Source organism: Acidimicrobiales bacterium (assembly GCA_035630295.1).
In the GTDB taxonomy this organism is placed as follows: Bacteria; Actinomycetota; Acidimicrobiia; order Acidimicrobiales; family Iamiaceae; genus Iamia.
In genome coordinates, this window is record DASQKY010000001.1 from 1 (window position 1) to 56,133 (window position 56,133).

Here is a 56,133-nt window from a genome sequence, read left to right on the forward strand (position 1 = left end):
GGCGGCCGGGCCGTCGGCGGTGAGGAAGCCCGACACCATGGTGAGGCCCCCGAACAGGAACAGCCAGTAGCCCAGGGCGTTCAACCGGGGGAAGGCCATCTCCTTGGCCCCGATGTGCAGGGGCACCAGGTAGTTGGCCAGGCCGAAGGCCATGGGCACGATGAACAGGTAGATCATCACGCTGCCGTGCATCGTGAAGACCTGGTTGTAGGCGCCGGGCTCCACCACCTGGGTCCCCGGGGAGTACAGCTCGACCCGCACCACGGTGGCCAGGGCCCCGCCCAGCAGGAAGAAGCCCAGGGCGGTGACGATGTACATGAGCCCGATCACCTTGTGGTCGGTGCTGGTCAGCAGGCCCAGGAGGCCCTGCCCCCGCACCGACGAGGGGGGCCGGTCGGGCTCCTCGTCGGCCGGGGTGGGGGCGATGTCGTCGCGCCGGCCGTCGACCGCGGTCACCCTCCCCCCTCCCCCTCGTCGGGGCCGGCCGGGCGGGCCGGCCCCTCCGGCCCGGTGGCCGACGCCTCGGCCCAGGCCGCGAACTCCCGGGCGCTCACGATGCGGACCGTGAAGTTCATCCGCCAGTGGTCGAGGCCGCAGTACTCGGCGCAGCGCCCGACGAAGGTGCCCTCCTCGGTCGGCGTCACGTCGACCTCGTTGTCGACCCCGGGCACCAGGTCGCGCTTGGACAGGAAGTCCGGTACCCAGAAGGAGTGGGCCACGTCGGCCGACACCAGCTCCAGCCGGGTGGTCCGGTCGACGGGCAGGACCAGCTCGGGCCCGGTGGTCCCGGTGCCGTCGCCGGCGACCACGACCCCCTCCCCGGGGTAGGTGAACTGCCACGACCACTGGAAGCCCTGGATCTCGACCACGACGTCGGGGTCGGCCACCTTCTCCTCGACCCTGGTCAGCGCGCCGGTCCCGAAGGCGAACAGGACGGCCACGATGACGATGGGGATCACCGTGTAGGCGATCTCGATGGGCACGTGCTCGGCCACCTGGGGGGGCAGGGTGTCGTTGCGGCGCCGGTAGCGGACGATGGACCAGGCCACCAGGGCCCACACCAGGCCGGCCACCACGGCGGCGGCCACGGTGACCGGCGTGAGCAGGCGGTCGATCACGCCCCCCTGCTCGGTGACCGGCTCCGGGGCGATCGAGCACCCGCCCAGCACCAGCACCACCAGGGCGGCCGGGGCGGGCACCACGCGGGCGAGGAGCCGTCGGCACATCGGGTGCCGACCCTACCGATCCCTCGACGGACCAGCCGGGTCGTGGGGGACGGGCGGGGCGGGCGACACGGCGGGGCACTCCCACCGGGCCCCGGGCTCACACATCGAGGCCACTGACGGCCGGCCCGATCCCCCGACCGGCGGCCGCGTCGGCCACCATCTCGACGTGGACGTGCTCTCGATGCGGACGATCTTCCGGTGCCGGGACCTGGCCGCGGCCCGGGCCTTCTGGGAGGGGACCCTGGGGCTCACGGTGGCCCGGGAGTACGGCGCCGGCGGCGTCGTCACCGGCGTGGTGCTCTTCGCCGGCGGGGGCTTCGTGGAGCTCACGGCGGCCGGGCCCGGGGAGCCGGGGGGCGCCCCGACCGGCGCCGGGCCCACGGCCGACGGGCCGGGCTCGGCCGCGGTGTGGCTCCAGGTGGCCGACGTGGCCGACGAGGAGGCCCGCCTGGTCCTGGCCGGCGTGCCCATCGACCGCCCCGCCGAGCGCATGCCCTGGGGCCTGGTGGAGTGCTGGCTGCGCGACCCCGACGGGGTGCGCATCGTCCTGGTCGAGACCCCGCCCGACCACCCCCTCCGCCGCCGCCTGGACGGCTGAGGTCCCGGCCCGCCGGTCAGCCGCCGGCGGCCACCAGCTCGGCGATCTGCACCGCGTTGAGGGCCGCGCCCTTGCGCAGGTTGTCGCCGGTGACGAAGAAGGCCAGGCCCCGGCCCTCGGGCACCGTCTCGTCGGCCCGGATGCGGCCCACGTAGGTGGGGTCGGCCCCGGCCGCCACCAGCGGGGTGGGCTGGTCGTGGAGGACCACCCCGGGGGCGGAGGCCAGCACGTCGGTGGCCTCGACCGTCGACAGGGGCCGGGCGAAGCGGGCGTTGACGGCCAGGGAGTGGCCGGTGAACACCGGCACCCGGACGCACAGCCCCGACACCGGCAGGTCGGGCAGGCCCAGGATCTTGCGGCTCTCGTGGCGGAGCTTCTGGTCCTCGTCGGTCTCGCCCCGCCCGTCGTCGACGTAGCTCCCGGCCTGGGGGATGACGTTGTAGGCGATGGTGGTGGGGAACTTGGCCGCCTCGGGGAAGGTCACCGCGGCGCCGTCGTGGGTCAGCTCGGGGGCCTTGTCGCCGGCCGCCGCCACCTGGGCGGCCAGCTCCTCGACGCCGGCCAGGCCACCCCCGGAGACGGCCTGGTAGGTGGAGACCACCAGGGCCTCCAGCCCGGCCGCCCGGTGCAGGGCCATGAGGGCCGGCATGGCCGCCATGGTCGTGCAGTTGGGGTTGGCGATGATGCCCTTGGGGCGCTGGGCCACGGCCTCCGGGTTGACCTCGGAGACGACCAGGGGCACCTCGGGGTGCATGCGCCAGGCCGAGGAGTTGTCGATGACCACCGGGCCCGAGGCGGCGATGCGCTCGGCCGTGGCCCGCGACGCGGTGGCCCCGGCCGACATGAGCACGATGTCCAGCTCCGAGAGGTCCGCGGTGGCCACGTCCTCGACGGTCACCTCGCCCCCCGCCCACGGCAGGGTGGTGCCGGCCGAGCGGGCCGAGGCCAGGAAGCGCACGCCCAGGGCCGGGAAGGCCCGCTCCTCGAGGATGCCCCGCATCACGCCCCCGACCTGGCCGGTGGCTCCCACGATCCCGATCTGCATGCCGGCCAGGCTACCGAGGCCCACCCCACCCTCCGAAGCGGGTTGCCGGCGGGTCAGGCCGCGGGCTGGTCCAGGCCGAAGGCGGCGTGGAGGACGGTGACGGCCCGGTCCAGCTCGACCTCGCGGACGATGCAGGAGATGCGGATGGCCGAGGTGGAGATCATCTCGATGTTGATGGCGTTGGCGGCCAGGGTCTCGAACACGGTGGCGGCCACGCCGGGGTGCGACTTCATGCCCGCCCCCACCAGGCTGACCCGGGCGATGCCGTCATCGGCGGTGACGGCATCGGCGCCGATCTCCGACACCAGGGCCTCGCTCAGCTCCCGGCCGGTGGGCAGCTCGTCCCGGGGCAGGGTGAAGGAGATGTCGGTCCGGCCGCCCTCGGAGACGTTCTGGACGATCATGTCCACGTTCACCTCCCGGGTGGCCAGGGTCCGGAAGAGCTGGGCGGCGATGCCGGGCCGGTCCGGCAGGTTGGTGATCGTGATCTTGGCCTCGGAGGCGTCGCCCACGACGCCCGAGACCATGGCCTGCTCCATCATCGGGTCCTCCTCGTCGATCCAGGTCCCCTGCTCCCACGTGAAGGCCGACCGCACGTGCAGCGGGACCTTGTGGGTGCGGGCGTACTCCACGGCCCGCATGGCCGGCTTGGGGCACCCGCAGGCGCACATCTCCAGCATCTCGTCGAAGCTGACCCGGGCCAGCTTGCGGGCCGTGGCCACCACCCGGGGATCGGTGGTGAACACCCCGGACACGTCGGTGTAGAGCTCGCACACCCCGCCCAGGGCGTGGGCCAGGGCCACCGCGGTGGTGTCGGAGCCCCCCCGCCCGAAGAAGGTCACGTTGCGGTCGACCGACACGCCCTGCGAGCCGCCCACCACCGGCACCCGCCCCTGGGCGATGGCCTCCCGCAGCCGGTCGGGCCGGACCTCGAGGATCTTGGCGTTCATGTGGTTGCTGTCGGTGAGGAAGCCGGCCTGGCTGCCCGTGAAGGAGTCGGCCGGCACCCCGAGGTCGTGGAGGGCCATGCACACCAGGGCCGTGGCCTTGCGCTCGCCGGCGGTGATGAGCATGTCCATCTCCCGGCCCGGCCGGGTGCGCGACACCTGGCTGGCCAGGTGGAGGAGCTCGTCGGTCTCCTTGCCCATGGCCGAGACCACCAGGACGACGTCGTCGCCCCGGCGGCGGGTGCGGGCCACCTGGTCGGCCACGTCGCGCATGCGGTCGGGGTCGGCGACCGACGTCCCCCCGAACTTCTGGACCACGAGCGCCACGGCCGGGCACGGTACCGCGCCGGCCCGGCCGGCCCTCAGCCGCTTCGCCGGCGGGGCAGGGTCGAGGGCGGCTAGGCGGGGCGGTCGGTGGCCCGGCGGACGGGCCGGGCCCGGAAGTCGGGCGGCGGCTCGGCCACCTCGGGGCCGTCGATGAGCACGGCCCAGGCCCGGAGCTGGGCCACGCCGGTGGGGATGTCGCCCCCGACCAGGACGCACAGGGCCTTCAGGTCGTCGTGGCGGAGGGACAGGACCTTGCCGTTGAAGTCGCCCCGGGCCTCGATGATGGACTGCACGTAGCGCTGCACGGGCTCGGCCGGGTCGACCTGGCGCATGGCCTCCAGGTCGATGACCAGCTTGCGCCGGTCCTTGGCCTCGGTGCCGGTGGGGCCGGTCTCGCCCAGGAGCACGCTGACCGGCACCCGGTAGAAGTCGGCCAGGGCCTTGAGGCGGGGCAGGCTCAGGTTCCGGAAGCCCCGCTCGTAGGCGCCGACGGCCGAGGCGCTCCACCGCCCACCCGAGCGCTCCTCGACGTCCGACAGCGACAGGGCCTGGGCCTGCCGGATGGCCCGGAGGCGCTGCCCGACCCGGCGGGCGAAGATCTCCTCCTCGGCCATGACGGCCGGGGAGCCGGCCTCCTCGGCGTCGCCGGCCGCCGGGGCGGGGTCGGGGGCGGGGGAGGCGGGCTCGTCGGGGGCCGCGTCGTCGGCTGGCATGCCCCCATTCTGACGCAAGCGGTGACCGGTTGGCGACGCATCGTGCGATCAGCACTCCTACCTGGGGTTGGCGGGGTCGATCCGGCGCCCCGGGGACGCCGGTCGCGGGGGGTGCCTGCTCCCGCCGGCCGCCAGCGGGTACCTTCGCCCGCCGTGACCTCGGAGGAGAAGCGCCAACGCCACAAGGACGGACACCGCAGCCGCGTGGAGGCGGCGCGCATGGCCCAGGCCCGCGCCGCCCGGCGACAACGCCTGATCGTCCTGGGGGCCGTGCTGGCCTTCGTCGTGGTGGTGGTCGTGGTGGCCGCTGTGCTGCTGGGCGGCGACGACGACTCGACGGCGGAGGACGCCGCCACGACCACCACCACCGCTCCCGGCGACGGGTCCAGCACCTCGTCCACCGACGTGCCCACCACCGTGTCGCTGCCCGCCGCCCCGACCGGCGCCACCATCGAGGACGACACCCCGTGCCCGGCCGAGGACGGCTCCGAGGAGCGGGTGTCCACCTTCGCCCAGGCCCCGCCCACCTGCATCGAGGAGGGTGAGGCGTTGGAGGCCGTGATCGAGACCTCGGCCGGGACCGTCACCGCCACCCTCGACGCCGAGGCCGCCCCCACCATGGTCAACAACTTCGTGGTGCTGGCCCGGTACAAGTACTTCGACGGCCTGCCCTTCCACCGCCTGATGCCCGACTTCGTGGCCCAGACCGGCTCCAGCGGCACCCCCGACTACGGCTCCGGCGGCCCCGGCTACGACATGCCCGACATCGAGAAGCCCACCGACGGCTACGCCCCCGGCGACCTGGCCATGGCCCGGTCCGACGCCGTGTCGGGCAGCCAGTTCTTCATCGTGGCCAGCGAGAACGGCGCCACCGCCCTCACCAACGAGTACCCCCGCTTCGGGAAGGTCACCGAGGGGCTGGAGCTGGTGGCCGAGCTGGCCGCCAAGGGCGACGAGGCCAGCAACGGCACGCCCACCGAGCTGGTCACCATCACCTCGGTCACCATCCGGTCCGCCCAGGACTGAACCGGCGACGGGCCCGGCTACCGGGGCAGGTCGGCCAGGGAGCCCGGGGCGCCCCCCACGAAGACCACGGGCTCGGCCGGCCCCACCCCCCGCCACGAGCCGTCGGGGTCGCGCACCAGGGCTGAGCCGGCGGCCAGGCCCACGATCCTGAGCGAGGCCGGCGACAGGGCCCGGGTGCGGTGGACGGCGTCCTCGGACCACGAGTCGAACCCGGGGATGACGGTGACCCCCGACAGCAGCCCCAGCCCCACGGTGAAGGCCCCGCCCCGGGGGTCGACCATCGGGTCGCACAGCACCATGGCCCCGGCGTCCACGCCGGCCAGCACCGCTCCCCCGTCCCAGGCGGCCAGGATGGCCTCCCACACCGGCGTGCCCTTCAGCACCGAGCGCACGTGCATGGGCGAGGAGCCGGCCAGGTAGACGAAGCGGGCGGCCCGCAGCTCGGCGGCCAGGTCCTCGGAGGTGGCGTCGGGGCGGCGCAGCACGTCGAGGCCCCGGACCGGCACCCCCAGCGCCCCGAAGCGCTCGGTGGCCGCCTCCACCAGGCGACTGGGGTGCTCATAGGCGGCGCCGGTGGGCAGGACCAGCACCTCGTCGATGCCGGAGGCCACCAGCTCGGCCTCGACCGCGGTGTCGGGGTGGAACGGGGAGCCGCCCACCAGGGCGAGGGGTCCGGGCATGCTGCGACGGTACTCAACGCCCCCGGGGGCGGGCGCCCGGCCCGCCCCCGCTCCCCCCTCGGGACGGGCCCGGCGCAGGCGGTTTCGGGCCGGGGACACCGGTGGGCCAACGTGAACCCATGGCCCCGCACCCCCCGACCGCCCGGCCGGGCGAGGTCCCGTGGGGCCGGGTGGTGGCCGCCGGCCTGCTGGCCGGGTTCACCTCGGGGCTCTTCGGCGTGGGCGGCGGCATCGTGATCGTGCCGGCCCTGGCCCTGCTGGCCGGCTTCCCGCCCAAGCTGGCCACCGGCACGTCGCTGACCGCCATCGTGCCCATCTCCCTGGCCGGCGCGGCCGGCTACGCCACCGCCGGCGAGGTGGACCTGGGCTACGGCCTGCTCATCGCGGCCGGCGCCCTGGCCGGGGCGGTGCTGGGCACCCGCTGGCTGCGGACCATCAGCGGGCCGGCGCTCCAGCTCGGCTTCGCCGCCCTGATGGTGGCCGCCGCCGTACGCCTGGTGGCCGGGGGGGAGGCCGACGGCGCCGGCCACCTGGACCTCGACCCCGGCGGGGTGGTGGCCCTCCTGGCCCTGGGGCTGGGCGCCGGGGTGCTGGCCGGCCTCCTGGGGGTCGGGGGCGGCATCGTCATCGTCCCGGCCCTGACCATCGCCTTCGGCCTGCCCCTGGTGCTGGCCAAGGGCACGTCGCTGGCCGTCATCATCCCCACCGCCATCGTGGGGACGATGCGCAACCGGTCCTCGGGGCTCACCGCCCTCCGGCCCGGCCTGGTGGTGGGCGGCGCCGGTGTGGCCACCGCGCTGGCCGCCTCCCAGCTCTCGCTCGACCTCGACCCGGACCTGTCGGCCGCGCTGTTCGCCGGCCTCCTCGTCGTGGGGGCCGCCCGCCTGGTGGCCACGGCCCGGGCCGACGACGGCGAGCCCGAGACGCCGGCAGGACTTGGATCGGCCGACTGACCCCTCGGTAGCCTCGCCCGATGGCCATCTCACGGGTTGGAATCGTCGGGTCGGGGATCATGGGCGCGGGCATCGCCGAGGTGGCGGCCAAGGCCGGCATCGACGTGGTGCTGCGCTCCCGCAAGCAGGAGACCGCGGAGGCGATGCGGGCCGGGCTGGAGAAGAGCCTGGGCAAGCAGGTCGACAAGGGCCGCCTGTCCGAGGAGGACCGCGACGCCGTCCTGGGCCGGGTCACCGCCACCGCCGACCTGAGTGCCCTGGCCGACTGCGACCTGGTGATCGAGTCGGTGGTCGAGGACCTGGCCGTCAAGAAGGCCCTGTTCGCCGAGCTGGACCAGGTGGTGAAGGCCGACGCCATCCTGGCCACCAACACCTCGACCCTGCCGGTGGTGGAGATGGCGGTGGCCACCGGCCGCCCCGACAAGGTGGTGGGCGTCCACTTCTTCAACCCGGCGCCCATGATGGGGCTGGTCGAGATCATCCCACCCCTCACCGCCTCGGACGAGACCGTCGAGGCCGTCACCGCCTTCGCCACGGCCTGCGGGAAGGACCCGGTGCGGGTCCAGGACCGGGCCGGCTTCATCGTCAACGCCCTGCTCTTCCCGTACCTCAACAACGCGGTGCGGATGCTGGAGAACGGCATCGCCTCCCGGGACGACATCGACGCCGCCATGAAGGGCGGCTGCAACTTCCCCATGGGGCCCCTGGCCCTCCTGGACCTGGTCGGCCTGGACACCTCGGTGGCCATCCTCGACGCCCTGTACGCCGAGTTCGCCGACCCCAACTTCAGCCCCGCGCCCGCCCTGCGGCGCATGGTGGCCGCCGGCCACCTGGGCCGGAAGTCGGGCCAGGGCTTCTACGACTACCGGCGCTAGCCCGTCCCGGCCGGCCCCGGCCGACCGCGACGGTCGGGGGCCGGGCATGATGCCGTCATGGACAACGGTGGCGAGGCCTCGGACCTGACGCCCGCCTCCCCCGACGACGCCCTGGCCCGCGCCGTGGGCGCCGCCATCGGGGGTCGCGGCGAGGACGGCGGTCGACCCACCGCCGGCCAGGTGCGCGAGGTGATGAGCCTGGCCCGGGCCTCGGCCCGGCGGGCGGGACGCAAGGCGGTCACCTCCGGGCGCTGGCTGGCCGAGGTCACCCTGGACGCCACCGGCCACCTGCCCGTGCGCGACCTGGCCACCCTCCAGGCCCACCACGACGGGCTGGCGGGGGCCCTCCTGGCCCGGCCCCTGGTCCGCAACGCCAGCCTGGCCGCGGCGGCGGTGGGGGCCACCACCGGGGCCCTGGCCGCCGCCTCCGAGGCCACGCCGGCCACGTGGGCCGCCCTGCCGGTGGAGCTGGCGGCCGAGACCCTCATCGTGGTGGCCCTGGAGATGAAGCTGGTGGGCGAGCTCCACGAGGCCGCCGGCTACCCGCTGGCCGGCGACCTGCGGGCCAACGGGCCCCTCATCGCCAAGGCCTGGGCCGAGACCCGGGGGCTGTCGGCCGGCGAGATGGCCCGCCTCCTCCGGCCCGGCCAGGGCGGGGCCCTGGCCTCCAGCGCCTCGGACCTGTTGGGCCGGTCGGCCCGCGACCAGCTGACGGCCCAGATCCGGCGCCGGCTGCTGCGGCGGGCCGGGCGCAACATGGCCACCTTCGTGCCCCTCATGGCCGGGGCGCTGGCCGGGGGCGAGCTCAACCGCCGGGCCACCCGCAAGCTGGGGCTCACGGTGGCCCGCACCCTCGGCATCCCCCCGCCGTGACCCCGACCGACCCGGGGCCCTCCCGCTGGGCCATCCCGTCGCCGGTCGAGGCCGACCCGGACGGGCCGGTGGCCGTGGGCGGTGACCTGGAGCCCGCCACCGTGCTGGCCGCCTACCGGGCCGGCGTCTTCCCCATGCCCATCGGGCGGACCGGCCGGGTGCTGGCCTGGTGGTCGCCGGATCCCCGGGGGGTCATCCCCCTCGACGGGATGCGGGTCACCCGGTCGCTGCGCCAGGCCGCCCGACGCCACCACGTCACCGTCGACGCCGCCTTCGACGAGGTGGTCCGGGCCTGCGCCGACCCCCGGCGCCCGGGGGCGTGGATCACCCGGGGCGTCCGGCGGGCCTACACCTCGCTCCACGAGCTGGGGTGGGCCCACAGCGTCGAGGCCTGGACCGCGGACGGCGCCCTGGCCGGGGGCCTCTACGGGGTGGCCGTCGGCGGGCTGTTCGCCGGGGAGTCGATGTTCCACCGCTCGCGGGACGGCTCCAAGGTGGCGCTGCTGGGCCTGGTCGACCTGCTGCGGGACGGGGGCGCCCGGCTGCTCGACGTGCAGTGGACCACCGCCCACCTGGCCAGCCTGGGGGCGGTCGACATCCCGCGCCGGGCCTACCTCGACCAGCTGGAGGCGGCCCTGCAGGCCCCCCTCCCCGCCGTCTTCGGGGGCCCGGCCCCCCGACCCGCGGCGCCGGCGGCCGGCGCCGGTGGGGTCGGGGCCGCCGGACCGGGCCATCCCCCGACCGGCGACCCCTGGGCCACGTCGTGACGGCCCGGGACGGTCGTCCGGCACGCCCCGCACGGGGTGCCGACCGGGTCCCTCGTCGGCCGCTCCGGCGTCGCTGCCGGCAGGGTACGCACGGGGCCCGAGCTCGGCTTGAGTAGTCGTTGCGCAAACCGCCGGCGCCGCCCCCGCGGGGCGCCCGTCGATCCTGCGATCGCCGGGGCCGGGATGGCATCATGCCGGGGCCGCCCGCCGCTCCGGCACCGGCCCGGAACAGGAGCACCATGACCGATCAACTCGTCTCGGATCCGGCCTCGGGCCTGTTCAGCGAGGCGATGCTCCGGGCCCTGCTCCCCTCCCGGGTGGCCACCGCCCGGCGGACCCTCCGGCAACTGGGCCTGGCCGTGGTCACGGTGGAGGGCGGTCCCGAGGCCCGGGACCTGGCCGCCATCGTGCGGGGCGCCATCCGGGACTCCGACCTGGCCGCCCGGCTCGACGACGGGGCGGTGGCCGTGGTGCTGGAGTTCACCCCCAGCGAGGGCTGCCTCATCGTCGTCAACCGGCTGCGTGACCGCATCCGGGAGATGACGCCCGACGCCGTGGTCCACGCCGGCGTGGCCTGCTACCCGGCCCACGCCATCTCGGCCGACGAGCTGGTCGTGGGGGCCCGCGACGCCGCCACCGGCTCGGACGCGGGCGAGGCGCTGATCGCCCCCATCCCGGACTGAGCGGCGTGGCCCACGCTCCGACGGCCGCGGGGTCGGGCGCCGATCCCGCCCCGCCCGGACCCCCTCCCGGCGCCGGCGCCCTTGAATGGCGTCGCTCGCGGCCGATCGTTGCCAGGTGATCGACCGTGCTGCACCCGGGGTCGTCTCGGGGTGCATCGGCCTCGTCCTGGCCGTCGCCGCCATGGCCACCGACCAGCTCTGGCTGGCGGGGGCCGCCGGCGTCGCCGCCCTGGTGGCGGGCCTGTTCACCCTGGGCCTGGCCGACCGGCTGCGGCGCACCAACGCCACCGCCGAGGCCGAGGCCAGCCGGGCCGACGTGGCCGAGCTGGAGAGCGAGGCCATGGCCGCCCGGGCCGCCCGGTTCGAGGCCGAGGCCCTCATCGCCCGCACCCACCTCTCCGAGCTGGGCGCCCCCCCGATGCCCAGCCGGATCGACCTGACCCGGGTCACCGACGCGCCGACCGGGCTGTTCAACACCGCCTTCTTCGCCGTCACCCTCGACAAGCGGGTGGCCGCCGCCCGCCGGGGGCTGCGGCCGCTGGCCCTGGCCCTCCTGGAGCCGGTGACCGGCATGGACACCGGGGAGCCGGCGCCGGCCGTGAGCCGCCCGGTGGCCGACTCGCTGCTGGCCACCCTGCGCGACTCCGACATCGCCTGCCGCCTGGACGAGGGCCTGGTCGCCCTCATCCTGGAGGACACGCCCGAGAACGGGGCGGTGTGGACCGTGGAGCGGGTCCGCCGCAACCTGGCCGCGGTGCTCGACGGGGGCACCCTGCGGGCCGGGGTGGCCTGCTACCCGGCCCACGCCTTCGACGCCGACCAGCTCCTGGACTCGGCCCACCAGGCCCTGGGGGCGGCCCGGGACTGGCGCCAGGACCGCATCGAGGTGGCCGCCGTCCCCGACGACTGAGCGGGCCACCGGGCCCCGCCCGGCGACCGGGCGGGCGCTCAGAGGGGGCCGAGCAGGCGGGCGGCGTGCTCCTGCCACCGCTCCCGGGTGATGCCGATCACCAGCATGTCGTGGTAGCGGCCGCTCATGAACTCGTGGTCGACGAGACGGCCCTCGACCTGGGCCACCCGGCCCAGGCCGGAGCTGAAGGTGGTCGAGTTGGGCTCCAGGACCTCGGCGTAGACCTTGCGCAGGTCGAACTCCGCGAAGAGGTGGTCGATCAGCAGGACCAGGCCCTCCAGGCCGGCACCCTGGGGCGCGTCGGGCCGCGACACCACGGCCACGTGGACGTGCCGGTTGCGCATGTCGGGCTCGAAGGCGCTGACCATGGCCACCATCCGGTTGCTGTGCAGGACGGCGAACTGGCAGAGGACCCGGTCCCACAGCACCCGGCCGAAGGTCTCGGGGCTCGGCGTCGTGCCCCGGAGCCGGAACCGGACCAGGTTGTCCCCCCGGGTGAACAGGTCGAGGGCCTCGCCGTGGTGGGCCCCGGTCAGGGGGGCCAGGTGGACCCGTCGCCCCCGGAGCGGGGCGCGGGACCCGGGCTGGGCCGGCTCGCCCGGCGCCGGCGCCAGCGTCTGGCTGTAGTGGTAGACGTCGCCCAGGGTGCGGATCTCGGCCAGCAGGTCGTCGGGGAGGCGGATGCCCTGCTCCTCCAACCAGGACACCACCTCCACGGCCACCATGGAGTCCCACCCGAGCTGCTCGACCAGCAGGTCGGACTCGCTCCACGCGCTGCTGTCCATGTCGAGGTGGGCACCGAGGGCGTGGGCGAAGGCGGCGAACCCGCTGCGTCGCTGGGTCGGGGTCTCGGTCATGGGCGGGCGGCCGGGGCGGGCCGGGACGCGATCACCGCCCGTCGGCGCGACGGGCGGTGGGGGGCGGCGGGCATGGGGCGTCTCCTGGGGTGGCGCGTGCGGTGCGATGGAGCGTCGGATCGGGACGGGGCCGCGGGGCCGGGCCCGGCGGGGCCTCGGGCCGGCCGGGCGGGGACGACCGGGGGCGACCCCCGCCGATGTCGTGATCCCGACCGCCTGGTCCACGTATCCCCCTCGTCTCTCATTCCCGATCCACACGCTTCTTGCCCGCCGACGCCTCCTCGTTCCAAAGTGTCCGGATCTGACTTCTTTCACCAACTTGGAACCACCCCTCGCCCTACGGGCAAGAACAGACGAGCCCCGCCCAGCGACCGATCCCCCAACTGTTGGGTGGAGCTCACCAGCCGGAGGGGGACAAGGCGCAACCAGTCCCCCTCCGGCCCAGATCAGCGTCCCGATCCCGGGGCGGACCAGTCTCGGTCGAGTGGACGCCCGACCGAGCGACGTTCGTCCGGTGCGCCCGCCGGAGGAGGGCCGGCGCACCGGGCGAACGCTCACCCGGTGGTGCCCGGCCGCGCCTCACCGCGGCTCGGTGGCGACGTCAGCCCGGGCCGTCCAGCTCGGCCAGCACCGCCTCGGTGTCGGCTCCCAGGGGCCGGCCCGCCCACCGGATGCGGCCCGGCGTGGCCGACAGGCGAGCCACCAAACCCTGCATGGCGACGCCGTCCACCTCGGGCAGGGCCCCCCGGGCGGCCAGGTGCGGGTCGGCCAGGATGTCGCCCATGGTGTGCACCGGGGCGGCGGCGGCGTGGGCCTCCTCGAAGACCCGGAGCACCTCGGGCCGCTCCCGGGCCGCCACCCACGCCGCCAGGGTGGCCTCGACCAGGTCGCGATGCTCCACCCGGTCCCCGAAGGTGGACACCCGGGGGTCGCCGGCCAGGCCGATGAGGGCCATCACCCGCTGGGCCACCGACTCGGCCGAGGTGCTGACGGCGACCCAGGCCCCGTCCGCGCACCGGTACGTGCCCCGGGGCACCGAGTAGGGGATGCCCGAGCCCAGCCGGGGCTGGTCGTAGTCGAGCAGGGCCTTGGCCGCTGGCAGGGGCCCCATGACCTGGAGCAGCGACTCGTACAGGTTGACGTCGACCACCTGGCCGACGCCGCTGTGCACCGCCACCATGGTGGCGAAGGCGGCCACCAGGGCGGTGATCTCGTCGGTGAGGGCGATGGGCGGGAGCAGCGGACCGCCGTCGGGCTCGCCGTTCACCGCCGCGAAGCCGCTCATGGCCTCGGCCAGGGTGGCGAAGCCGGGGCGCCCGGCGTAGGGGCCGTCCTGCCCGAAGCCCGTGACCCGGGTGACCACCAGCCCCGGCCGGGCCGCGATGAGCTCGACGGGGTCGAGGCCCAGCCGCTCCAGCGTGCCGGGTCGCAGGTTCTCGACCAGCACGTCGGCCGTGGCCACCAGGCGCCGCATGCGGGCCAGGTCGTCGGGGTCCTTGAGGTCCAGGGTGACGGTCCGCTTGTTGCGGCCCTCCAGCTTCCACCACAGGGTCACGCCGTCGCGCGGGTCGCGCCAGCCCATGGCCCGGGTGGTGTCGCCCCCGTCGGGGCGCTCCACCTTGATCACCTCGGCGCCGAAGTCCCCGAGGTAGCGGGCGCACCCGGGCCCGGCCACCACCGTGCTGCAGTCGATCACCCGCAGCCCGGCCAGGGGGCCGGGGGGGCCGTCCCCGCCCGCCGGACCGGGGCCGGGGGCCGCGCCGTCGGCGCCGCCGGGCGCGGACGCCGGGCCCTCGCTCACGCCGCCGCTCGGTCGAGGCCGATGACGAAGCAGCGGTCGGCCAGGCTCCCGAAGGCGTAGGGCCCGTAGAGGTCGGCGAACATGTGGCGGGTCTTCTCGCTCCAGGCCAGGGCCTCGGGGCTGGAGATGCGGTGGAACACCTGGCAGATGCCACCCTCGTGCACCTGGTACTCGGCCCACGCCCCGGGGAAGTCCTTGACGCAGGCCACCTCCACCCACGGCACCGGGCCGGTGGCGGGGAAGTGCCGCACCCGGTTCCGGTGGGTGTGGCCGGCCAGGTAGGCCACGATCCGGGACCGCCGGGCCACCACGTCGATCAGGCGCTCGGAGTCGTCGGGGTTGATGCCGAAGTAGCGCTCCGGGCGCTGGTTCGACGACGGGTTCCACGGGTGGTGGTGGCCCAGCACCACCACGGGACGGTCCGACTCGGCCGCCAGCGTGTCGAGCCAGTCGAGCTGGTCGACCGACAGGCCGCCGTGCTCCACGTCCTCCAGCGAGGTGTCCAGCAGGGCCAGGCGCACCCCCGGCAGCACCACCTCCTGGGTCGGCACCGCTCCCCGGTCCAGGCGGTGGTACGACTCGTGGTTGCCCCGCACCCAGGTCATCCGGTCGGCCAGGGGGGCGTACGCGGCCAGGAAGGCGTCGACCTGGGCGTCGGTGCCGTCGCTGGTCAGGTCGCCCTTGACCACCAGGGCGTCGGGGTCGAGCTCCAGGATCTCGGCCACCGCCCCCCGGTTCATGACCTCGGGGTAGGGCGACTCGCCCGGCTCGGACCGGAACACCGGCCCGGCGTCGAGCCCCTCCATCCGCCCGCACACCTCCTCGCCGAAGTGCACGTCGTTCACGGTGGCGAAGGTGGCCAGCAGCTCGCCCGGTTCGGGCAGGGTGCGGAAGGCGATGCCCTCCAGCTCGTGCTCGGTGTCGGGCCGCAGGCCGTCGGTGCGGCGCACCTCGGTGCCGTGGTGCACGACGGCGTAGGTGCTGGCGACGGTGGTGAGCTCGGGGACGTCCACGGGAGCGAGGGTAGCGAGGCCCCACCCCCCGTTCCCCTCCCCCCGCCGGCCAACCGGCGCGCCGTCGGAGGCCCGGCACCCCGGGCCCGCGGGGCGGTCAGCCGCCGGAGACGAGCAGGTCGGCGCCGATCGGCGGGGTGGGGTCGTCGGCCAGGGCGAACCACCCCTCGGGCACCGGCACCGGGCGGGGCCCGTGGGTGTGGCCCCGGACGGTGCGCTCGGCCCCCGGCACCAGGGCCAGGCCCGGGTCGAGGTCGTCGAGGCGGACCCCCAGCTCCTCGATGGAGGCCACCTGGGACAGGGCCCGCCGGGCCTCGCCTCCGACCGGGTAGCCGGCCAGGTACCAGCCGGTGTGCTTGCGCACCTCCCGGGCGGCGCGCCCGGGGCCGAACGCCTCGACCAGCAGGTCGGCGTGGCGGCGCAGCACGGGCACCACCTCGCCCAGGAGGGGCGCGGGGCGGACCGGGCGGCCGGCCAGCGTGTCGGCCAGGTCGCGGAACAACCAGGGCCGGCCCAGGCAGCCCCGGCCCACCACCACGCCGTCGCACCCGGTGGCGGCCATCATGCGCACCGCGTCGGCGCCCTCCAGGATGTCGCCGTTGCCCAGCACCGGCACGGTGGCCACCGCCTCCTTGAGCCTGGTGATGGCGTCCCAGTCGGCGGCCCCGGAGTAGAGCTGCTCGGCGGTGCGGGCGTGGAGGGCCACCGCGGCGGCCCCCTCGCCCTCGGCCATGCGGCCCGCCTCCAGGTAGGTGAGGTGGTCGCCGTCCAGGCCCAGGCGCATCTTGACCGTGAAGGGCGCCGGGCCGGCGGCCCGCACCGAGGCCCGGACGATCGCCGCGAACAGGGCCCGCCGCACCGGCAGGGCCGCGCCGCCCCCCTTGCGGGTGACCTTGGGAGCCGGACAGCCCACGTTGAGGTCCACGTGCTCGACCCCGTGCCCGTCGACCAGGATCCGCACCGCCTCGCCCATGACCCGGGGGTCGGTGCCGTAGAGCTGCACGCTGCGGGGTGACTCGTCGGGGTGGAAGGCCACCATGTCCAGGGTGCGCGTGTTGCCCTCGACCAGGGCCCGGGCCGTGATCATCTCGCTCACGTAGAGGGCCCCACCGAACGACTGGCACAGGCGGCGGAAGGCGGTGTTGGTCACCCCGGCCATGGGGGCCAGCACCACTGGCACGTCCAGCGCCAACGGCCCGATCCGCAACGCCGGCCCGGCCCCTTCCCCCGTCATCCCTCCCCTCCCCCCGACCTCGGACCGCTGAGGGCGCATGTGGTGGTCGTCGGTCCAAGGTTCGTGGTGGGGAGGCGGGCGATCACGGGGACGTCCACAGGTCGGTGACCGAGCGGCCCAGGTCGGCCAGGAGGCGGCGCAGCAGGGGGAGCGACAGGCCGACGACGTTGGTGTGGTCGCCGTCCACCCCGTCCACGAAGGGGGCCGAGCGACCGTCCAGGGTGAACGAGCCGGCCACGTGCAGGGGCTCGCCGCTGGCCACGTACCTGTCGACCTCGGCGTCGGTCATGGGCCCGAAGCGGACGGTGGTGGCCTCCACCCCGCCGACGGCCCGGCCGGAGGACACCTCGACCAGGTGGTGCCCGGTGCGCAGCACGCCCTCGCCGCCCCGCATGGCCCGGATGCGGGCCGTGGCTTCGGCCGCCGAGCCGGGCTTGCCCCACGTGGTGCCGGCGAACGTGAACAGCGAGTCGCACCCCAGCACCGCCGTCGGCCGGGCCAGCTGGCCGACCTGGGCCACGACCGCCTCGGCCTTGGCCCGGGCCAGGGCGGCCACCACCCGGTCGGGGTCGTCGGTGCCCAGGGCCGCGGCCACCGCGTCCTCGTCCACGTGGCTGACCACCACCTCGGGCTCGATCCCCGCCGCCCGCAGCAGGGCCAGCCGGGCCGGCGACGCCGAGGCCAGCACCAGGTGGAGATCGGGCATCCCCCCATGATGCCGGCCCCACCCGCCCTCGTTCTGATCGGTTGCCATATCGCATCGCACATGGCACGGTGGGTGCATGTACGGCGCGTTCCTCCGCCGGGTCCGCGAGTCGCGGGGCCTCAGCCAGGCCCAGCTGGCCGAGCTCACCGGCATCAGCCAACCCAACCTCTCGGCCTACGAGAACGACCGCCGCACCCCCACCCTCGACACCTTCAACCGGATGCTGGTGGCCTGCGGCTACCAGGTGGCCGCCGACGGCGGCAGCACCGTCCTGCACCTACCCCTCCCGCCCGGTGCCGGCGGCTACCCCTTCGACGACCTCCCACCTCGCCTCCCCGACGACCCCCCCGACGAGGCTCCCGTCCTCCCTCCTGACGCCACGCCAGCAACGCGGGCATGGGCGTTGGCCCAGGTGCTCGACCTGAGCCAGGCCATGGAGGGGCGATGATCCAGGGCCTCCGTGACCTCATCACCCAGACCCACGAGCTCCTCGATGGGCGGGGCGTGCCGCACGCCTTCGGGGGCGCCATCGCACTCGGCTACCACGCCGAGAGCCGGGCGACCCTCGATGCCGATGTCAACATCTTCGTGGGCAAGGGCGACGTCCGAGAGGTGGTGGCTGCCTTCACCGACATCGACATGCACCCGGAGGCCGACGCGTCCGAGTGGCTCCTGATGGCCGGGGTACGGCTGGTGCACACCGAGCTGCCCCTGCGCCTCGACCTGTTCTTCTCCCTGGACGACAGCTACGAGCAGGTGCGCGAGCGAATCGTGTCCGGGCCGTTCGGGCCGGATGGGGGAACGATCCCGATCCTCTCTGTGGAGGACCTGACCACCTTCAAGCTGTCTTTCAACCGCCCCAAGGACTGGATGGACCTCAGCCAGCTGGTGGAGCACCACCCGACCATGGACATCGACCAGATCGAGCACATGCTCGGCCACCTGCGGGGACCGACGATGGCGCCTCGCATCGCTCGCCTGCGGGCTCTGCTCCGGCAGGCCCGCCCCTGACCTACCAGGGGCGGCGGCGGCGGAGGGGGACGGGCTTGGACCACCAGCGGCCGCTCCAGCGCCAGCGCTCGGCCGGCGCCCCGGCGGGGGCCGCGGCCCGGGGCCAGGCCACCTCGACGGCGGCCACGATGGCGGCCGCTTCCTCGTCGGTGGGGGCGGGGCGGATCTCCATCACGACAGCCGCACGCCCGGGGCGGTGACGGCCGCGCTCACAGCGGGACGTTCCCGTGCTTGCGGGGGGGCAACTCCTCGCGCTTGGAGCGCAGCATGGAGAGGCCCTCGGCCAGCTTGCGTCGGGTGTCGGCCGGGTCGATCACGTCGTCCACGTAGCCCCGCTCGGCGGCCACGTACGGGTTGAGCCACTTCTCCGAGTAGTCGTCGACCAGCTCGGCCTTGCGGGCCTCGGGGTCGGCGGCGGCGTTGATCTCGGTGCGGTGCAGGATCTCCACCGCCCCGGTGGCCCCCATCACCGCCAGCTCGGCCGACGGCCAGGCGAAGGCCAGGTCGGCCCCGATGGACTTGGAGTTCATGACCACGTAGGCCCCGCCGTAGGCCTTGCGGGTGATGACCTGGATGCGGGGCACCGTCGACTCGCAGTAGGCGTAGAGCAGCTTGGCCCCGTGGCGGATGATGCCCCCGTGCTCCTGGCCCACGCCGGGCAGGAAGCCGGGCACGTCCACGAAGGTGATGAGGGGGATGTTGAACGAGTCGCACACCCGGACGAAGCGGGCCGCCTTCTCCGAGGACTCGATGTCCAGCACCCCGGCGTAGAACATGGGGTTGTTGCCCACGATGCCCACCGGCTGGCCGTCGATGCGGGCGAAGCCGCAGGTGATGGACGGGGCCCACGAGGCGAAGTACTCGACGTAGTCCTCGTCGTCGACGATGACCTCGATGACCTTGCGCATGTCGTAGGGCTGGTTGGGGCTGTCGGGGATCATCCCCGCCAGCTCGTCACACGACCGCTGCGGGTCGTCGGCCGGGACCGCCCGGGGCGGCTCCTCCATGTTGTTGGAGGGCAGGAAGCCCATCAGGTAGCGCACGTCGTCGAGCACGGCCCGGTCGTCGGCGGCGGTGAAGGCCGCCACCCCGGACTTGGCCGAGTGGGCGTGGGCCCCGCCCAGCTCCTGCTGGGTGACGTCCTCGCCGGTCACCGTCTTCACCACGTCGGGCCCGGTGATGAACATGTACGAGGTGTCCTCGACCATGAACACGAAGTCGGTCATGGCCGGGCTGTAGACGGCGCCGCCGGCGCACGGTCCCATGATGACGCTGATCTGGGGCGTGACGCCCGAGGCCTTCACGTTGCGGTGGAAGATGCCGCCGTAGGAGGCCAGGCTGACCGGGCCCTCCTGGATGCGGGCCCCGGCCCCGTCGTTGAGGCCGATGACCGGCGCCCCGACCTTGAGGGCCAGATCCATGACCTTGTGGATCTTCTCGGCGAACACCTCGCCCAGGGCCCCGCCGAAGAGCGTGAAGTCCTGGCTGAAGACGAAGACCTTGCGGCCGTCGATGGTGCCCCACCCGGTGATGACGCCGTCGGTGAGCGGCCGCTCGGGGATGGCCGGGTTCCGATGCCGGGCCAGCATGTCGAGCTCGTTGAAGGAGCCGGGGTCGAGCAGGTACTCGATGCGTTCCCGGGCCAGCATCTTGCCCCGGTCGTGCTGGCGCTGGACCGATCGCTCCGACCCGGGCTGCCGGGCCTCCTCCTTCAGCTTCGCCAGGTCGGCGATCTGCTCGCTGAGCGGGTGCGCGGTCATGGGCCGGAGGGTAGACCCGGCCGTTCGCCCCTTCCCAACGGGCGCGGGGGCGGCCCGGGCCTACCCTCGGGCCCCATGGATCCGCAGGAGCACCGGGCCGCCATCGCTGCCGAGGGCGAACGCGTGGCCGCCGTCCCCCCCGAGGCCCTCGGCGCCCCGGTGGCGGCCTGCCCCGGGTGGGACACGGAGCGCCTGGTGGGCCACGTGGGCCGCGTCCACCGCTGGGCCACCGCCTTCCTGGCCGCCGGGCCGGAGGGCGACCCCGGCGAGCAGATCGGCCCGGTGCCCCACCCGCCCCCGGGCGCCGCCGTCCTGCCCTGGTACCGGGAGAGCGTGGCCGGCCTGCTGGCCGAGCTCGACCGCCACGACCCGGCCGCCGAGGCCCTGTCGTTCGCGGGGCCGACCACCGTCGCCTTCTGGTTCCGACGCCAGGCCCACGAGGTGTCCGTGCACCGCTGGGACGCCGAGGAGGCCACCGCCCCGGGCCGCGCCGCCCCCGTCGCCCCGGGCCTGGCCGCCGACGGCATCGACGAGTGGCTGGGCTTCTTCGCTCCGCGGTTCCTGGCCATGGTGGGCGGCCCGCCGGCCGCCCTGGTGGGCGCCTCCGTGCACCTCCACTGCACCGACGACGGCCTGCCCGACGGCGCCGGCGAGTGGCTCCTGCGCCTGGTGCCGGGCGGCTGCGAGGTGACCCGGGCCCACGCCAAGGGCGACGCCGCCCTGCGGGGCCCGGCCTCCGACCTGCTGCTGGCCGTGTGGCACCGCCGGTCCCTCGACACGCTCGACGTGGTCGGCGACGCGACCCGGGCCCGCCAGGTCCTCGACCTGGTCCACGTCACCTGACCTACGGTCGGGGCATGGACCTGCCTGTCCTCCCACCCCTGACGCCGATGCTGGCCAAGGCCCACGACGGACTGCCGCCCGGCGAGGAGGGCGACTGGTGGTTCGAGCCCAAGTGGGACGGCTTCCGGGTGGTGGTGTTCCGCGACGGCGACGAGGTGGAGATGCTGTCCCGCTCCGGCCGTGACCTCATCCGCTACTTCCCCGAGGCGGTGGACCCCCTGCGGGAGGCCCTGCCGGCCAAGGCGGTGATCGACGGAGAGATCGTGGTCCCCTCCGCCGACGGGTTGGACTTCGACCTGCTGGGCCAGCGCATCCACCCTGCCGCCTCCCGGGTCCAGATGCTGGCCGAGGCCACCCCGTCGGAGGTGGTGGCCTTCGACGTGCTGGCCCTGGGGGCCGACGACCTGACCGGCGCCCCCCTGGGCCAGCGGCGCCGGGCCCTGGAGGAGGCGCTGGTGCCCGGGGCCCGGGTGCATCTGAACCAGGGCACCTTCGACCGGGTCACGGCCCAGGACTGGTTCGTCCGCTTCGAGGGGGCGGGCCTGGACGGGGTGATCGCCAAGCCGGTGGGCAGCACCTACGAGCCCGGGGCCCGGGGCTGGGTCAAGGTCAAGCACAGCCGCACCGCGGACGTGGTGGTGGCCGGCTACCGCGTCCACAAGGACGGCGAGGGGGTGGGGTCGCTGCTGCTCGGCCTCCACGACGACGAGGGCCGCCTCCACAGCGTGGGCGTGGCCGCCTCGTTCAAGGCCGCCGACCGCCGGGCCCTGCTGGCCGAGCTGGCCCCCCTGGTGGTCCCGGCCGAGGACATCGCCAGCCACCCGTGGGGCGGCTGGACCGATCCCGCGGCCCACGCCGAGGGGCGGCTGCCGGGGGGCCCGTCCCGCTGGAACGGCAAGAAGGACCTGAGCTTCACGCCGCTGCGCCCCGAGCGGGTGGCCGAGGTGGCCTACGAGCGGGTCGACCACGGGCGCTTCCGGGCCACGTCGAAGTTCCTGCGCTGGCGCCCGGACCGCGAGCCCGACTCGTGCCGCTACGACCAGCTCGAGGTGGTCCCCGCGGTGGAGCTGTCCGAGGTCCTGGGCCGGACCTGACCCCGGTGGCCGGGGTGGCCCGCCCTCAGCTCGGCGTGACCCGGACGATGCGGTCGCCCGAGCCGTTGGCGGTGGTGAGGTAGAGCAGGCCGTCGGGGCCGAGCTGGGCGGTGCGGATCCGCCCGAAGGTGCCCTGGTAGAGGCGGGCCACCTGGGCCAGGGTGCCGTCGCCCTGGGGCCGCAGCACCAGCACGCTCTCGCCCTTCAGCGTGGCCACCACCAGGTGGTCGTCCCACCCCTCCCACCGGCCACCGGCCAGCCAGGCCAGGCCCGAGGTGGCCACCGTGGGGAAGCCCGAGCTCCACGCCGCCGGCACCGCGCCCGGGAACTCGGCCCGGTCGGTCATGGGCACGGACTCGTCGTAGCCGGGGACGGGGTTCCACCCGAAGTTGCCGGTGCGCTCGCGGTTGACCTCGTCGTCCCGGTCCGGGCCGTGCTCGGCGCTCCACAGGCTCCCGTCCCGGGGCCGGATGGCCAGCCCCTGAACGTTGCGGTGGCCGTAGCTCCAGATCCGGCGGGTCCGGACGTCGGGGCTGGAGGCGAACGGGTTGCCGGCCACGCCGGCCCCCGTGTCGGGGTCGATGCGCAGGACCTTGCCGCCCAGGCTGGTGAGGTCCTGCGGGTTGGTGCCCACCGCGGCGTCCCCGGTGCCCACGAACAGCGGCCCCGAGGGGCTGAAGCGCAGCCGGCACCCCCCGTGGCGGCCGCTGGTGGAGGGCAGGCCCGAGAGCACGGTCGACACCCGGGTCAGGGCGGTGCCGGCGTCGTTGGCCCGCCACCGGACGACGCGCACCTCCACGGCCGCGCCGTCGGTCCACCCCTGGCAGGTGAAGACCTGGCGATTGCGGGCGAAGCGGGGGTCGACGGCGATGCCCATGAGGCCGGTCTCGCCGCTGACGAAGAGGTCGCTCATGTCGGCGGCCAGGCGGTTCACGGCCCCGTTGGCCTGCCGGCGCATGATGCGCCCGCCGCGCTCGGTCCACAGCAGCGAGCCCGACGGCGTGAACGACAGGTCCCACGGATTGCTGAGGCCGGAGACCAGGGTGCGGGCGGTGAGCGTGGGGGGCGTGACCTCGCAGGCGGCCAGGCCGGTGGCGGCCAGGGCGACGGCCAGGCCGGCGACGGCCAGGCGGGCCGACCGCGGTCGAGCGGGCCGCCGCGGGGGGAGGGTGGTGGGGTGCATGGGGCCTCCTTGCCGACCGGCCTGGCAGCCAGGCTCGCGCACGCAGCGCGACCCTGCCGCTCCACTTCGTGCTGACCGGCGGCGCCAGGGGCAAACCAGCGGGGGCCTGCCACTTCTCGCCACCTCTCGTGGTGGCGGTCAGACGGTCCGTCCACCAGGCCCTGGTCACCCTGCGTGCCGACAAGGCTCACGTCGCAGCGAAATGGTGACTAGTTCAGAAACCATCCTTTCTGACCATAGAACGCGGCCAGCTCTTCTTGCACAGTGTGCGCAGCAGTTGGGTGTGACGCAGCGCACGCGATGCACCAGAACGCCCAGTCGGTCGCTTGGTTCGGGGGATCCGAGAGGACTGGCCCGGCGGTGGAGGCAACTCCACCGCCAGACTGCACCCTCCAGGGGGAGATCTGGGGGACGACCGTGAGAGCGGTGGCCTGATGCTCGGGAGGGGCAGCGGGCCACCGCTCTCATCGTCGCGTCGAGGGTCCCCGGCGCGCCGGCTGTGGCATCCGACCCGGCGGGTCAGCCCCCGCCCAGCGCCGCGGCCCGGGCCACCGCCCGCTCGAGCAGGCCGGGGGCGTCCATGGCCTCGGCCAGGGCGACCAGCTCGGGGGTGGGCCCGGTCCAGCGGAGCGCATCCACCGAGCCCGGCACCGGCGCGTCGCGCTCCAGGGTGGCCAGCCGCTTGAACAGCAGGGCGTCGGCCATGTGCTCCCGGAGGGTGGCGGCCAGGGTGCCGGCCGCCCGCACCTTCACCGCCCAGGTGGTGGGATCGACCGGGATGTCCTCGATGCGCCCGTAGGCCCGCAGCACCGCGGCCGCCGACTTGGCCCCCCACCCGGGCAGGCCGGGGAAGCCGTCGGCGCTGTCGCCCACCAGGCCCAGCCAGTCGGGGATGGACTGGGGGGGCACGCCGTACTTGGCCTCCACCCCGGCCGGGTCCAGCGCCGTGCCCCGGCGCCGGTCGAGCTGGCCCACCTTGCCCCCCACGCACTGGGCCAGGTCCTTGTCGGGCGTGCAGATCCACACGTGCTCCACCCGTTCGTCGGCGGCGGCCACCGCGGCCAGGGCGGCCAGGGCGTCGTCGGCCTCGTGCTCGACCATGGCCGTCACGGTGACGCCCATGGCCGCCAGGACCTCCTCCAGCAGGGTGAACTGGGACAGCAGGGAGGGGTCGACACCCGAGCCGTCCTTGTAGCCGGCCCACAGGTCGTTGCGGAACGACTCGATCACGTGGTCGGTGGCCACGGCCACGTGGGTGGCCCCCTCCTCCAGCATCCGCAGCACCGAGCCCACCGTGGCCCGGGTCGCCCCCACCTCCCGGCCGTCGTCGGTCACGTGGGACGGCACCGCGAAGAAGTGGCGGAACAGCTCGTAGGTCCCGTCGACGAGGTGGACGTCCATGGGGGCTCCCTGCGGATCGGGCCGGAACCGGCGACCGCCGGCCCCGGAGGAGCCTGGCACAGGGCCGTCGAGCCGAGGCCCCCCCCCAGCGGCCCTCCCCGCCGGGCGCGGGCCCAGGGCGGTGGCGCGAGGTGCAGGTCGCGGGCCGCCCCGCCACCGCGGGCCGCAGCGTGCCAGAGGAGGCGACCGCCCCTGAACCGGCCCGCCCGTCCGCCCCCCGGACCCGGTGCGGCGCCGGGCCGGTGGTGCTCTGGCTACGCTGGGCGGGTGCCGTCGAGCACCAGTTCCGACGACGACCCCGGGAGTCCCCAGCCGGGCCGCTCTGCCCTGAGCAGCGCCCGGCGCCTCCCACCGGCCCCCCGTGGGGGTGGCCGTGTCTGAAGCCCTGCCCCAGTTGGCGCTGGTCGTGGTGCTGGTGATCCTCAACGCCGGTTTCGCCGGCAGCGAGATGGCGCTGATCTCCCTGCGCGAGAGCCAGCTCCAACGGCTCGAGGCCAAGGGCCGCCGGGGCCGGGCCCTGGTCGCCCTGGCCCGCGACCCCAACCGCTTCCTGGCCACCATCCAGATCGGCATCACCCTGGCCGGGTTCCTGGCCTCGGCGGCGGCCGCCGTCTCGCTGGCCGAGCCCCTGGAGGAGCCCCTCGGCTTCCTGGGTGGCGCCGCCGGGCCGGCCGCCATCGTGGCCGTCACCCTCGTCCTCGCCTACCTCACCCTGGTCTTCGGCGAGCTGGCCCCCAAGCGCATCGCCATGCAGCGGGCCGAGGGCTGGGGCCTGGTCGCGGCCCGACCCCTGGCCCTGGTGGCAAGGCTGACCCGCCCCGCGGTGTGGGTGCTGAGCCGGAGCACCGACCTGGCCGTGCGCCTGCTCGGGGGCGACCCCGACCGCCACGGCGAGGAGGTCACCGAGGAGGAGCTGCGGGACATGGTGGCGGCCCAGCCCGGCTTCACCGACCAGCACCGGACCATCCTCTCCGGGGCCTTCCAGATCGCCGGCCGCACCCTCCAGGAGGTGGTGGTGCCCCGCCGCGACGTCTTCGTGCTGGCCCCGGGCACGCCGTGCGACGCCGCCCTGGCCGCCCTGGCCGGCTCCAGCCACACCCGGGCCCCGGTGGCCGACGACGGCAACCTCGACGAGTTCCGGGGCGTGGTCCACCTGCGGGACCTGGTGGCCGCCGACTGCGAGACGGTGAGCGACGTGACCCAGCCCGCCCCCGCCTTCCCGGAGACGGCCAGCGTGCTCGACGCCCTGCGCAGCATGCAGGCCGGGCGCCACCAGATGGCCATCGTGATCAACGAGCACGGCGGCACCGAGGGCATCGTCACCGTGGAGGACCTGCTGGAGGAGCTGGTCGGCGAGATCTACGACGAGACCGACCAGGACGTCCTGTCCGTCCGCCACGAGCCCGACGGGGCCCGGGTGCTGCCCGGCCGCTTCCCGGTCCACGACCTGCCCGACATCGACGTCGACCTGCCCGAGGGGCCGTACTCCACCGTGGCCGGCCTGGTGCTGCACCAGTTGGGCCGTATCCCCGAGCACCCCGGGGACGTGGTGGCGGTCGACGGTTGGGAGATGGAGGTCATGGCCGTCGACGGCCGGGCCATCACCGAGGTGCGCCTGCGCCGGTCCGCCAGCCCGGCGCTCGAGGGCGACACCAGCACCGATGCCGGCCAGGGCACCCGCCAGGCGGCCCCGTCGTCCTGACCCCGCCTCGTCCGGCCCCACCGTTCCCGCCACCCTTGGCGCCCGTGCCGCCGGAGACGGTGCCGGGTGGGCGAGGGTCGGGATGGGCGGTCAGGCCCCGGCGGGCTCCGAGCGGTCGGCGGGGACCTCGGCGTCGGGATCGTGCGCGGGCTGGTCGTCGACGCCGCCCGGCCAGTCGTAGGCGACGCCGGTGAGGCGCTCGGACACCGACCACAGGCGGGCGGCGTCGGCCTCGTCGCGGGCCCGGCGCGTGGAGGTGACCCGCACCGGGTGGCCCCGCAGCTCCATGAGCCGCCCCGGACCGAAGTACTCGCCGCCCCGGACGTCCGGCATGGTGGCCGCGTAGAGCTGGGGCAGGGCGCCGTCGTCGCCGGACTGGGCGATGACCGTGTTGCCCAGCTCCATGAGCCGGGCCGACAGGGCCCGGCCGCTGGCCTCGGGGCCGACGGCCTGGAGGTGGGTGGCGGCGTAGCCCGGGTGGGCGGCGGCCGAGGTCAGGGGCACGCCGGCCGCCGCGGCCCGCCGGTCGAGCTCGTAGGCGAAGAGCAGGTTGGCCAGCTTGGACTGGCAGTAGGCCAGCCAGCGCCGGTAGCCCCGCTGCCAGTGGAGGTCGTGCCAGCGCATGCGGCCCGGCTTGTGGGCCCCCGACGAGGTGGTGACCACCCGGGGGGCCTCGGCGGCCAGGAGCGTGGGCAGGAGCAGGCCGGTGAGGGCGAAGTGGCCCAGGTGGTTGGTGCCGAGCTGCATCTCGAAGCCCTGGGCGGTGCGGGCCAGGGGGACGGCCATGACCCCGGCGTTGTTCATGAGCACGTCGAGCGCGTCGACCCGGCTGCGGATGTCGTCGGCCGCGGCCCGGACCGAGTCCAGGTCGGCCAGGTCGAGGGCCACCACCTCGGGGGCGGGGCCGGTGGCCACCCCCGCCACCTCGTCGCGGGCCCGGGCCGCCTTCTCGGCGTTGCGGGCCGCCATCAGCACCCGGGCGCCGGCCCGGGCCAGCACGGTGGCCGAGGACAGGCCCAGGCCGCTGGTGGCGCCGGTGACGACGACGGTGCGGCCGGCCTGGTCGGGGACGGAGTCGGCGGTCCAGGGATCGGTCATGGCCGGTCAGCCTCGCGCCCGCCGCCGGCTCGGCCAACCCGGGGCCCGGGCCCGTCGTACCCTCGGGCCATGCGCGTCCACCACCTCGACTGCTGCACCATGTGCCCGCGCGGGCGCCGTCACCTGAACGATGCCGGCCACCTGGTGGGCCACGTGCTGGTGCTGGAGACCGACCGCCACGGCCTGGTGCTGGTCGACACGGGCATCGGGCGGGGCTGCGTGGCCGACCTGCGGGGCTGGATGGGTGCCGCCGTGGTGGCCGCCACCGGGCCGGTCGCCGACCCGACCCGGACCGCTCACCACCAGCTGGGCCGCCTCGGCCTCGACCCCGGCGACGTGCGCCACGTCGTGGTCACCCACCTCGACGGCGACCACGCCGGCGGGCTGGCCGACTTCCCGGAGGCCACCGTCCACGTCCACGGGACCGAGCTCGACGCCGCCGTCAACCCCCGCTCGACGGCCGAGAAGCAGCGTTACCGGCGACGCATGTGGGCCCACGGCCCGCGGTGGCGCACGTTCCGCACCGACGAGGGCGACACGTGGAACGGCTTCGCCGCGGCCCGGCCCCTGGCCACGGGGGAGCGGCCCGGCGAGGTGCTGGACGGTGTCGTGACCCTGGGCCTGCCCGGCCACACCCGGGGCCACTCCCTGGTGGCCGTGGACCGGGGGGACGGCGGCTGGCTGGTCCACGCCGGCGACGCCTACTTCCACACCGCCTCGGTGCACCGGGACCGGGGCCGGCCCACCCGGCTGCTCACCGCCTTCGAGCGCACCGTGGCCGTCGACCGCTCGGCCCTGGCCGGCAACCACCAGCGCCTGGCCGACCTGGCCTCGTCGGGCCGGGCCACGGTCGTCTGCGCCCACGACCCCTCCGAGTACTCGGCGCTGGCCCTCCGGGACGAGGTGCGCCCGCCCGGGTGACGGTGGCGGGCGCCGGGCCCGGCGATCGGCCGGCGACCGGGCAGTCGCCCCCCGGTACCCCTCCTCGGCGTATCCTCCGGGCCGTGCAGGTGAAGGCCCGGTATCGGGAGGCCATCGAGGCGGGCACGGTGACGTTGCTGTTCCGGCGGTGGGCCAGCCGCCAGGTGGTGGCCGGCCGCGTGTACCGCACCTCGGCCGGACGGCTGGAGGTGCTGGCCGTCGACGAGATCGACCCGGCCGCCATCACCGACGCCGAGGCCCGCCGGGCCGGGGCCGCCGATGCCGAGGCGGTGCGGCGGGAGCTGCGGGGCGACCCCGACCGGGTGGCCTACCGGGTCGAGGTGCGCCCGGTGCTGGGGCCCGACCCGCGGGCCGAGCTGGCCGCCACCGACGACCTGACCGACGACGACGTGGCCGAGATCGACCGGCGCCTGGACGTGCTCGACGAGGCCAGCAGCCACGGGGCCTGGACCCTGGCCACCCTCCGCCTCATCGAGGCCCAGCCCTGCACCCTGGCCGCCGACCTGGCCTTCTCGGCGGGCCGCCAGCGCGACCCGTTCAAGCTCGACGTGCGCAAGTTGAAGCGGCTGGGCCTGACCGAGAGCCTGACCGTGGGCTACCAGATCTCCCCCCGGGGCCGGGCCTACCTGGCCCGCAGCGCTCGGCGCGACCCTCTGGCCAGCCGGGCGGATCAGCGGGCCAGCTCCACCGGCAGCGCCCCGTAGCCCCGGATGACGAAGCTGGACCGGTGGGTCGGGCGCCGGCCCGCCACCCGGAGGCCCGGGAGGGCCCGGTAGAGGGCGGGCAGGGCGATGCGCCCCTCCATGCGGGCCAGCGCCGCGCCCAGGCAGAAGTGGGCCCCGCCCCCGAAGGCCAGGTGCGGGTTGGGGGTGCGGGCCAGGTCCAGGCGCCGGGGATCGGGGAACACGTCGGGGTCGCGGTTGGCCGCCCCGGTGAGCAGGATGACGATGCTCCCGGCCGGGATGGTGCGGCCGGCCAGCTCCACGTCGACCAGGGCGTTGCGCTGGGTCATCTGCACCGGGGGCTCGTAGCGCAGCAGCTCGTCGACCGCGGTCTCGGCCAGCTCCGGGCGGTCCCGCAGGGCCTGGCGCTGGTCGGGGTGGCGGTCGAGCAGGGCCACGGCGTTGCCGATGAGGTTGGCGGTGGTCTCGTGCCCGGCGATGAGCAGCAGGACGACGGTGGCCACCAGCTCGTCGTGGTCGAGCCGGTCCCCGTCGGCCTCGGCCTGGACCAGGGCCGAGAGCAGGTCGTCGCGAGGGGCGGCGCGCCGGGACCGGATCGGCTCGGCCAGGTGGTGGCGCAGGGCGGCCACCGCCCGGTCGGCCCGCCGCAGCTCGTCACCCGACGGCAGGGGGTCCAGGCCCACGGCCAGGTCCTGGCCGTGGGTGGCGATGAGCTCGTGGTCCTCGGGGGGCAGGCCGATGAGCTCGCAGATGACCCGGGCCGGGAGGGGGTAGGCCAGCTCGGCCATGAGGTCGAAGCGGCCCCGCCGGTGGCGCAGCGGGGCCAGCAGGTCGGCGGTGAGCTCGGCGATGCGGCCCTCCAGCCGGGCCATCTGGCGGGGCGTGAAGGCCCGGCTCACCAGGCCCCGCAGGCGGGTGTGGTCGGGCGGGTCGCGGAACAGGAGCAGCCCCTCGCTCATGTCCAGGAAGGCCCCGGGCCCGACGGTGCTGGGGGCGGGCCGGTCGAGCAGGCGGCGCAGGGGGCCGATGCGCAGGAGCGCCGGGTCGATGGCGCCGGGATCGACGCCCAGGCCGGGATGGCGGAGAGCGGCGCTCACCTCGGCGTGCCGGCTCAGGACCCAGAAGCCGAACGGGCTCCGGTGGATCGGGTCGCGCCGCTGCAACAAGCGGTAGGCCCGGTGGGGGTGGTCGCGGATGCGGGAGGAGCCCAGGAAGGCCATGAGGCCCGGCGTGACGAGCGCGGCCCGGAGGCGGGCCGCCCGTTGGGTCGGGGCCGCTTCCGACTTGAGATGCGATTCCATATCCAGATACAGTCGCGTATGTGAAGGGACCCGTCAACCACGAGGGCGAGACGCCGGCCCGCCTGACCCGGGCCCAGGCCCAGGCCCGGACCCGGGCCGCCCTGCTGGAGGCGGCGGCCTCCCTGTTCGCCGAGCGGGGCTTCCACGGCACCTCCGTCGAGGAGGTGGTGGCCCGGGCCGGGTTCACCCGCGGCGCCTTCTACTCCAACTTCTCCGACAAGGCCGACCTGTTCCTGGCCGTCCTCGACCACCGGACCAACGCCGATCGGGCCGCGCTGACCCCTCTCATCTCCACCGCCCCGTCCCTCGACGCCCTGGTCGGTCGCCTGGCCGCCCGCCCCCCCGACGACGAGGGCCGCGACGCCGACCGCCAGTGGCAGCTGCTCCTGACCGAGTTCCGGCTCCACGCCCTGCGGGAACCCGACGTCCGGCCCCGCCTGGCGGCGTGGGAGCAGGCCCAGCGCTCGGCCTACCGCGCCGCGGTGGAGCACCTGTTCGCGGCCAGCGGCCTGGAACCCCCGGGAGATCCCGGCCTCATCGCCCTCATCATCCAGACCCTGGTGGACGGGGTGGCCGTGCACCAGATGATCGAGGGCGACGCCCTGGGGCCCCACCCGTTCCTCGACACGCTCGACCTGTTGATCCGAGCCAGCACCGCCCTGGCCGCCTCCCTCGACCAGGAGCGCTGATCGACAGGCCGGCCCGGCGCCGGGCCCCGCCGGGCTCGCTCAGGCGCCGACCAGGCGGAGGGCCTCGGCCGGGGTGGCGACGCCGTCGAAGGCCACCTCGCCGTCGCGCAGGGCCACCACCCGGTCGACCCGCTCCACGAACTCGGGGTCGTGGGTGGCCACCACCACCGCGGCCCCGTCGTGGTGGACCTCGGCCAGGAGCCCGAGCAGGGCGGCCCGGCCCGGCGCGTCGAGGCCCACGAAGGGCTCGTCCACCAGCAGCAGCGAGAACGGGCGGGCCAGGCCCAGGAGCAGGGACGCCTTCTGGCGCAGTCCGCGGCTGAACCGGCTGGGCAGGTCGTCGATCCGCTCGGCCAGGCCCAGGCGACCGGCCACGTCCTCGGCGTAGCCGTCGAAGCCGTCCCCGCCGAACAGGCGCGACACGTACTCCACGTGCTCGGCCACCGACAGGTCGTCGTAGAGCACCGGGTCGTCGGGCAGGTAGGACGTGGTGGCCCGGGCGTGGACGGAGCCCCCCTCCCAGCCCGCCACCTCGACCTCCCCCCCGTCGGCGTCGAGGAGGCCGGCCACGATCCGCAGCAGCGTGGACTTGCCCGACCCGTTGTGGCCGATGAGGGCCACTGCCTCCCCCGCCGCCACCTCCAGGTCCAGGGGCCCGACGGCGGGCACGCCGCCGTAGGCCCGGTGCACGTCCTCGACCCGCAGGGCCGGGACCTCGTCAGGGCTGCTCATCGTCGCTCGTCCTCCTCGTCATCACCGCTGTCGTCCTCGTCCTCGTCCTCGTCGCCGTCGTCGTCGCCTCGCGTCCCGGCTCCGCCCTGGCCGGCGGCATCCATGGCCTGCCGCCACCACTCGGCGATGGCCTCCCGCTGGTGGACCCAGGCCACCACCAGGGCGGCCAGGCCGGCCACGGCCAGCCACAGGGCCGAGGCCATGCCGGCTGCCGGCCGGCCGGCGTCGAGGTCGGCCTCCACCACCAGGAGGGGCAGGGCCCCCAGGACGGCCAGCACCACCGGCCACACGGCGCGCAGCACCATGCGCAGGCCGGCCACCTCGGGGGCGATGAGGCCCAGCTCATCCCCCCCACTGGGGGCGCCGGCCACCACGTTGCCCAGGGCCCCGGCGCAGGCCGAGAGGGCGGTGGCCACGCCGGCGGCCAGGCCGACCAGGAGGGGCACCCGGCCCCCGCCGGGCAGGGCGGCCACCGCCCCGGCCAGCAGGCCCAGGAGGATCGACACCACCAGGGGCACGGCCAGGAGGCGGACGTACAGGGCGCCCTCCTCGACCGGGTAGCTCTGGCGTCGGCTGGGGTGGTCGACCTCCTCGGCCACGGGCTCCACCACGTCCAGGGCCCCCACCCACAGGGCCACACCGGCCAGGGCCACCAGGGGTGCCGTCCCCGACCACGCCCCCCGGAAGGCGGCGCCGGCCGCCACCGCCAGCAGCACCAGGCGCCCGACCCGCACCGCCGGGAACCGCAGCACGCCGTTCCAGCCCCGGCGCCAGGCCGGGAACCGGGCCGGGCCCCGCCCCACCCGCAGCCACGGGCGGGCCCGGGGCCGGTCGGCGGCCAGCTGTCGGCGCAGGACCAGCACGGTGCGCACGTCCTGCAGGGTGGCGGCGAAGCGGATCTGCCCGACCAGGGCGGTCCGGCGCTCGGCGGCCTCGACCGAGAGGCCCCCGACGCCGGCCAGGCCGGCCACCACCAGGACGACGGCCACGGCCACCGCTCCCAGGGAGGCCACGTGCAGGTCCAGCGGGGCCAGGGCCAACCAGCCCACCGCCCGTCCCGGGGAAGCCGGGACGGGGGCGCCGCCCACCTCGACCCGGGCCACGTCCAACGCCGACCAGGCCAGCAGCACCGCGGCCACCCCGGAGGCCGCCGCCCGGGGGAGGCGCCGACCGCTGGTCACCAGGGCGGCGCCCAGGCTGAGGGCCACCAGGGTGACGCCGGCCACGGCGCCGGCGAGGATCCACGCCCCCACCGGCTCGGGCAGCCGGCGGTCGGCGAAGCGACCCACGGCCGCCCCGACCAGGAGGGCCACGAACAGCGCCGAGCGGACCTGGCGGAGGGCGGGCCCCCGCAGGGCCCGACCCCGATCGACGGGGGCCAGCAGGATGTGGCGGACGTCGCCGGGCTCGACGGCCAGGGGCCCGCCCCGGCTCCCGGACCGCAGGCCCACGGCCACGGCCAGAGCGGCCACCAGGCCGATCACCGCCGGGCCGTGGGCGGTGACGTCGCCCACCTGGCCCGCGGTCAGCGGCGTGTCGCCCACCGTGCCGGCGATGAGGGCCACGGCCACCAGCCCGACCAGGCCGGCCATGTACACGCGGTACAGGGCGTCGACCCAGTGGATCTCGGCCACGCGCCGCCGGCGGCGGGCTCGGCGCAGGTCGTCGAGGAGCCCGGGATCGACGGGGTAGGCGTCGACGGTCCCGTCCTCGGTGGAGGGGGCGACGGCGTCGACGGGCACGTCGGCCGACGCTACGCCCGCCCTCGCCGCCGCTCCCAGCCGGACCGGGTGGCCGGCGACGGCCGCTCGACCCGGCGGGTGGTCAGAAGGAGGGGACGTCCTCGACCAGCTCGACCAGGGTGCCGTGCCGGTCCCGGACCCGGGCCACGACCGGGCCCCGGAGGCCGGGGCGGGGGAACGGGTCGAGGGCCTCGTGGCCCTGGGCCCGGAGGTGCGCCAGCGTGGCCGCGCAGTCGGCCACCCGGTAGCCCACGTGGTGCAGCCCCTCGCCGTGCTCGTCCAGCCAGGCGACCAGGGGGGAGTCGTCACGGTGGGGGGCCATGAGCCGGACCCAGCGTCCTCCCACCCGCAGCAGCGCCTCCTCCACCCCGTCCTCGGGATCCACCTCCCGCTGCTCGACCAGCACGTCGTAGGCCTCGCGATAGGAGTCCAGGGCCGTGGCCAGGTCGCGCACGGCCACGCCCACGTGGTCGATCTCGGCCAGCACCGGGCCCACCTCGCCGGCCTGGGTCGACTGGACCTCCTCGTCGCGCTCGTTGGGGTCGCGGGCGGCCAGTGGGCTCATCGGCACCTCCGTGCGGGTCGGTGCCCAACCTCGCACGCGCCGCCCCCGGGCGCCAGGTCGCGGGGCAGCCGGCCGCACCGCGGCGATGTCAGCTCACGTGGCGTCCGGGACGCATCGGGGTCGACGGCGGGTCGATGGTCGCCACCTGGCCTCGGACGTGAGCGGTCAGCGCCGGGGCGAGCGCCGGGACCGGGGCCCACCGCCGGCCGGCGCGCCCACCCCGATCCGGGTCCGGAACCGACCGGCCCCCTCCACCGTCACCCCGGGGGGGAGGCGGCCCACCAGGCCCCGGTCGGAAGTGACCACGGTCAGTTCCGGGGCGGTGCCGTAGCGGTCCTCGACCACCTCGACGATGAGGTCGTCGGCAGCATCACGCCCCGACCGGCGAGCGAAGTCCACCACCAGGTGGCCGCCCGCCATCCCGGCCACCCGGGGCTCGGGCCGTCCGTCGAAGATCAGGGTCACCGCGTCGTCGAGGTCCCGGCACCACACGGCCACCGCCTGGGCCAGGCGCTCGGCCGCGGCCACCGGGTCGTTCCACCACCCGTCGGCTCCCGCCCCCATCACGTTGTTGCCGTCGACCACCCAGAGCACGGGCCCTCCCCCGACGGCCGGCCGGGGGCCGGCAGGCCGTTCGTGGCTCAGGCGCCGGCCCGGCGGAACAGGGTGATCTTGTCCTCGCCGACCTTCTGGCGGAGCTCGGGGTCGTCGATGCCCAGGCCCTCCTCGGGGGCCAGGCACAGCACCCCGGCTTTGCCCTCGATCTCGTTGCGGTGGACGGCCAGGGCCGCGTCGCCGGTCTGCTCCAGGGTGTACACCCGGGACAGCAGGGGCTGGATCTTGCCCTCGCAGATGAGCTGGTTGGCCGCCCACGCCTCCTTGTAGTTGGCGAAGTGGGAGCTGACGATGCTCTTCAACTTCATCCACAAGTGGCGGTTGTCGTACTCGATCATGTAGCCGCTGGTGGCCGCGCAGGTGACGATCTTGCCGCCCCGGGCCGCGGCGAACACCGAGGCCCCGAAGGTGGAGCGGCCCGGGTGCTCGAACACGGTGTCGACGTCGCGGCCGATGAGCGAGCGGATGTCCTTGCCCAACCGCCGCCACTCCCGCTCGTCCTGGGTGTGCTCGTCGGACCAGAACTTGTAGCCCGCCTCCTTGCGGTCGATGACGTGCTCGCAGCCCATGGCCCGCAGCAGCTCGGCCCGCTCCGGGGAGGACACCACGCCCACCGGCGTGCCGCCGCCGTTGAGCACGTACTGCACGGCGTAGCCGCCGATGCCGCCGGTGGCGCCCCAGATGAGGACGGCCTGGCCCTGCTGGAGGTCGCCGGCGTGCTTGCTGACGATCATCCGGTACGAGGTGGAGTTGCACAGCGCGTTGCAGGCCGCCTCCTCCCAGGACAGATGGGCCGGCTTGGGCATGAGCTGGTTGGCCTTGGCCACGGTGAGGTCGGCCAGGCCGCCGAAGTTGGTCTCGAAGCCCCAGATGCGCTGGTTGGCGGCCAGCATCGAGTCGTCGTGGGCCGAGGCGTCCTGGTCGTCGAGGTGGTTGCAGTGCAGGGTGACCTTGTCGCCCGGCTTCCAGTTGCGCACCGCCGAGCCGACCCGCACCACCACGCCCGAGGCGTCCGAGCCGACCACGTGGTACGGCAGGGCGTGGCGGGCGCCCCACACGCTCTCCTTGCCCAGGCGGTCGAGGAACCCGAAGGTGGGCAGGGGCTCGAAGATCGACGTCCACACCGTGTTGAAGTTGATGGCCGAGGCCATGACGGCCACGTACACCTCGTCGGGGGCCAGCTCCGGCGTGGCCACCTCGTCGACGTGGAGGGACTTGCGGGGGTCCTTGTCGGCCGAGTCGACGCCCTCCCACATGGCCATCTCGTCCCGCTTCACGAAGGCGGCCCGGTACGACTCCGGGACGTCGAGGGCGGCGATGTCCTCACCGGAGGCACCGGCCTGGATGGCGTTCAGGATCTCCTTCATGGGCGCGGAGCCTAGGCCGAGCCCCGACGGTGGCCCCAAGGGCGCCGGCCCACGGGCGGGTCCGGCCCGGGCCGGGTTCGACCGCCACCCGTTCCTCCGGGTCCGGGCCCCCATGGCAGCGCCGGCGGCCCGCCCCTACCATGAGGCCCTGCCTTCGTGGCGGATACCTCAGCCCCTTTTCCTCACAACCCGGGCCGATGCCGCCGATGCGAGGGGTGTCACCACGGTGACGAGCCGCCCCGGAGGCGGACACCAGACACTTGGGAGAGACATGACCGGCAACGAGATCCGCCTCGGACCCGACGACCTCATCGGTCGCGAGTTCGCCATCGGGCTGCGGGGCTACGACCGCGACGAGGTCGATGCCTTCCTCGCCCAGGCCTCCGACGCCTGGCGGGCGTCCCTCTCGGCCGCCCCGCCGGCCGGCCTGTCCAGCTCGGCCATGGCTGCCCTGGCCGGCGCCGAGGCCCCGGCCCCGTCGACCGACCTGTTCGCCGCTCCCGCCCCCTCGGCCGGTTCCATCTCGGCCCCCGACCCCTTCGCCCCGCCGGTGGCCGCCGACCCGTTCGCAGCGCCGGTGGCCCCGCCGGCCGAGCCGGCCCCCTCCGCGTCCGACCCCTTCGCCCCGTCGGCCTCCGCGGCCTTCGAGCCGCCGTCGTACGAGCCCGCCGCCTTCGAGCCGACCTCGTTCGGGGCTCCGACCCACGAGCCGTCGGCCTTCGCCGCCGCCCCCGAGCCGGCCCCGGCCCCGGCCCCCGAGGCGGCCCCGGCCGAGGTCCAGGCCACCCGGGCCGAGACCGAGCGCGACCGCACCACGGCCTACGCCGAGCGAGCGGCGGCCGAGCTGGACCGGGCCGCAGCCCGGACCGAGCTGGCCAAGGCCCAGGAGGAGGCCCTCCACATCATCGACCAGGCCCAGCGCCGGGCCGAGGTGGTGCTCACCGGGGCCCGTGACAAGGCCCGGGCCGAGGCGGAGACCGTCCTGGAGGACGCCCGCTCCCGCCTCACCCCGCTGCTGGAGCAGGAGCGCGCCGTGCGCGCCCGCCTGGCCCGCCTGCGCAGCGAGCTCGACGCCATCGCCGGCGAGGGCATCGAAGCGCCGGCGCCGGTCTCCCTGCCCCCGGCCCAGCAGATCGTCACCGCCACCGAGGACGATCCCGGCACCCCCGAGGCCCCGTTCCCGGTCGGCTTCGGATCGGTCACCGTCGACCACTAGGACCGGCCCCGGGCCCCGGCCCACTCCCTCCCTCCCCCGAGCCCGGCCCGAGCGGCCGGGCTCGGTCGCGCCCGGCCTCCGGGAGCCTGGTCGCCATTGGGTGAAGGCTCCGGAGCGCTCCTAGGCTGGCGGGGTTCGCCATCGCCCTGACCCCGGGAGATCCTCATGGCCGGATCCGTCATCCTCGCCGGTGCTCGCACCCCGATCGGCAAGCTCTCCGGAGCCTTCGCCTCCTTCAGCGCCGCCGACCTGGGGGCCAAGGCCATCAGCGCCGCCCTGGAGCGGGCCGGCGTGCCCGCCGAGGAGGTGGACTACGTCTTCATGGGCCAGGTCCTCCAGGCCGGGGCCGGGCAGATCACCGCCCGCCAGGCCGCAGTCGGGGCCGGCATCCCCCTGTCCGTGCCCGCCACCACCATCAACAAGGTGTGCCTGTCCGGCCTGAACTCCATCCTGTTGGCCGACCTGCTCATCCAGTCGGGACAGGCCGACATCGTGGTGGCCGGGGGCATGGAGTCCATGACCAACGCCCCCTACCTGCTGCCCGGGGCCCGGGCCGGCTACCGCATCGGCGACCAGAAGGTCGTCGACTCGATGATGTACGACGGCTTGTTCTGCGCCTTCGACCAGGTGGCCATGGGCGCCGGCACCGAGAAGTACGCGGCCTCGGCCGGCCTGGCCCGTGAGCCCCAGGACGACCTGTCGGCCAAGAGCCACCAGCGGGCCGCCGCTGCGGCCAAGAACGGCCTGTTCGACGACGAGGTCGTGGCCGTCGAGGTGCCCCAGCGGAAGGGTGACCCGGTGGTCGTCACCACCGACGAGGGTGTCCGGGGCGACACCACGGCCGAGGGCCTGGCCAAGCTGCGGCCGGCCTTCGACAAGGCCGGCAACATCACCGCCGGCAACGCCAGCCAGATCAGCGACGGCGGCGCCGCCGTGATCGTGGCCTCCCGGGCTGCGGCCGAGCGCATCGGCACCACGCCCCTGGGCGAGATCGTGGGCTACGGCCAGGTGGCGGGCCCCGACCCGTCGCTCCTGACCCAGCCGTCGCGGGCCATCAAGGACGCGGCCCAGCGCTCCGGCACCGACCTCGGGGCCATCGACCTGTTCGAGCTGAACGAGGCCTTCGCCGCTGTGGGCCTGGCCTCCATGGCCGACCTGGGCGTGTCCGACGACGTGGTCAACGTCAACGGCGGGGCCATCGCCCTCGGCCACCCGGTGGGGATGTCGGGCACCCGCGTCGCCCTCACCCTGCTCCTGGAGCTGGGCCGCCGGGGCGGCGGGTTGGGCGCGGCCGCCCTGTGCGGCGGCGGCGGCCAGGGCGACGCCATGCTCGTCCGCACCCTCGACTGAGGCCCTCTCGCCGACGCCCGACCACGTCGGCGCCGCGAGGTGTCAGGCCCGGGGTCTCCGGGTACCGTGGACCCCAGGCCGGGCCGCGAACCCAGCCGCCCTTCGCTCGGGGCACCGCTTCCACCAACGGTGGGTCGGTTTGACCGCCCGCACCCGGCTCGCCGGGGGGCGGTGTCCCGGGTGCGCCCTCAGTCGGCCACCGAGCGCCGGCCCTCCAGGGCCCGGCCCAGGGTGAGCTCGTCGGCGTACTCCAGGTCGCCCCCCACCGGGACCCCGCTGGCGATGCGGGTCACCTTCAGGGGCAGGTCCTTGAACATCTTGGCCAGGTACATGGCCGTGGCCTCGCCCTCCACGTTGGGGTTGGTGCACAGGATCACCTCGACCACGTCCTCCTGCCCGATGCGGGCGAACAGCTCCTTGACCCGCAGCTGGTCGGCCCCGATCCCCTCCAGGGGGTTCATGGCCCCGCCGAGGACGTGGTAGCGGCCCTTGAACTCATGGGTCTTCTCCACGGCCACCACGTCCCGGGGCTCCTCCACCACGCAGATCACCGAGGCGTCACGGCGGTCGTCGCGGCAGATGTCGCACAGGGGCTCGGACGCCACGTTGAAGCACCGCTCGCACCACGACACCCGGGCCTTGGCCTCGGTGATGGCCGCGGCCAGGCGCAGGGCGTCGTCCCGGGGCAGCTTCAGCAGGTGGAAGGCGATGCGCTGGGCCGACTTGGGACCCACACCCGGCAGCTTGCCCAGCTCGTCGACCAGGTCCTGGACCGGCCCGGTGTAGACCGCCACCGCCGCTCAGCCCCCGCCGAGCGCGTCACCCAGGCCGCCGAGGCCGCCCAGGCCCTGGCTCTGGACCTCGCGGACGCGGGCGGTGGCGTCGGCCAGGGCGGCCAGCACCAGGTCCTCCAGCATCTCCACGTCCTCGGGGTCGACAGCGGCGGGGTCGATGCGCACGGAGCGGAACTCGCCCACCCCGGTGACCTCGACCCGCACGGCACCGCCGCCGGCCACGCCCTCGAGCACGGTGGCGGCCGCCTCCTCCTGGGCCGCGGCCATCTGCTGCTGCATCTGCGACGCCTGCTCCATCAGGTTGCCGAGGTCGAGGCCGCCGCCCCCCAGCAGCTCCCCCAGGTCGAAGGGCTCGTCGTCGTCCCCGGTGGGGCCGGCCGACGTCCCCTCCGGCCCCACCAGGTGGGCCGGCAGGCTGGGCCCGCCGGCGGTGGGGCCACCCTCGTCGTCGTCGTCGCCGTCGGTGGGGCGGGACAGGTCGCTCATGGGTGCCTCCTGGGCGGGGACCCGGCGGGGGCCGGGGGACGGGCGGTGCTCACCGCTCCTCGACGATCCGGGCACCGGGGAAGGCCTCGGTCACCCGCTCCACGCCGCCCCGCTTGTCGAGGGGGGCGTCGACCAGCTCGTCGAGGTCGACCTCGTCGGGCGGTTCGGGACCGGTGGCGGGCGCCGAGCCGGGAGCCGCCCCGGCGGGACGACTGCCTCCGGCCGCCGGGGCGGCGCCGGCCCCGCCCACGGCCAGGACCAGGCGCACCGGGCGGCCCAGGGCGGAGGCCAGGGCGGCCTCGGCGTCGCCCCGCTTCTGCTCGCAGCGCTCGCGGTGGACGGCGTCGGGGAGGCCCACGGTGACGGTGGCGTCGTCGGCGTCGAGCACGTTGCCGGCCTGGAACAAGGCTTTGGCCAGGCCCTTCAGCCCGGGCACGACCTGGTCGACCCAGGCTCTCCCCACCTGGTCGACCATGGCTTCGGTGGGGCCGGCCGCCCCCGGCGTCGCCGCCCCCGAGGACGGGGGGGCGGGCGCATCCGGCTCGGACCCCCCCGGGCCCGAGGACGGGGGGTCGCCGGCCGGCGGGCCGGGGACCGGGGCCGGGGCGGCCTCGACCGGTCCGGAGCCGGGAGCCTGGGCCCGGTCCAACGGGGGCCCGTCGGCCGACCGCTCGGCGGACCCGGCGGGAGCGGGCGCCGCTGGGGGCGACGGGGGGGGTGGCGGGGCGGCGGGGGGCGAGGGAGCCGACGGGGAGGTCCGGGCCGGGGCGGCGCCTCGGCCGGCCAGGGCGGCCCGGGCCCGTTCCGCACCGCGGGGCTCGACCCCGGCCGGCGCCGCTCCGGGGCCCGGTCCCGCCGCTCCCGTCCCGGGCCGGGGCTCGCCGTTCGGCGTCGATCCACCGGTCGCCGGGGGCCCGTCGTCGCCGGGGGCCGGCCCGGCGGCGGAGGCCGTCGGGGGCGGGACGTCCGGGGCGGGAGGCCGCGGCGCCGGCGTCGACGCCGGTACCCCGCCCTGCTCCAGGCGCTCGATCCGGGCCACCAGGTCGGCCAGCTCGGGGTGGCCACCGGTGTCGACCGGCGCCGCCCGGGTGACGCGCACCAGGGCGACCTCCAGGGGGATGCGGGGGTCGGGGGCCTGGCGCATGCCCAGCAGGGCCTCACCCACCTCCTCCAGGGCCCGGGTCACGGCCCGGTCGGTGACCCGGCCGGCCCACGCCGCCACCTGGGCCCGGGCCGTGTCCGAGAGGTGCTCCTGGGGGCCGCCCATGCGGTGCAGGAAGACGTCCCGGAGCTGCGCCAGCAGGGACTCACCCAGCACCCGGGGGTCGCGCCCGGCGGCGGTGGCGGTGGCCACGGCGGAGAGGGCGGCGCCGGTGTCGCCGGCCACCACCGCCTCGACCAAGGCCTCGGCGTGGTCCCCGGCGTCGGAGACGCCGCCGGCGGCGGCCTGGTCGAGGGCCGAGAGGGTGTCGCGGGCCGAGCCCCCGCCGGCTCGCAGGACGTGCTCGACGGCCGAGTCGTCGACCTGGAGGCCGGCGTCGGAGATCACCCAGCGCACGTGATCGGCCAGCTCGTCCGCCGGGAGGAGGTGGAACTCGTAGTGCTGGGTGCGGCTCCGGATGGTGGGCAGCACCTTCTGGGGGTCGGTGGTGGCCAGCACGAACACGACGTGGTCGGGCGGCTCCTCCAGCGTCTTCAGCAGGGCGTTGGAGGCCCCGGTGGAGAGCATGTGGACCTCGTCGAGGATGTAGACCTTGGTGCGGCCGGGGCTGCCGAGGGCGACCCGCTCGACCAGGGACCGAACGTCCTCCACCTTGTTGTTGCTGGCCGCGTCGAGCTCCTGGAGGTCGTACGAGGTACCGGCCTGCATGGCCGTGCAGGCCGCGCAGACGCCGCACGGCTCACCGCCCTGGAGGTCCTCGCAGTTGAGGGCCTTGGCCAGGATGCGGGCCGTGGAGGTCTTGCCCGTGCCCCGGGGCCCGCTGAACAGGTAGGCGTGGCCCACCCGGCCGTCGGCCACCGCCGAGCGCAGCGCGTTGACCACCTGCTCCTGGCCCCGGACCTCGGAGAACCGCTGCGGGCGGTAGCGGCGGTAGAGGGACTGGTGGGCCATCGGCGGCGACTCTACCGAGCGCCGGGCCGACCTGGAGCCGGCCCTCGGGCGATCGGGCCCCCCACTGGTGCCCGGCCCGCGCCGGGTGTCGGGTGACGAGGCGCGAGCCCCGAACGCGTCCGTCCCCGCAGGGTGGCGGCCAGGTGATCTGCGGCGCACCTGACGTTCCGCTGAGAGCTGCTGCCTTCCGGCCCTGACTCGGTTCACGGGGTCTGGTCGCACAGGACCCGGCCGCCCCTGCGGGGACGGACCGGTCGCCAACCTAGCGCTTGGCCCCGCCCCTGCCACCCGCGCCTATCCTGGGCCGTCGTCGGGCCCGTCCGGCGAGGAGGGGTGCGAGAGCGGCCGAATCGGCACGCTTGGAAAGCGTGTGTGGGGCAACCCACCGTGGGTTCGAATCCCACTCCCTCCGCTCGGGCCGGGCCTTCGGGCCCGGCTCCGTCGCGTCTGACCGTCGATCACGGTCCGGAGAGGCCGCGGGTACACGTTGAGCGGCTCGCATCCTGGGGTACGTCGTGCGCATGGCCCACAGGCCCTCGTTCCCGCTCACCCGGTGGTCGACCGATCGTCGCGTGGCGATCGACACGTTGGCCCTCGCCCACGCGCAAATGGGTGAGCTGAAGGGCCCCGGTCGGCCAGGTCGCCCCCTCGAGATAGGTCGCCCCCTGGCTCACGCCTACATCGTGCGAGTGGTGGCGGAGTTCCAAGCGTTCACGCGGGACTTGCACGATCTCGGGGCCGAGCTGCTGGTGATGGGCTCGGGCTCACGCCCCGACTTCACGGCCCTCTTGGTCAGCGCGGTGACCGAAGGCCGCCAGATGAACCGGAGCAACTCCGACCTGAACACGCTCCGTTCCGACTTCCGACGACTGGGGATCCAGGGGTTGAACGGACGATTGGAGGCCGCCAACGGACACTGGGCGACCCGCCGCAAACCGCGCCGACGCGGCGACAAGGCCTACTACGAGGATCTCATCCGCCTTCGGAATGCTTTGGCCCACGGCAACCAATCGGACCTCGACCGACTGCGTCGTGAAGGCGTGCTCGACACTGTCTCATGGGGCAGGGCCCGCCTCCCGGGACTCGACCGGACCGCCAAGGCACTGGACCGCGTCGTGTGGGAGCATCTACGAACGACCTTCGGAGCAGAGCCATGGTGAGGCCATGACCGCGCAGTTCAAACCCGGCGACCGGGTCATCGTCCCGTGGGGCCTCGACGGCGAAGTCCTCGGCACCGTGGTCGAGGTCTGGGGTGACCCTCCGGCCCATGTCAGGGTGCAACTCGATGCCGAGGGGGACGCCGACGAGCCGGTCATCCTGCTCCTCGCCCCTTCAGCCGTGGCTGCCGCCTGACCGGTACGCCTGACCATCGGGGGGAGGACAGTCGGCCCCTACGCCGGGACCGGGTCAGCGGGTGCGGTCGGTGACGGCGTGGCGGAGGGCGGGGACCAGGGCGATGGGGCAACCCCGAAGGGCCAGAGCCTCCTGGTCGCGGATGAGGTTGGCCCGCAGGGGGCCGGAGACGGCCAGGCCGGCCATGGTGAACAGGAGGCCCAGGCCGTAGAGGGCCGGCGCCCCGGTGAGCACCACGCCCAGGAAGCCGACCAGGGCGGCGGCCTCCGAGGCGGCGGTGCGGGCGAAGAAGCGGCTCCGCCACGAGCGGGCCAGGGCCAGCTCGTCGGCGCAGTCCAGGCGCACGGGCCCGAACCGCACCAGCAGCAGGCCCGCCGCCCCGACGGCGGCCACCGCGGCCGCCATGGCCCACGGGGACAGGTCCTCGACGGCCGGCTCGCTGCCGGCCACCAGCAGGCCGACCACCACGCCCACCAGCACCAGACCCCAGGCGATGGAGAGGAACACGAAGCGCAGGGCCACCAACCCGTCGGGGCGCCCGTCCCGGGAGCCGGGGCGCCACCCGGGATCGTCGCCCAGCCGGAACGGGTCCTGGGGATCGTCTTCCTGGGGGTGCGCCATGTCGCGATGATGGCCGGGCCATCGGGCCGGGAGCGATCCCGGAGGAGGCGGCGGGCGGGGGACAACCCCACCCCCGGGCCACCGGGGGACGGGATGGCCGGTCCCGCCGGCCGTCCGTAGGTTGGGTGTCGTGGCCACCCTGGCTCCCCACCCCCCCACGAGGACCAGCGTGCCCCGCGCCGTGGGCCAGGCCCTGGTGGCCCCCGTCGCCCCCCGCACCCACGTGGCCCTCGTGCACCTGGTGCTGGACCTGGCCTCGGCCTGCCTGCTCTCGACCCCGATCCTCTTCCTGGCCGTGCTCAGCGTGGTGACGTTGCCCTTCATCCCGGTGTCGGTGATCTGCTTCCTGTGCCTGCTGGTGGCGGCCCGGCTGGTGGGCCACATCGAGCGCTTCCGCCTGGCCGCCGTGCCCGGCGTGCTCATCACCAACCCCCACCGACCCTTGGACGGCCCGTGGGCCCGCCGGGGCTTCGGCCGCCTCCGCTCGGCCGCCACGTGGAAGGAGATCGGCTACCACCTGGTGCACCTGCCCAAGGCCGTCGTGTTCGTGGCCGTCGCCCTGGGCACGTGGGCCCTGGGGCTGGCCCTGGCCACCCTCCCCCTCTACGTCGGCCGCGTGCCCGCCGGCCGGGCCACCGTGCTGTGGTGGGACATCGAGCCCGGGGCCGAGGCGGCGGTGGCCTGCGCCGTCGGTGTCGGCCTGCTGCTCACCGCGCCGTGGGTGACCCGGGGGCTGAGCCGCCTCACCGTCGGCATGGCCGAGGGGCTCCTGGGCGGGGGCGAGGCGGAGGTCCTGCGGGAGCGGGTCGGTGACCTGGAGGCCAGCCGGGCCGGCGTGGTGGACGCGGCCGAGGCCGAGCGGCGGCGCATCGAGCGCGATCTCCACGACGGGGCCCAGCAGCGCCTGGTGGCCCTGGCCATGAGCCTGGGCCTGGCCCGCGAGAAGCTCGACCACGACCCGGCGGCGGCCCGCGCCCTCATCGACGAGGCCCACCGCGAGGCCAAGAACGCCCTGGTCGAGCTACGGGACCTGGCCCGGGGCCTGCACCCGCCGGTGCTGACCGACCGGGGGCTGACGGCGGCGGTGGCCGGCCTGGCCTCGCGGGCCCCGCTCCCGGTCGAGGTCGACGTCCGGGTCGAGCGGCGCTGCCCGCCCTCGATCGAGGGCATCGCCTACTTCGTCATCTCCGAGTCGCTCACCAACGTGGCTCGCCACAGCGGGGCCCTCCGGGCCCGCGTCCTGGTGGTCGACACGGGCCTGGCCCTGGTGGTGGAGGTCAGTGACGACGGCGTCGGAGGGGCCCACACCGAGCGGGGCTCGGGCCTGCGCGGCTTGGCCGATCGGGTGGCCGCCGTGGACGGCTCGTTCCGGGTCGCCAGTCCCACCGGGGGGCCGACGTCGGTCCGGGCCGAGCTCCCGCTGCCCGCCGCCCCCGACGCCGGGCCCACCCCGCCGGCGGCCCCGACCCCGGGTGAGGGCCCGTGACCCCCGCCACCGACCTCAGGAGCGCACCGTGCGGATCGTGATCGTGGAGGACTCGGTCCTCCTACGGGAGGGCATCACCCGCCTGCTGGTCGACGCCGGCGAGGAGGTGGTGGGCACGGCCGGCGACGCCGAGGAGGCCATGGCCGTGGTGGCGGCCGAGCGGCCCGACATCGTGGTCACCGACGTGCGGATGCCGCCCGCCTTCACCGACGAGGGCCTGCGGGCCGCCATCGCCATCCGGGCCGCCTGGCCCGAGGTGGCCGTGCTCGTCCTGTCCCAGTGGGTCGAGGAGCGCTACGCCACCGAGCTGCTGGCCGGCTCCACCGTGGGGGTCGGCTACCTGCTCAAGGACCGGGTGGCCGACGTGCGCGACTTCGTCGACGCCGTGCGCCGGGTCGGCTCCGGCGGCACCGCCCTCGACCCGGACGTGGTGTCGCAGCTGCTGGCCACCAGCCGGCACCGGAGCCCGTTGGAGGCGTTGACCCCCCGCGAGACCGAGGTGCTCAAGCTCATGGCCGAGGGCCGCAGCAACAGCGCCATCGCCGCCGCCCTGGTGGTGTCGGACGGGGCCGTCGAGAAGCACGTGTCGAACATCTTCATGAAGCTCGACCTCCCGCCGGCCGACACCGACCACCGCCGGGTGCTGGCCGTGCTCCAGTACCTGGAGGCGGCGCCGTGACCGCCGTCCTCGACCCGGCCCCGGCCGGCGCCGGAGGCGACGGGCCGCCCCGGGGCCGGCCCGGGCGGCGGCCCCCGTCGACCCCGTTCCTGGTGGCCGTCCGCATCATCCTCCTGCTGGGAGGGGGGCTGCTCACCGTGTGCCTCCTGGCCGGCCTCACCTACTCCGCGGCCGGCGTGCTGGTCCGCACCGCCGAGCGGGCCGACACCACCCTGCGGGGTCGCATCGACCGGGTCGAGGTCCACGTGTCCGGCTCGGTCGAGGTCCACCCCGGGCCCGAGGGCCGGGCCCGCGTCCAGCGCCGCTCGGACTTCTCCTTCGACCGCCCCCAGGTGCGCCAGGAGATCGTGGACGGCGTCCTGGAGCTGCGCTACGGCTGCCGCGACGTCGCCGTGATCTGCGGCCACCACATCGACCTGGCCGTGCCCCACGGGGCCGACCTGGTCATCGAGGCCGACCACGTCGTGGTGGCCGACACCACGGGGTCGATCCGCCTCCGCAGCGGCGGCGGGACGGTCGAGCTGGAGCGGGTGGCCGGGCCGATCGACGCTCAGGTCGGGGGGGGCGCCATCATCGGACGGGACGTCCGCTCCACCGATGTGCGGGCCAGCGCCGGCGGCGGCAGCATCGAGATCGACTTCTCCCGCCCGCCGCAGTGGGTCGACGTGTCGGCCGGGGCCGGCCACATCGGCCTGGTCCTGCCCCGCGGCCAGGCCGCCTACCGGGTGGACGCCGAGGCCGGCGTGGGGGAGTCGCAGGTGAGCGTGCGCACCGACCCCGGCAGCGACCGGGTGATCCGGGCCCGGGCCGGCGCCGGCGACGTGGTCGTCCGCTACGGCCCCGCCTGAACCTTCTCCAGCCGGCGCTCCTCGGGCCCGGCCCGGGCCCGGTCGAGGAACCTTCCGGCCGCACCCTCGGAGAGGCCCCTTCGCGACCCGGACCTCGCCCTCGCACCTTGGCCCGTGGCCCTCGTCGAGGCCGCGCCCACGCCGCGGCGCGAGACGTGGCCCCGGGGTGGGGTGGGGCTGTCCCCACCCCCGGCGCGGGGCAGGCACCACCGGGCGGTCGGTGGCCGGCGCCATCGAAGGCGCCGGCCGGTTCCCGGACGATGGGTGGAGCACGCCGACGACTGCCCGAGGAGGCCGACCGTGCCCACCACCGCCCCCATCGCCACCCCCGCTCCCCCGGGGCCCGACCCGGCCCGCACCTCCGCCGTCCGGGCCTTCCTGGTCCGTAAGGTCTACGGGTCCGGTCCCGCCGCCGTGACCGCCCTGGACGACGTCACCGTGGGGGTGGCCCGGGGCAGCTTCGTGGCCGTCATGGGCCCGTCCGGCTCGGGCAAGTCCACGCTGCTCCACTGCCTGGCCGGCCTCGACACGGTCACCTCCGGCTCCATCGAGATCGCCGGTGTCGACCTCTCGACCCTGCCGGACCGGGAGCTGACGAGGTTGCGCCGCGACCGCGTCGGCTTCGTGTTCCAGTCGTTCAACCTGGTGCCCACGCTGACCGCGGCCGAGAACATGACCCTGCCGGCCCTGCTGGCCGGGCGGAAGGTCGACCCGGCCTGGATGGCCGAGGTGGTGACGGCCGTCGGCCTCGGCGACCGCCTCGACCACAAGCCCTCCGAGCTCTCCGGCGGCCAGCAGCAGCGGGTGGCCGTGGCCCGGGCCCTGCTGGCCCGGCCCGAGGTGACCTTCGCCGACGAGCCCACCGGCAACCTCGACTCCCGGGCCGGGGGCGAGGTGCTCGGCTTCCTGCGCCGGGCGGTCGACGCCATGGGCCAGACCGTGGTGATGGTGACCCACGACCCGGTCGCCGCGGCCCACGCCGACCGTGTCCTGTTCCTGGCCGATGGAGCCCTCGTCGACGAGATGTCCGACCCCACCGCCGCCCGCGTGCTCGACCGCCTGAAGCGCTTCGGCGACTGACCCAGCCCGCCCGCCGATCCCCGACCCGAGGAAGAACCCCATGTTGCGCATCGCGCTCCGCACCCTGCGGGCCCACGCCCGCCGCTTCACCTCCACCGTCGTCGCCGTGGCCATCGGCATCGCCTTCCTGGCCGGCGTCCTGGTCCTGGTGGCCACGTTCCAACGGAACTTCGACGACATGTTCACCACCGGCGCGGCCGGGACCGACGCCGCCGTCCGCTCCGACAGCGCCATCGACCTCGGCTTCGGCGACGCGGCCCGGGGGGAGGTCGACGCCTCGCTGGCCGAGGTCATCTCCGGGGTCGACGGGGTGGCCCAGGTCGCCCCGGTCCGCAGTGGCACGGCCCAGATCGAGGGGACCGACGGCGAGATCATCGGCGGGGGCGGCCCGCCCCAGGTCGGGTCCCAGTGGGTCGCGGTGCCAGCCCTCAACCCCTGGCGGATCACCGACGGCCGGGCCCCCGCCGGCCCGGAGGAGGTCGTGATCGACCGGGCCTCGTCCCGCCAGGGTGACCTGGAGGTGGGCGACACCACCCGGGTCTTCACCCCCGAGCCGCTGGAGGTCACCGTGGTCGGCGTCGCCACCTACGGCACGGCCGACTCCTCCGGGCCCCTGACCCAGGCCCTGTTCAGCGAGGAGGGCGCCGTCGCCCACCTGGGCGGCACCGCCGGCCACGTGGACAGCTTCCTGGTGGCGGCCGAGGAGGACGTGAGCCAGGAGCAGGTCACGGCGGCCGTCGAGCGGGCCCTGCCCGAGGGCACCGAGGCCGTGACCGGCGCCGTGCTGACCGAGGAGAGCCAGCAGATCGGCCGCGACTTCGTCGGCGTGCTGCGCCCGGCGTTGCTGGCCTTCGCCCTCATCGCCCTGGTCGTGGGGGCCTTCAGCATCTACAACACGTTCGCCATCGTGGTGGCTCAACGGACCCGTGACGCCGCCCTGCTGCGGGCTCTGGGCGCCTCCCGGGCCCAGGTGATCGGCTCGACCCTGGTCGAGGCCACCGTCGTGGGGCTGGTCGGGGCGGCCCTCGGGCTGCTGGCCGGCATCGGCCTGGCCGCCGGGATGAGCGCGCTGATGGCCGGCTTCACGGGCATGAGCTCGTCGTCGCTGGTGATCACCGCCGTCACCGTGGCCACTGCCTTGGTCGTGGGCACCGGCGTCACCGTGGTCTCGGCCCTCCTGCCGGCCCGCCGGGCCTCCAAGGTCCCCCCGGTGGCTGCCCTCCGGGACGTGGCCGTGGACGGGGGCCGGGTCGGTCGCACCCGCACCGTGGCCGGGCTGGTCCTGCTGGCCGTCGGCGTGGCCCTCGGCGCCGCCGTGGTGGCGGGCAGCTCCAGCACCGCGGTGGCCGGTGGCGGGGCGGCCCTCCTGCTCCTGGCGGCCATCGTCTTGGCCCCCGGCGCCGCCGGTCCCCTGGTGCGGGTGGTGGGCGCGCCCCTGGCCCGGCTCCGGGGCGTGACCGGGCTGATGGCCCGCCGCAACGCGGTGCGCAACCCCCGCCGCACCGGCAGCACGGCCACCGCCCTGATCATCGGCGTGGCCGTGGTGGGGCTCTTCACCGTGGTCGCCTCGTCGCTCCAGGCCTCGCTCGACCGCATCGTCGACGAGCAGATCGCCGGTGACGTGGTGGTCTCGGGTCCCGAGGTCGACGGCTTCGTGGGCCTGGCCCCGTCGCTCCAGCAGCGGCTGGCCGGCCTGCCCGAGACGGGGGCGGCGGTGGGCATCGGGTCCATGCCGGCCACCGTCGACGGGGAGGACGACTTCCTCAACTTCGCCGACGCCGCCGGCCTCGACCGGGTGATCGACCTGGACGTCACCCGGGGCCGGCCCGCCGAGCTGGGGCCGGGGGCCATCGCCGTCTCCCAGGGCTACGCCGAGGACCACGGGCTGGGCCTGGGCGACACGTTGCCGGTGCGCTACATCGACGGCCAGGCCGAGGATCTCACCGTCGGCCTGGTGTACGAGACCACCACCCTGGCCGGCCCGTACTTCGTGGACACGGCCACGGTGACGCCCCACGCCCCGCAGGTGGGGCCGACCCAGATGCTGCTGAAGGCGGCCCCCGGGGTGAGCCCCGAGCAGCTCGAGGAAGCGGCCCAGGCCGCGGCGGCCGACTGGCCCGGGAGCACCATCGAGACCCGGGCCGAGTTCGCCGAGACCCAGGGTCGCAGCGTCGACCAGATGCTGATGCTGATCTACGTGCTGCTGGCCCTGTCCATCGGCATCGCCCTGATGGGCATCGCCAACACCATCTCGTTGGCCACCCTGGAGCGTCGCCACGAGCTGGGCCTGCTCCGGGCCGTGGGCCAGACCCGCCGCCAGGTGCGATCCATGGTCCGCTGGGAGGCGATCATGGTCTCGTCGCTGGGCACGCTGGTCGGCCTGGCCGTGGGCGTGGCCGGGGCCTGGATGGTGGTCAGCGCGGCCGGCTCGGACTTCGACCAGGTGGCCGTCCCCCTCCAGCCGCTGGCCACCATCGCCCTGATCGGGGCGGCGGCCGGGGTGCTGGCCTCGGCCCGCCCCGCGGCCCGGGCCGCTCGCACCGACGTGCTCACCGCCATCGCCGCCGGGTAGGCCGGCCGTTCGCGGTGCCGGTCGCCCCGGGCCGGCACCGCCCTCCTCCCCGGCCGCCCCCTCCTCGGGTGGGCGGCCGGGGAACCGCCAGCTCCCGGGGCCGGCCGGCCGGCCCTCACCGCCCCGGACCGATGGGGCCCTCTCGTTCGGGATGCGTCGTCTCGTTTCGGGATACCGTCCGCGCCGTGGAGCCGTCGACCCCGCTGACCGACGAGGAGGCCATGGGCGTGGCCCTGGCCGAGGCCGAGGTCGCCGCGGCCCGGGGCGAGGTGCCGGTGGGGGCGGCGGTGGTCCTGGACGGCCGGGTGGTGGCCCGGCGGGGCAACGAGCGCGAGGCCTCCGGCGACCCCACCGCCCACGCCGAGGTGCTGGCCCTGCGGGACGCCGCCGCCGCGGTGGGCGACCGCCGCCTGCGGGAGGCCACCCTGGTGGCCACGCTGGAGCCCTGCCCGCTGTGCGCCGGGGCGGCGTGGGCGGCCCAGGTGGGCCGGATCGTGTTCGGGGCCGACGACCCCCGGGCCGGGGCCACCGGGTCGCTCTACAACGTGGCCGTGGACGTGCGCCTCAACCACACCTCGGAGGTCACGGCCGGGGTCCGGGCCGTCGAGTGCGCCGCCCTGCTCACCGCCTTCTTCGCTGCCCGGCGCTGACGCCGTCGCCCCGTCTCCTGGCCGGCCGCCGGGGGCGACCGGCTAACGTCTCCCGACGGAGGGTTGCCAGAGCGGACGAATGGGACGGTCTCGAAAACCGTTGTGGTGTCACAGCCACCGTGGGTTCAAATCCCACACCCTCCGCTCGAGACCCGGGTCCGCCCCGGGTCGCTCGTGAGGCCAGGGCCGCAGCCCGGGGCCCGGCTCCGCCGGTCACCCGCTGCGGCCCTCCTCGCGCCCCCGGCCGGGATCCCGCCGAACCCCCGCCGCGACGGGTTCGGCCGCCCGTAGCCTGGGCCGGCCATGCACCACGGACCGTCGATCCTCTGGGGGATGTCCCGCTCGGACCCGTCGTCCCTGAGCGGCGTCCACCTCGAGAAGGGCCTGGTGCGGCGCGTCTGGTCCTTCGCCCGGCCCTACCGGTCCCGGACGCTGGCCTTCCTGGCCATCATCGTGGTCGAGGCCCTGCTGGGCCTGGCCACCCCGCTGCTGATCCGCCAGATCGTGGACCACGCCCTCCCCCAGGGGGGCCGGCCCGCGGATGCCGACCTGCTCACCTGGTGCGCGGCCGGCATGGCCATCGCCGCCCTGGCCGGGGCGGCCCTGTCGCTGGTGGAGCGGGGCCTGTCGGCCACCATCGGCGAGGGCCTCATCTTCGACCTGCGGGCCGCGGTGTTCGACCACGTGCAGCGCATGCCCGTCGCCTTCTTCACCCGGACCCAGACCGGGGCCCTCGTCTCCCGGCTCAACAACGACGTCATCGGGGCCCAGCGGGCCGTCACCCAGACCCTGGGCTCGGTGGTGTCCAACGTGGTGGTGCTGGTCACCACCCTGACCGCCATGGCCGTGTTGGAGTGGCGGCTGACCCTGGTGTCGCTCCTGCTGCTGCCCCTGTTCGTGGTGCCGGCCAAGCGGGTGGGCCGCCGGCTCCAGTCCATCACCCGGGAGTCGTTCGACCTCAACGCCTCCATGAACACGACCATGACCGAGCGGTTCAACGTGTCGGGCGCCACCCTGGTGAAGCTGTTCGGCCGGGCCGAGGACGAGTCGGCCGGGTTCACCGAGCGAGCCGGGCGGGTGCGCGACATAGGGGTGCGCTCGGCCATGTACAGCCGCACCTTCCTGGTGGCCCTGACCCTGGTCGGGGCCCTGGGCACGGCGGTCATCTACCTGCTGGGCGGGCGGCTGGTGATCTCCGGCGCCATCACGCTGGGGACCCTGGTGGCCCTGGGCGCCTTCGTGGCCCAGATCTACGGGCCCCTCACCCAGCTCACCAACGCCCGGATCGACGTGATGAGCGCCTTCGTCTCCTTCGACCGGGTGTTCGAGGTGCTCGACGCCCCCCGGGCCGTCGATGACCGGCCCGGCGCCGTGGACCTGGTCGAGCCGGCCGGCCACGTCCGCTTCGACCACGTCGACTTCCGCTACCCGGCGGCCGCCGAGGTGTCGATCGCCTCCCTGGAGTCCGACGCCGGGGCTCCCCTCGGCCTGGAGGCCTCGCAGGAGGTCCTCCACGACGTCACCCTCGACGTCCCGCCGGGGTCCACGGTGGCGCTGGTCGGCCCCTCGGGGGCGGGCAAGACCAGCCTGGCCGGCCTGGTGCCCCGGCTCTACGACGTGACCGGCGGCGCGGTGAGGGTGGACGGCCTCGACGTGCGGGACCTGACCCAGCACTCGCTGCGGGCCGCCATCGGCGTGGTCACCCAGGACCCGCACCTGTTCCACGAGTCCATCGCCGCCAACCTCCGCTACGCCCGCCCCGGCGCCTCCGACGAGGAGCTGGTGGCGGCGTGCCGGGCGGCTCGCATCCACGGCACGGTGGCCGCCATGCCCGACGGCTACGCCACCGTGGTGGGCGAGCGCGGCTACCGCATGTCGGGGGGTGAGAAGCAACGGTTGGCCATCGCCCGCATGCTGCTGAAGGACCCTCGCATCGTCATCCTGGACGAGGCCACCAGCCACCTCGACACCGAGAACGAGGCGGCGGTGCAGGCCGCCCTGTCCGAGGCCCTGGATGGCCGCACCGCCCTGGTCATCGCCCACCGCCTCTCGACCATCGTCGACGCCGACCTCATCGTGGTGCTCGACCGGGGCCGTGTCGTCGAGCGGGGCGACCACGCCAGCCTGCTGGCCACCGACGGCCTCTACGCCGAGCTGTACCGCACCCTGCTGCGGGGCGAGCGGCTTCCCTCCTCGCCCGTGGTGGCGGCCGAGCCGGGACCAGCCGATCCGGAGCCCGCCGAGCCCCAGCTGTCCTGACCGGGAGCGGGCGGGCGCCGAACGGCCCGCCGCCGACCGGTCGCTCGATGCCCCCACTGGGCAAGGCCGTCGGGACGGCGCCGCCGGGCCAGCGGGGCGAGCGGCAGCGGGTGGTCGACGGGCCCCGGGCGGGCTCCTACGGTGCGGGTCGTGCAGGACGCCCTGTTCGGCTCCGACGCCGTCGTCGACCCCACCTGGACCGTCGCCGAGCTCACCCGCGCCATCGGCAAGGTCGTCGAGCAGGCCTTCCCGGGCGAGGTCTGGGTGCGGGGCGAGATCCGCGACCTGCCGCCCCCCGGTGACGCCCGCCGCACCCGCCCCCACCTCTACTTCGACCTGATCGAGCCGGGGCCGCCGGGGGCCCGCCCGGGGGCGGTGCTGCCCGTGGTGCTGTGGTCCACCGATCGCAAGCGGGTCAACGCCGAGCTGAGGCGCTCGGGCATCCGGGTCAGCGCCATGGACAGCGGCGTGGACGTGCGCATCCGGGGCCGGATCCGCTGGTGGGCGCCGGGGGGCCGGGTCCAGCTCCAGATGACCGGCATCGACCCCGAGTACACCCTGGGCCGGCTGGCCGCCGATCGGGCCGCGGTGGTGGCGGCCCTGGCCGCCGATGGCCTGCTCGACCGCAACGCCGCCCTGCCGCTGCCCCTGGTGCCGGAGCGGGTGGGGCTGGTGACCAGCCTGGGTAGCGCGGCCCACGCCGACGTGCGCCGGGTGCTGGAGACGGCGGGCCTGGCCCACCTCCTGGTCGAGGTGGACACGAGGACCCAGGGGCCCGACACCGTCACCACCGTGCCCCGGGCCCTGGCCGCGGCGGTGGCGGCCGGGGCCGAGCTGGTGCTGCTGGTGCGGGGGGGCGGATCGCGGGTGGAGCTGGCCTGGTTCGACGACGAGGCCGTGGCCCGGGCCGTGGCCACCTGCCCCGTCCCCGTGCTCACCGGCATCGGCCACGAGATCGACGACAGCGTGGCCGACCGGGTGGCCCACACCGCCTGCCCCACGCCCACGGCGGCCGCGGTCGAGGTGGTGGCGGCCGTGGCCCGGGCCCGGGACCGGGCCGAGGGGGCGTGGGCCGCCATCGGGGTCACCGCGCGCCGGGCGCTGGCCCAGCGCGTGGTGTCGCTGGCCACGACGGGGCGGCACACGGCCACCGTCACCGGCGCCACCCTCCGAGCCGCTGACGCCCACCTCCTCTCGGCCAGCCGGCGGGTGCACCGGGCCGGCCCCACGGCGCTGGCGGTGGCCGGGCGCCGCCTCGACGACGTGGCCGGGGCCGTGGGCCGCGACGCCCGGCGCGACCTGGCCGGGGCCGGGCGGCGCCTGGACGCCGCCGCCGGGGTGGTGGCGCGGCGAGCCGGGCCGGCCCTCGACCGACGCCACCGCGACCTCGAGGCGCGAGAGGCCCGGGTGCGGGCCTCGGACCCGGCGCTGGCCCTGGCCCGGGGCTGGTCCATCACCTACGGGCCGGGTGGGAGCCTGGTCCGCGACCCCGGCGCGCTGGCCCCGGGCGACGAGCTGCACACGGTGGTGGCGGCGGGGACGGTCCACAGCCGGGTGGAGCGGGCCGAGCCGGTGGCCACGGGCCGGGCGGCCGATGCCGGTGCGGGCGACCCCGATGGGGGAGGATCGACCGGTGCCTGACCCCGAGACCACCGACGCCGGACCCGAGCCGGCCAGCTACGCCGAGGCCACCGCGGAGCTGGAGGCCATCCTGGCCGAGATCGAGGACGACTCGGTGGACGTCGACGTCCTGACCCGGAAGGTGGCCCGGGCCGCCCTCCTCATCCGGTGGTGCCGGGGCCGGATCGACGGGGCCCGGGTCGACGTCGAGCGCATCGTGGCCGAGATCGATCCCGAGCCCTGAGGGGGGACGCACCGGGGCCGGTCGTTTGCCGGCCAGGGACCACGGGTACGGCTCGCACCATGGCGGCCCCCACCACGGCGGCGGCATCGCCTCCACGGTCCGCCGCGACCCCCTCCCCCGAACCACATCACGTCCTGGTCGCCACCGCCCTGGCCACCGGGCCGGAGGCACCGGCCCAGGCCCGTCAGGTCGTGCGTGACCTGCTGGCCCAGGGCCGACGGCCCGAGCTGTCGGACATGGCGTGCCTGCTCACCAGCGAGCTGGTGAGCAACGCGGTGGTCCACGGGGAGGGCAACCCGGTCGAGCTGGTGGTCGACCTCGACCAGCGCCGCCTCTCGGTCCAGGTGGGGGACGCCTCGGCCGGAGAGCCGGTCCCGGTCCTCGCCGGTCCCCTGTCCACCTCGGGCCGGGGCCTGGCCATGGTCGACCACCTGGCCGACTCCTGGGGCGTCACCCGGCGCCGGCGGGGCAAGTCGGTCTGGTTCGCCCTGGCCAACCCGGCCTGACCGCCCCCTGACCCCCCGGTCCCCGCCCCACCGGGCGCCGGGGCCGGTCCACACCCGTCCGGCCGGGTGCCAGACTCTCGGCCGACCCCTCCCTGGAGAGCCCTGTGCCCGACGAGATCCCCGGCGACGAGATCACCCTCACCCTCCCGGCAGCACCGGAGTTCGTCCGCATCGCGCGGCTGACCAGCGCCGGCCTGGCCACCCGGATCGGCATGGGCTACGACGAGGTCGAGGACCTGCGGATCGCGGTGGGCGAGGCGTGCTCGCTGCTCATCGGCGACGGCTCCCGGCCCG

At 75.6% G+C, this 56,133-nt stretch carries 57 protein-coding genes, 2 tRNA genes and 1 other RNA gene (1 of these 60 only partly in view); 33 read left to right on the top strand and 27 right to left on the bottom strand.

Going from position 1 to position 56,133, the window contains the following annotated elements:
* The coding region (locus VEW93_00005) for a cbb3-type cytochrome c oxidase subunit I (protein ID HYI60168.1) at positions 1-456 on the bottom strand (456 nt) is incomplete at its 3' end.
* The gene (gene coxB, locus VEW93_00010; GenBank protein ID HYI60169.1) at positions 453-1,226 is read right to left on the bottom strand and encodes a cytochrome c oxidase subunit II; all 774 of its coding nucleotides are present in this window, start codon (positions 1,224-1,226) and stop codon (positions 453-455) included. The genes VEW93_00005 and coxB, both read right to left, overlap by 4 nt.
* A 166-nt stretch (positions 1,227-1,392) precedes the next feature.
* On the opposite strand from coxB, the gene VEW93_00015 reads away from it, so the two are divergent.
* Entirely contained in the window at positions 1,393-1,824 is a 432-nt protein-coding gene (locus VEW93_00015) for a VOC family protein (GenBank protein HYI60170.1), read from the top strand.
* Positions 1,825-1,840: 16 nt separating this feature from the next.
* On the opposite strand, the gene VEW93_00020 is transcribed toward VEW93_00015, so the two are convergent.
* The 3 genes from VEW93_00020 to VEW93_00030 all read right to left on the bottom strand — a co-directional run bounded on the left by VEW93_00020 (position 1,841) and on the right by VEW93_00030 (position 4,856).
* Positions 1,841-2,869, bottom strand: a complete 1,029-nt coding sequence (locus tag VEW93_00020) for an aspartate-semialdehyde dehydrogenase (protein ID HYI60171.1) — start codon at positions 2,867-2,869, stop codon at positions 1,841-1,843.
* 53 nt (positions 2,870-2,922) lie between these two features.
* Positions 2,923-4,143 (bottom strand): aspartate kinase, encoded by a 1,221-nt coding sequence (locus VEW93_00025; protein HYI60172.1) that lies wholly within the window; start codon positions 4,141-4,143, stop codon positions 2,923-2,925.
* A gap of 71 nt (positions 4,144-4,214) precedes the next feature.
* Complete coding sequence (locus VEW93_00030; protein HYI60173.1) at positions 4,215-4,856, bottom strand: transcriptional regulator; 642 nt, start codon at positions 4,854-4,856, stop codon at positions 4,215-4,217.
* 153 nt (positions 4,857-5,009) lie between these two features.
* Between VEW93_00030 and VEW93_00035 the strand changes: the two genes are divergently transcribed.
* Complete coding sequence (locus tag VEW93_00035) at positions 5,010-5,882, top strand: peptidylprolyl isomerase (GenBank protein ID HYI60174.1); 873 nt, start codon at positions 5,010-5,012, stop codon at positions 5,880-5,882.
* Positions 5,883-5,899: 17 nt separating this feature from the next.
* On the opposite strand, the gene VEW93_00040 is transcribed toward VEW93_00035, so the two are convergent.
* Entirely contained in the window at positions 5,900-6,562 is a 663-nt protein-coding gene (locus VEW93_00040; GenBank protein ID HYI60175.1) for a Type 1 glutamine amidotransferase-like domain-containing protein, read from the bottom strand.
* A 119-nt stretch (positions 6,563-6,681) separates the two neighbouring features.
* Between VEW93_00040 and VEW93_00045 the strand changes: the two genes are divergently transcribed.
* From VEW93_00045 to VEW93_00070, 6 genes are all read left to right on the top strand, one after another.
* Entirely contained in the window at positions 6,682-7,515 is an 834-nt protein-coding gene (locus tag VEW93_00045; protein HYI60176.1) for a sulfite exporter TauE/SafE family protein, read from the top strand.
* Between the two features lie 20 nt (positions 7,516-7,535).
* A complete protein-coding gene (locus VEW93_00050; GenBank protein HYI60177.1) occupies positions 7,536-8,390 on the top strand; it encodes a 3-hydroxybutyryl-CoA dehydrogenase in 855 nt (284 codons plus the stop codon).
* 57 nt (positions 8,391-8,447) lie between these two features.
* Positions 8,448-9,263 (top strand): hypothetical protein, encoded by an 816-nt coding sequence (locus VEW93_00055; protein ID HYI60178.1) that lies wholly within the window; start codon positions 8,448-8,450, stop codon positions 9,261-9,263.
* The gene (gene aat / locus VEW93_00060) at positions 9,260-10,030 is read left to right on the top strand and encodes a leucyl/phenylalanyl-tRNA--protein transferase (protein HYI60179.1); all 771 of its coding nucleotides are present in this window, start codon (positions 9,260-9,262) and stop codon (positions 10,028-10,030) included. Before VEW93_00055 ends, aat begins: the two co-directional genes overlap by 4 nt.
* A 239-nt stretch (positions 10,031-10,269) precedes the next feature.
* Complete coding sequence (locus tag VEW93_00065) at positions 10,270-10,713, top strand: hypothetical protein (protein ID HYI60180.1); 444 nt, start codon at positions 10,270-10,272, stop codon at positions 10,711-10,713.
* Between the two features lie 115 nt (positions 10,714-10,828).
* Complete coding sequence (locus tag VEW93_00070; protein ID HYI60181.1) at positions 10,829-11,623, top strand: diguanylate cyclase; 795 nt, start codon at positions 10,829-10,831, stop codon at positions 11,621-11,623.
* Between the two features lie 38 nt (positions 11,624-11,661).
* Here VEW93_00070 and VEW93_00075 read toward each other — a convergent pair whose 3' ends face one another.
* The 5 genes from VEW93_00075 to VEW93_00095 form a co-directional block, all read right to left on the bottom strand.
* On the bottom strand, positions 11,662-12,480 hold the full coding sequence (locus VEW93_00075; protein HYI60182.1) for a phosphopantetheine-binding protein: 819 nt from the start codon (positions 12,478-12,480) through the stop codon (positions 11,662-11,664).
* 601 nt (positions 12,481-13,081) lie between these two features.
* Positions 13,082-14,281 (bottom strand): CoA transferase, encoded by a 1,200-nt coding sequence (locus VEW93_00080; GenBank protein HYI60183.1) that lies wholly within the window; start codon positions 14,279-14,281, stop codon positions 13,082-13,084.
* The gene (locus tag VEW93_00085) at positions 14,278-15,294 is read right to left on the bottom strand and encodes a metallophosphoesterase (GenBank protein HYI60184.1); all 1,017 of its coding nucleotides are present in this window, start codon (positions 15,292-15,294) and stop codon (positions 14,278-14,280) included. Before VEW93_00085 ends, VEW93_00080 begins: the two co-directional genes overlap by 4 nt.
* Positions 15,295-15,391: 97 nt before the next feature.
* Complete coding sequence (gene dusB, locus VEW93_00090; GenBank protein ID HYI60185.1) at positions 15,392-16,528, bottom strand: tRNA dihydrouridine synthase DusB; 1,137 nt, start codon at positions 16,526-16,528, stop codon at positions 15,392-15,394.
* 82 nt (positions 16,529-16,610) lie between these two features.
* Complete coding sequence (locus VEW93_00095) at positions 16,611-17,234, bottom strand: nucleoside triphosphate pyrophosphatase (GenBank protein HYI60186.1); 624 nt, start codon at positions 17,232-17,234, stop codon at positions 16,611-16,613.
* A gap of 76 nt (positions 17,235-17,310) precedes the next feature.
* Here VEW93_00095 and VEW93_00100 point away from each other — a divergent pair, with 76 nt between their 5' ends.
* Positions 17,311-17,682, top strand: a complete 372-nt coding sequence (locus tag VEW93_00100) for a helix-turn-helix transcriptional regulator (GenBank protein ID HYI60187.1) — start codon at positions 17,311-17,313, stop codon at positions 17,680-17,682.
* Complete coding sequence (locus VEW93_00105; protein ID HYI60188.1) at positions 17,679-18,245, top strand: hypothetical protein; 567 nt, start codon at positions 17,679-17,681, stop codon at positions 18,243-18,245. Before VEW93_00100 ends, VEW93_00105 begins: the two co-directional genes overlap by 4 nt.
* Before the next feature lies 1 nt (position 18,246).
* On the opposite strand, the gene VEW93_00110 is transcribed toward VEW93_00105, so the two are convergent.
* Both VEW93_00110 and VEW93_00115 read right to left on the bottom strand, forming a co-directional pair.
* The gene (locus tag VEW93_00110; GenBank protein HYI60189.1) at positions 18,247-18,417 is read right to left on the bottom strand and encodes a hypothetical protein; all 171 of its coding nucleotides are present in this window, start codon (positions 18,415-18,417) and stop codon (positions 18,247-18,249) included.
* Between the two features lie 37 nt (positions 18,418-18,454).
* On the bottom strand, positions 18,455-20,005 hold the full coding sequence (locus tag VEW93_00115; GenBank protein HYI60190.1) for an acyl-CoA carboxylase subunit beta: 1,551 nt from the start codon (positions 20,003-20,005) through the stop codon (positions 18,455-18,457).
* Positions 20,006-20,080: 75 nt separating this feature from the next.
* Here VEW93_00115 and VEW93_00120 point away from each other — a divergent pair, with 75 nt between their 5' ends.
* Entirely contained in the window at positions 20,081-20,848 is a 768-nt protein-coding gene (locus VEW93_00120; protein HYI60191.1) for a maleylpyruvate isomerase family mycothiol-dependent enzyme, read from the top strand.
* Between the two features lie 14 nt (positions 20,849-20,862).
* Complete coding sequence (locus VEW93_00125) at positions 20,863-21,942, top strand: ATP-dependent DNA ligase (protein ID HYI60192.1); 1,080 nt, start codon at positions 20,863-20,865, stop codon at positions 21,940-21,942.
* Between the two features lie 25 nt (positions 21,943-21,967).
* Here VEW93_00125 and VEW93_00130 read toward each other — a convergent pair whose 3' ends face one another.
* Positions 21,968-23,125, bottom strand: coding sequence for a PQQ-dependent sugar dehydrogenase (locus VEW93_00130; GenBank protein ID HYI60193.1), 1,158 nt, complete (start codon positions 23,123-23,125; stop codon positions 21,968-21,970).
* Positions 23,126-23,644: 519 nt separating this feature from the next.
* Positions 23,645-24,526 carry a 5'-3' exonuclease H3TH domain-containing protein gene (locus tag VEW93_00135; protein ID HYI60194.1) on the bottom strand — a complete coding sequence of 294 codons (882 nt, stop codon included), beginning with the start codon at positions 24,524-24,526 and terminating at the stop codon, positions 23,645-23,647.
* A gap of 373 nt (positions 24,527-24,899) precedes the next feature.
* Here VEW93_00135 and VEW93_00140 point away from each other — a divergent pair, with 373 nt between their 5' ends.
* On the top strand, positions 24,900-26,228 hold the full coding sequence (locus VEW93_00140) for a hemolysin family protein (GenBank protein HYI60195.1): 1,329 nt from the start codon (positions 24,900-24,902) through the stop codon (positions 26,226-26,228).
* A 90-nt stretch (positions 26,229-26,318) separates the two neighbouring features.
* On the opposite strand, the gene VEW93_00145 is transcribed toward VEW93_00140, so the two are convergent.
* Positions 26,319-27,326, bottom strand: a complete 1,008-nt coding sequence (locus VEW93_00145) for an oxidoreductase (protein ID HYI60196.1) — start codon at positions 27,324-27,326, stop codon at positions 26,319-26,321.
* A 69-nt stretch (positions 27,327-27,395) separates the two neighbouring features.
* Between VEW93_00145 and VEW93_00150 the strand changes: the two genes are divergently transcribed.
* Together VEW93_00150 and VEW93_00155 are read left to right on the top strand one after the other, a co-directional pair.
* A complete protein-coding gene (locus VEW93_00150; GenBank protein HYI60197.1) occupies positions 27,396-28,247 on the top strand; it encodes an MBL fold metallo-hydrolase in 852 nt (283 codons plus the stop codon).
* A gap of 83 nt (positions 28,248-28,330) precedes the next feature.
* Entirely contained in the window at positions 28,331-28,972 is a 642-nt protein-coding gene (locus tag VEW93_00155; GenBank protein ID HYI60198.1) for a hypothetical protein, read from the top strand.
* Here the strand turns inward: VEW93_00155 and VEW93_00160 are convergent.
* Positions 28,939-30,252, bottom strand: a complete 1,314-nt coding sequence (locus VEW93_00160) for a cytochrome P450 (GenBank protein HYI60199.1) — start codon at positions 30,250-30,252, stop codon at positions 28,939-28,941. The genes VEW93_00155 and VEW93_00160 overlap by 34 nt on opposite strands.
* 20 nt (positions 30,253-30,272) lie before the next feature.
* On the opposite strand from VEW93_00160, the gene VEW93_00165 reads away from it, so the two are divergent.
* On the top strand, positions 30,273-30,941 hold the full coding sequence (locus VEW93_00165; protein ID HYI60200.1) for a TetR/AcrR family transcriptional regulator: 669 nt from the start codon (positions 30,273-30,275) through the stop codon (positions 30,939-30,941).
* Positions 30,942-30,980: 39 nt separating this feature from the next.
* On the opposite strand, the gene VEW93_00170 is transcribed toward VEW93_00165, so the two are convergent.
* The 5 genes from VEW93_00170 to ccrA all read right to left on the bottom strand — a co-directional run bounded on the left by VEW93_00170 (position 30,981) and on the right by ccrA (position 35,962).
* Positions 30,981-31,673: an ABC transporter ATP-binding protein gene (locus VEW93_00170; GenBank protein HYI60201.1), complete on the bottom strand. Its 693-nt coding sequence runs from the start codon at positions 31,671-31,673 to the stop codon at positions 30,981-30,983.
* Positions 31,670-33,415, bottom strand: coding sequence for a hypothetical protein (locus VEW93_00175; protein HYI60202.1), 1,746 nt, complete (start codon positions 33,413-33,415; stop codon positions 31,670-31,672). The genes VEW93_00170 and VEW93_00175 overlap by 4 nt, the downstream gene beginning before the upstream one ends.
* An 82-nt stretch (positions 33,416-33,497) precedes the next feature.
* Positions 33,498-33,980, bottom strand: coding sequence for a VOC family protein (locus VEW93_00180; protein HYI60203.1), 483 nt, complete (start codon positions 33,978-33,980; stop codon positions 33,498-33,500).
* 165 nt (positions 33,981-34,145) lie between these two features.
* Positions 34,146-34,574, bottom strand: coding sequence for a hypothetical protein (locus VEW93_00185; protein HYI60204.1), 429 nt, complete (start codon positions 34,572-34,574; stop codon positions 34,146-34,148).
* A 47-nt stretch (positions 34,575-34,621) separates the two neighbouring features.
* On the bottom strand, positions 34,622-35,962 hold the full coding sequence (gene ccrA / locus VEW93_00190) for a crotonyl-CoA carboxylase/reductase (GenBank protein ID HYI60205.1): 1,341 nt from the start codon (positions 35,960-35,962) through the stop codon (positions 34,622-34,624).
* A 271-nt stretch (positions 35,963-36,233) separates the two neighbouring features.
* Here ccrA and VEW93_00195 point away from each other — a divergent pair, with 271 nt between their 5' ends.
* Together VEW93_00195 and VEW93_00200 are read left to right on the top strand one after the other, a co-directional pair.
* Entirely contained in the window at positions 36,234-37,178 is a 945-nt protein-coding gene (locus tag VEW93_00195; GenBank protein ID HYI60206.1) for a DivIVA domain-containing protein, read from the top strand.
* A gap of 165 nt (positions 37,179-37,343) precedes the next feature.
* Entirely contained in the window at positions 37,344-38,528 is a 1,185-nt protein-coding gene (locus tag VEW93_00200; GenBank protein ID HYI60207.1) for an acetyl-CoA C-acetyltransferase, read from the top strand.
* 188 nt (positions 38,529-38,716) lie between these two features.
* Here the strand turns inward: VEW93_00200 and recR are convergent, their stop codons facing one another.
* From recR to ffs, 4 genes are all read right to left on the bottom strand, one after another.
* Positions 38,717-39,322: a recombination mediator RecR gene (gene recR / locus VEW93_00205; GenBank protein ID HYI60208.1), complete on the bottom strand. Its 606-nt coding sequence runs from the start codon at positions 39,320-39,322 to the stop codon at positions 38,717-38,719.
* A 6-nt stretch (positions 39,323-39,328) separates the two neighbouring features.
* Positions 39,329-39,808: a YbaB/EbfC family nucleoid-associated protein gene (locus tag VEW93_00210; GenBank protein HYI60209.1), complete on the bottom strand. Its 480-nt coding sequence runs from the start codon at positions 39,806-39,808 to the stop codon at positions 39,329-39,331.
* Positions 39,809-39,857: 49 nt separating this feature from the next.
* Positions 39,858-41,921 (bottom strand): DNA polymerase III subunit gamma/tau, encoded by a 2,064-nt coding sequence (gene dnaX / locus VEW93_00215; GenBank protein ID HYI60210.1) that lies wholly within the window; start codon positions 41,919-41,921, stop codon positions 39,858-39,860.
* Positions 41,922-42,055: 134 nt separating this feature from the next.
* An RNA gene (ffs, locus tag VEW93_00220) (signal recognition particle sRNA small type) lies at positions 42,056-42,154 on the bottom strand.
* A gap of 94 nt (positions 42,155-42,248) precedes the next feature.
* On the opposite strand from ffs, the gene VEW93_00225 reads away from it, so the two are divergent.
* The 3 genes from VEW93_00225 to VEW93_00235 all read left to right on the top strand — a co-directional run bounded on the left by VEW93_00225 (position 42,249) and on the right by VEW93_00235 (position 43,274).
* Positions 42,249-42,333 (top strand) — tRNA-Ser (locus VEW93_00225).
* 280 nt (positions 42,334-42,613) lie between these two features.
* Positions 42,614-43,081, top strand: a complete 468-nt coding sequence (locus VEW93_00230) for a hypothetical protein (GenBank protein ID HYI60211.1) — start codon at positions 42,614-42,616, stop codon at positions 43,079-43,081.
* A gap of 4 nt (positions 43,082-43,085) precedes the next feature.
* Positions 43,086-43,274, top strand: coding sequence for a hypothetical protein (locus VEW93_00235; GenBank protein HYI60212.1), 189 nt, complete (start codon positions 43,086-43,088; stop codon positions 43,272-43,274).
* Between the two features lie 54 nt (positions 43,275-43,328).
* Here the strand turns inward: VEW93_00235 and VEW93_00240 are convergent, their stop codons facing one another.
* Positions 43,329-43,895, bottom strand: a complete 567-nt coding sequence (locus VEW93_00240) for a hypothetical protein (GenBank protein ID HYI60213.1) — start codon at positions 43,893-43,895, stop codon at positions 43,329-43,331.
* A gap of 130 nt (positions 43,896-44,025) precedes the next feature.
* Here VEW93_00240 and VEW93_00245 point away from each other — a divergent pair, with 130 nt between their 5' ends.
* The 12 genes from VEW93_00245 to VEW93_00300 form a co-directional block, all read left to right on the top strand.
* The gene (locus tag VEW93_00245) at positions 44,026-45,381 is read left to right on the top strand and encodes a sensor domain-containing protein (GenBank protein ID HYI60214.1); all 1,356 of its coding nucleotides are present in this window, start codon (positions 44,026-44,028) and stop codon (positions 45,379-45,381) included.
* A gap of 28 nt (positions 45,382-45,409) precedes the next feature.
* Positions 45,410-46,060: a response regulator transcription factor gene (locus VEW93_00250; protein ID HYI60215.1), complete on the top strand. Its 651-nt coding sequence runs from the start codon at positions 45,410-45,412 to the stop codon at positions 46,058-46,060.
* The gene (locus VEW93_00255) at positions 46,057-46,908 is read left to right on the top strand and encodes a hypothetical protein (GenBank protein HYI60216.1); all 852 of its coding nucleotides are present in this window, start codon (positions 46,057-46,059) and stop codon (positions 46,906-46,908) included. The genes VEW93_00250 and VEW93_00255 overlap by 4 nt, the downstream gene beginning before the upstream one ends.
* Before the next feature lie 300 nt (positions 46,909-47,208).
* Positions 47,209-47,988, top strand: coding sequence for an ABC transporter ATP-binding protein (locus tag VEW93_00260; protein ID HYI60217.1), 780 nt, complete (start codon positions 47,209-47,211; stop codon positions 47,986-47,988).
* 40 nt (positions 47,989-48,028) lie between these two features.
* The gene (locus tag VEW93_00265; GenBank protein HYI60218.1) at positions 48,029-50,560 is read left to right on the top strand and encodes an FtsX-like permease family protein; all 2,532 of its coding nucleotides are present in this window, start codon (positions 48,029-48,031) and stop codon (positions 50,558-50,560) included.
* Between the two features lie 185 nt (positions 50,561-50,745).
* On the top strand, positions 50,746-51,210 hold the full coding sequence (locus VEW93_00270; GenBank protein HYI60219.1) for a nucleoside deaminase: 465 nt from the start codon (positions 50,746-50,748) through the stop codon (positions 51,208-51,210).
* A 57-nt stretch (positions 51,211-51,267) separates the two neighbouring features.
* A tRNA-Ser gene (locus VEW93_00275) sits at positions 51,268-51,354 on the top strand.
* Positions 51,355-51,513: 159 nt separating this feature from the next.
* On the top strand, positions 51,514-53,469 hold the full coding sequence (locus VEW93_00280; protein HYI60220.1) for an ABC transporter ATP-binding protein: 1,956 nt from the start codon (positions 51,514-51,516) through the stop codon (positions 53,467-53,469).
* Between the two features lie 150 nt (positions 53,470-53,619).
* The gene (gene xseA / locus VEW93_00285; GenBank protein HYI60221.1) at positions 53,620-55,110 is read left to right on the top strand and encodes an exodeoxyribonuclease VII large subunit; all 1,491 of its coding nucleotides are present in this window, start codon (positions 53,620-53,622) and stop codon (positions 55,108-55,110) included.
* Entirely contained in the window at positions 55,103-55,333 is a 231-nt protein-coding gene (gene xseB / locus VEW93_00290) for an exodeoxyribonuclease VII small subunit (protein HYI60222.1), read from the top strand. Before xseA ends, xseB begins: the two co-directional genes overlap by 8 nt.
* 59 nt (positions 55,334-55,392) lie before the next feature.
* The gene (locus VEW93_00295) at positions 55,393-55,839 is read left to right on the top strand and encodes an ATP-binding protein (GenBank protein ID HYI60223.1); all 447 of its coding nucleotides are present in this window, start codon (positions 55,393-55,395) and stop codon (positions 55,837-55,839) included.
* Between the two features lie 104 nt (positions 55,840-55,943).
* On the top strand, positions 55,944-56,133 hold the beginning of the coding sequence (locus tag VEW93_00300) for a hypothetical protein (GenBank protein HYI60224.1). 221 nt of this gene lie beyond the right edge of the window; only the first 190 of its 411 coding nucleotides appear in the window; its start codon is at positions 55,944-55,946; its stop codon lies off the right edge, out of view.

Coding starts and splice junctions, on each gene's coding strand:
- VEW93_00020 (HYI60171.1), bottom strand. CDS start 2,869: ATGCAGATCGGGATCGTGGGAGCCACCGGCCAGGTCGGGGGCGTGATG.
- VEW93_00295 (HYI60223.1), top strand. CDS start 55,393: ATGGCGGCCCCCACCACGGCGGCGGCATCGCCTCCACGGTCCGCCGCG.
- VEW93_00040 (HYI60175.1), bottom strand. CDS start 6,562: ATGCCCGGACCCCTCGCCCTGGTGGGCGGCTCCCCGTTCCACCCCGAC.
- VEW93_00100 (HYI60187.1), top strand. CDS start 17,311: ATGTACGGCGCGTTCCTCCGCCGGGTCCGCGAGTCGCGGGGCCTCAGC.
- VEW93_00095 (HYI60186.1), bottom strand. CDS start 17,234: ATGCCCGATCTCCACCTGGTGCTGGCCTCGGCGTCGCCGGCCCGGCTG.
- ccrA (HYI60205.1), bottom strand. CDS start 35,962: ATGAAGGAGATCCTGAACGCCATCCAGGCCGGTGCCTCCGGTGAGGAC.
- VEW93_00110 (HYI60189.1), bottom strand. CDS start 18,417: ATGGAGATCCGCCCCGCCCCCACCGACGAGGAAGCGGCCGCCATCGTG.
- VEW93_00195 (HYI60206.1), top strand. CDS start 36,234: ATGACCGGCAACGAGATCCGCCTCGGACCCGACGACCTCATCGGTCGC.
- VEW93_00170 (HYI60201.1), bottom strand. CDS start 31,673: ATGAGCAGCCCTGACGAGGTCCCGGCCCTGCGGGTCGAGGACGTGCAC.
- VEW93_00135 (HYI60194.1), bottom strand. CDS start 24,526: ATGGACGTCCACCTCGTCGACGGGACCTACGAGCTGTTCCGCCACTTC.
- VEW93_00210 (HYI60209.1), bottom strand. CDS start 39,808: ATGAGCGACCTGTCCCGCCCCACCGACGGCGACGACGACGACGAGGGT.
- dusB (HYI60185.1), bottom strand. CDS start 16,528: ATGACGGGGGAAGGGGCCGGGCCGGCGTTGCGGATCGGGCCGTTGGCG.
- VEW93_00045 (HYI60176.1), top strand. CDS start 6,682: ATGGCCCCGCACCCCCCGACCGCCCGGCCGGGCGAGGTCCCGTGGGGC.
- VEW93_00235 (HYI60212.1), top strand. CDS start 43,086: ATGACCGCGCAGTTCAAACCCGGCGACCGGGTCATCGTCCCGTGGGGC.
- VEW93_00180 (HYI60203.1), bottom strand. CDS start 33,980: ATGAGCCCACTGGCCGCCCGCGACCCCAACGAGCGCGACGAGGAGGTC.
- VEW93_00065 (HYI60180.1), top strand. CDS start 10,270: ATGACCGATCAACTCGTCTCGGATCCGGCCTCGGGCCTGTTCAGCGAG.
- VEW93_00075 (HYI60182.1), bottom strand. CDS start 12,480: ATGACCGAGACCCCGACCCAGCGACGCAGCGGGTTCGCCGCCTTCGCC.
- coxB (HYI60169.1), bottom strand. CDS start 1,226: ATGTGCCGACGGCTCCTCGCCCGCGTGGTGCCCGCCCCGGCCGCCCTG.
- VEW93_00030 (HYI60173.1), bottom strand. CDS start 4,856: ATGCCAGCCGACGACGCGGCCCCCGACGAGCCCGCCTCCCCCGCCCCC.
- VEW93_00240 (HYI60213.1), bottom strand. CDS start 43,895: ATGGCGCACCCCCAGGAAGACGATCCCCAGGACCCGTTCCGGCTGGGC.
- dnaX (HYI60210.1), bottom strand. CDS start 41,921: ATGGCCCACCAGTCCCTCTACCGCCGCTACCGCCCGCAGCGGTTCTCC.
- VEW93_00115 (HYI60190.1), bottom strand. CDS start 20,005: ATGACCGCGCACCCGCTCAGCGAGCAGATCGCCGACCTGGCGAAGCTG.
- VEW93_00160 (HYI60199.1), bottom strand. CDS start 30,252: ATGGAATCGCATCTCAAGTCGGAAGCGGCCCCGACCCAACGGGCGGCC.
- VEW93_00200 (HYI60207.1), top strand. CDS start 37,344: ATGGCCGGATCCGTCATCCTCGCCGGTGCTCGCACCCCGATCGGCAAG.
- VEW93_00145 (HYI60196.1), bottom strand. CDS start 27,326: ATGACCGATCCCTGGACCGCCGACTCCGTCCCCGACCAGGCCGGCCGC.
- VEW93_00055 (HYI60178.1), top strand. CDS start 8,448: ATGGACAACGGTGGCGAGGCCTCGGACCTGACGCCCGCCTCCCCCGAC.
- VEW93_00280 (HYI60220.1), top strand. CDS start 51,514: ATGCACCACGGACCGTCGATCCTCTGGGGGATGTCCCGCTCGGACCCG.
- VEW93_00105 (HYI60188.1), top strand. CDS start 17,679: ATGATCCAGGGCCTCCGTGACCTCATCACCCAGACCCACGAGCTCCTC.
- VEW93_00150 (HYI60197.1), top strand. CDS start 27,396: ATGCGCGTCCACCACCTCGACTGCTGCACCATGTGCCCGCGCGGGCGC.
- VEW93_00265 (HYI60218.1), top strand. CDS start 48,029: ATGTTGCGCATCGCGCTCCGCACCCTGCGGGCCCACGCCCGCCGCTTC.
- VEW93_00130 (HYI60193.1), bottom strand. CDS start 23,125: ATGCACCCCACCACCCTCCCCCCGCGGCGGCCCGCTCGACCGCGGTCG.
- VEW93_00050 (HYI60177.1), top strand. CDS start 7,536: ATGGCCATCTCACGGGTTGGAATCGTCGGGTCGGGGATCATGGGCGCG.
- VEW93_00125 (HYI60192.1), top strand. CDS start 20,863: ATGGACCTGCCTGTCCTCCCACCCCTGACGCCGATGCTGGCCAAGGCC.
- VEW93_00120 (HYI60191.1), top strand. CDS start 20,081: ATGGATCCGCAGGAGCACCGGGCCGCCATCGCTGCCGAGGGCGAACGC.